Annotated in this window: 42 protein-coding genes and 1 pseudogene (1 of these 43 running past the window's edge); 18 read left to right on the top strand and 25 right to left on the bottom strand. The window is 67.3% G+C overall.

Annotation, left to right across the window (positions count from 1 at the left end):
* Window positions 1-1,037: the 5' portion of a pyridoxal phosphate-dependent aminotransferase gene (locus AC5O77_RS14975; RefSeq protein ID WP_005414441.1), read on the bottom strand. It extends 238 nt beyond the left edge of the window; only the first 1,037 of its 1,275 coding nucleotides appear in the window; the start codon lies at window positions 1,035-1,037; the stop codon falls past the left edge of the window.
* A 114-nt stretch (window positions 1,038-1,151) separates the two neighbouring features.
* Here AC5O77_RS14975 and rsgA point away from each other — a divergent pair, with 114 nt between their 5' ends.
* Both rsgA and AC5O77_RS14965 read left to right on the top strand, forming a co-directional pair.
* Window positions 1,152-2,261, top strand: a complete 1,110-nt coding sequence (gene rsgA, locus AC5O77_RS14970; RefSeq protein ID WP_032129866.1) for a ribosome small subunit-dependent GTPase A — start codon at window positions 1,152-1,154, stop codon at window positions 2,259-2,261.
* Between the two features lie 228 nt (window positions 2,262-2,489).
* A complete protein-coding gene (locus AC5O77_RS14965) occupies window positions 2,490-3,743 on the top strand; it encodes a flavohemoglobin expression-modulating QEGLA motif protein (protein WP_329894164.1) in 1,254 nt (417 codons plus the stop codon).
* A 423-nt stretch (window positions 3,744-4,166) separates the two neighbouring features.
* On the opposite strand, the gene AC5O77_RS14960 is transcribed toward AC5O77_RS14965, so the two are convergent.
* From AC5O77_RS14960 to AC5O77_RS14940, 5 genes are all read right to left on the bottom strand, one after another.
* Window positions 4,167-6,464, bottom strand: coding sequence for a TonB-dependent receptor (locus tag AC5O77_RS14960; protein ID WP_494506936.1), 2,298 nt, complete (start codon window positions 6,462-6,464; stop codon window positions 4,167-4,169).
* A 160-nt stretch (window positions 6,465-6,624) separates the two neighbouring features.
* The gene (locus tag AC5O77_RS14955; protein ID WP_182266675.1) at window positions 6,625-7,149 is read right to left on the bottom strand and encodes a hypothetical protein; all 525 of its coding nucleotides are present in this window, start codon (window positions 7,147-7,149) and stop codon (window positions 6,625-6,627) included.
* A gap of 207 nt (window positions 7,150-7,356) precedes the next feature.
* Window positions 7,357-8,097, bottom strand: a complete 741-nt coding sequence (phbB, locus tag AC5O77_RS14950) for an acetoacetyl-CoA reductase (protein ID WP_005419193.1) — start codon at window positions 8,095-8,097, stop codon at window positions 7,357-7,359.
* A 24-nt stretch (window positions 8,098-8,121) separates the two neighbouring features.
* Complete coding sequence (locus tag AC5O77_RS14945) at window positions 8,122-9,450, bottom strand: CitMHS family transporter (protein WP_197616774.1); 1,329 nt, start codon at window positions 9,448-9,450, stop codon at window positions 8,122-8,124.
* 75 nt (window positions 9,451-9,525) lie between these two features.
* Window positions 9,526-10,665, bottom strand: coding sequence for an OprO/OprP family phosphate-selective porin (locus tag AC5O77_RS14940; protein WP_032130484.1), 1,140 nt, complete (start codon window positions 10,663-10,665; stop codon window positions 9,526-9,528).
* Between the two features lie 276 nt (window positions 10,666-10,941).
* Between AC5O77_RS14940 and AC5O77_RS14935 the strand changes: the two genes are divergently transcribed.
* The 4 genes from AC5O77_RS14935 to AC5O77_RS14920 are packed head-to-tail and all read left to right on the top strand — an operon-like array spanning window position 10,942 to window position 14,746.
* A complete protein-coding gene (locus AC5O77_RS14935) occupies window positions 10,942-11,631 on the top strand; it encodes a response regulator (RefSeq protein WP_478057784.1) in 690 nt (229 codons plus the stop codon).
* Window positions 11,624-13,015 carry a sensor histidine kinase gene (locus tag AC5O77_RS14930; protein ID WP_032129112.1) on the top strand — a complete coding sequence of 464 codons (1,392 nt, stop codon included), beginning with the start codon at window positions 11,624-11,626 and terminating at the stop codon, window positions 13,013-13,015. The genes AC5O77_RS14935 and AC5O77_RS14930 overlap by 8 nt, the downstream gene beginning before the upstream one ends.
* Window positions 13,012-14,067, top strand: coding sequence for an ABC transporter substrate-binding protein (locus tag AC5O77_RS14925; protein WP_494506935.1), 1,056 nt, complete (start codon window positions 13,012-13,014; stop codon window positions 14,065-14,067). Before AC5O77_RS14930 ends, AC5O77_RS14925 begins: the two co-directional genes overlap by 4 nt.
* Before the next feature lie 28 nt (window positions 14,068-14,095).
* Complete coding sequence (locus tag AC5O77_RS14920) at window positions 14,096-14,746, top strand: response regulator (RefSeq protein WP_005414428.1); 651 nt, start codon at window positions 14,096-14,098, stop codon at window positions 14,744-14,746.
* Between the two features lie 639 nt (window positions 14,747-15,385).
* Here the strand turns inward: AC5O77_RS14920 and AC5O77_RS14915 are convergent.
* Together AC5O77_RS14915 and AC5O77_RS14910 are read right to left on the bottom strand one after the other, a co-directional pair.
* Window positions 15,386-18,028, bottom strand: a complete 2,643-nt coding sequence (locus tag AC5O77_RS14915) for a hybrid sensor histidine kinase/response regulator (protein ID WP_494506934.1) — start codon at window positions 18,026-18,028, stop codon at window positions 15,386-15,388.
* 66 nt (window positions 18,029-18,094) lie between these two features.
* Window positions 18,095-19,264, bottom strand: coding sequence for an OprO/OprP family phosphate-selective porin (locus AC5O77_RS14910; RefSeq protein WP_071228137.1), 1,170 nt, complete (start codon window positions 19,262-19,264; stop codon window positions 18,095-18,097).
* Between the two features lie 332 nt (window positions 19,265-19,596).
* Here AC5O77_RS14910 and AC5O77_RS14905 point away from each other — a divergent pair, with 332 nt between their 5' ends.
* Together AC5O77_RS14905 and AC5O77_RS14900 are read left to right on the top strand one after the other, a co-directional pair.
* The gene (locus tag AC5O77_RS14905) at window positions 19,597-20,940 is read left to right on the top strand and encodes a dicarboxylate/amino acid:cation symporter (protein WP_494506933.1); all 1,344 of its coding nucleotides are present in this window, start codon (window positions 19,597-19,599) and stop codon (window positions 20,938-20,940) included.
* Between the two features lie 230 nt (window positions 20,941-21,170).
* Window positions 21,171-23,462 (top strand): NADP-dependent malic enzyme, encoded by a 2,292-nt coding sequence (locus tag AC5O77_RS14900; protein ID WP_032129106.1) that lies wholly within the window; start codon window positions 21,171-21,173, stop codon window positions 23,460-23,462.
* Window positions 23,463-23,972: 510 nt separating this feature from the next.
* On the opposite strand, the gene AC5O77_RS14895 is transcribed toward AC5O77_RS14900, so the two are convergent.
* Both AC5O77_RS14895 and AC5O77_RS14890 read right to left on the bottom strand, forming a co-directional pair.
* Window positions 23,973-24,716 (bottom strand): basic secretory protein-like protein, encoded by a 744-nt coding sequence (locus tag AC5O77_RS14895; protein WP_494506932.1) that lies wholly within the window; start codon window positions 24,714-24,716, stop codon window positions 23,973-23,975.
* Window positions 24,713-28,057 carry a GH92 family glycosyl hydrolase gene (locus AC5O77_RS14890; protein WP_494506931.1) on the bottom strand — a complete coding sequence of 1,115 codons (3,345 nt, stop codon included), beginning with the start codon at window positions 28,055-28,057 and terminating at the stop codon, window positions 24,713-24,715. The genes AC5O77_RS14895 and AC5O77_RS14890 overlap by 4 nt, the downstream gene beginning before the upstream one ends.
* Before the next feature lie 421 nt (window positions 28,058-28,478).
* Between AC5O77_RS14890 and AC5O77_RS14885 the strand changes: the two genes are divergently transcribed.
* The 4 genes from AC5O77_RS14885 to AC5O77_RS14870 all read left to right on the top strand — a co-directional run bounded on the left by AC5O77_RS14885 (window position 28,479) and on the right by AC5O77_RS14870 (window position 31,772).
* Window positions 28,479-28,676 (top strand): zinc-finger domain-containing protein, encoded by a 198-nt coding sequence (locus tag AC5O77_RS14885; protein WP_005410967.1) that lies wholly within the window; start codon window positions 28,479-28,481, stop codon window positions 28,674-28,676.
* 15 nt (window positions 28,677-28,691) lie between these two features.
* Window positions 28,692-29,807 (top strand): glycosyltransferase, encoded by a 1,116-nt coding sequence (locus tag AC5O77_RS14880; protein ID WP_494506930.1) that lies wholly within the window; start codon window positions 28,692-28,694, stop codon window positions 29,805-29,807.
* Window positions 29,788-31,119, top strand: a complete 1,332-nt coding sequence (locus AC5O77_RS14875) for an O-antigen ligase family protein (RefSeq protein WP_329914454.1) — start codon at window positions 29,788-29,790, stop codon at window positions 31,117-31,119. Before AC5O77_RS14880 ends, AC5O77_RS14875 begins: the two co-directional genes overlap by 20 nt.
* Window positions 31,120-31,322: 203 nt before the next feature.
* Complete coding sequence (locus AC5O77_RS14870; RefSeq protein ID WP_494506929.1) at window positions 31,323-31,772, top strand: REP-associated tyrosine transposase; 450 nt, start codon at window positions 31,323-31,325, stop codon at window positions 31,770-31,772.
* A gap of 107 nt (window positions 31,773-31,879) precedes the next feature.
* Here AC5O77_RS14870 and AC5O77_RS14865 read toward each other — a convergent pair whose 3' ends face one another.
* The gene (locus tag AC5O77_RS14865; RefSeq protein ID WP_494506928.1) at window positions 31,880-32,797 is read right to left on the bottom strand and encodes an LpxL/LpxP family Kdo(2)-lipid IV(A) lauroyl/palmitoleoyl acyltransferase; all 918 of its coding nucleotides are present in this window, start codon (window positions 32,795-32,797) and stop codon (window positions 31,880-31,882) included.
* 60 nt (window positions 32,798-32,857) lie between these two features.
* On the opposite strand from AC5O77_RS14865, the gene waaA reads away from it, so the two are divergent.
* Complete coding sequence (gene waaA / locus AC5O77_RS14860) at window positions 32,858-34,156, top strand: lipid IV(A) 3-deoxy-D-manno-octulosonic acid transferase (protein WP_049398381.1); 1,299 nt, start codon at window positions 32,858-32,860, stop codon at window positions 34,154-34,156.
* Between the two features lie 229 nt (window positions 34,157-34,385).
* Window positions 34,386-35,603: an APC family permease gene (locus AC5O77_RS14855; RefSeq protein WP_494506927.1), complete on the top strand. Its 1,218-nt coding sequence runs from the start codon at window positions 34,386-34,388 to the stop codon at window positions 35,601-35,603.
* A 100-nt stretch (window positions 35,604-35,703) separates the two neighbouring features.
* On the opposite strand, the gene AC5O77_RS14850 is transcribed toward AC5O77_RS14855, so the two are convergent.
* The 3 genes from AC5O77_RS14850 to AC5O77_RS14840 form a co-directional block, all read right to left on the bottom strand.
* Window positions 35,704-37,062 (bottom strand): TolC family outer membrane protein, encoded by a 1,359-nt coding sequence (locus tag AC5O77_RS14850; RefSeq protein ID WP_317218219.1) that lies wholly within the window; start codon window positions 37,060-37,062, stop codon window positions 35,704-35,706.
* A gap of 16 nt (window positions 37,063-37,078) precedes the next feature.
* A complete protein-coding gene (locus AC5O77_RS14845) occupies window positions 37,079-37,726 on the bottom strand; it encodes a protein-L-isoaspartate O-methyltransferase family protein (protein ID WP_049398378.1) in 648 nt (215 codons plus the stop codon).
* A 136-nt stretch (window positions 37,727-37,862) separates the two neighbouring features.
* Complete coding sequence (locus tag AC5O77_RS14840) at window positions 37,863-38,543, bottom strand: TetR/AcrR family transcriptional regulator (RefSeq protein ID WP_049398377.1); 681 nt, start codon at window positions 38,541-38,543, stop codon at window positions 37,863-37,865.
* Between the two features lie 119 nt (window positions 38,544-38,662).
* Between AC5O77_RS14840 and AC5O77_RS14835 the strand changes: the two genes are divergently transcribed.
* Both AC5O77_RS14835 and AC5O77_RS14830 read left to right on the top strand, forming a co-directional pair.
* Window positions 38,663-39,793, top strand: coding sequence for an efflux RND transporter periplasmic adaptor subunit (locus AC5O77_RS14835; protein ID WP_494506926.1), 1,131 nt, complete (start codon window positions 38,663-38,665; stop codon window positions 39,791-39,793).
* 4 nt (window positions 39,794-39,797) lie between these two features.
* Window positions 39,798-42,959 carry an efflux RND transporter permease subunit gene (locus tag AC5O77_RS14830; protein WP_100437662.1) on the top strand — a complete coding sequence of 1,054 codons (3,162 nt, stop codon included), beginning with the start codon at window positions 39,798-39,800 and terminating at the stop codon, window positions 42,957-42,959.
* Between the two features lie 142 nt (window positions 42,960-43,101).
* Here the strand turns inward: AC5O77_RS14830 and AC5O77_RS14825 are convergent.
* Both AC5O77_RS14825 and AC5O77_RS14820 read right to left on the bottom strand, forming a co-directional pair.
* A pseudogene (locus AC5O77_RS14825) lies at window positions 43,102-43,245 on the bottom strand (LysR family transcriptional regulator); the annotation flags it as partial.
* 119 nt (window positions 43,246-43,364) lie between these two features.
* On the bottom strand, window positions 43,365-44,270 hold the full coding sequence (locus tag AC5O77_RS14820) for a LysR family transcriptional regulator (RefSeq protein WP_494506925.1): 906 nt from the start codon (window positions 44,268-44,270) through the stop codon (window positions 43,365-43,367).
* A gap of 117 nt (window positions 44,271-44,387) precedes the next feature.
* Between AC5O77_RS14820 and AC5O77_RS14815 the strand changes: the two genes are divergently transcribed.
* Window positions 44,388-45,161 (top strand): SDR family oxidoreductase, encoded by a 774-nt coding sequence (locus AC5O77_RS14815; RefSeq protein ID WP_494506924.1) that lies wholly within the window; start codon window positions 44,388-44,390, stop codon window positions 45,159-45,161.
* A 164-nt stretch (window positions 45,162-45,325) separates the two neighbouring features.
* On the opposite strand, the gene leuB is transcribed toward AC5O77_RS14815, so the two are convergent.
* The 9 genes from leuB to ilvC form a co-directional block, all read right to left on the bottom strand.
* The gene (gene leuB / locus AC5O77_RS14810) at window positions 45,326-46,387 is read right to left on the bottom strand and encodes a 3-isopropylmalate dehydrogenase (RefSeq protein ID WP_180838222.1); all 1,062 of its coding nucleotides are present in this window, start codon (window positions 46,385-46,387) and stop codon (window positions 45,326-45,328) included.
* Complete coding sequence (gene leuD / locus AC5O77_RS14805; protein WP_494506923.1) at window positions 46,377-46,955, bottom strand: 3-isopropylmalate dehydratase small subunit; 579 nt, start codon at window positions 46,953-46,955, stop codon at window positions 46,377-46,379. Before leuD ends, leuB begins: the two co-directional genes overlap by 11 nt.
* The gene (gene leuC / locus AC5O77_RS14800) at window positions 46,955-48,373 is read right to left on the bottom strand and encodes a 3-isopropylmalate dehydratase large subunit (protein WP_494506922.1); all 1,419 of its coding nucleotides are present in this window, start codon (window positions 48,371-48,373) and stop codon (window positions 46,955-46,957) included. The genes leuD and leuC overlap by 1 nt, the downstream gene beginning before the upstream one ends.
* A gap of 60 nt (window positions 48,374-48,433) precedes the next feature.
* Window positions 48,434-49,213, bottom strand: coding sequence for a class I SAM-dependent methyltransferase (locus tag AC5O77_RS14795; protein WP_164081341.1), 780 nt, complete (start codon window positions 49,211-49,213; stop codon window positions 48,434-48,436).
* 10 nt (window positions 49,214-49,223) lie between these two features.
* Window positions 49,224-50,810, bottom strand: a complete 1,587-nt coding sequence (locus AC5O77_RS14790) for a 2-isopropylmalate synthase (RefSeq protein WP_478057768.1) — start codon at window positions 50,808-50,810, stop codon at window positions 49,224-49,226.
* A complete protein-coding gene (locus tag AC5O77_RS14785) occupies window positions 50,807-51,898 on the bottom strand; it encodes a threonine dehydratase (RefSeq protein WP_032130451.1) in 1,092 nt (363 codons plus the stop codon). The genes AC5O77_RS14790 and AC5O77_RS14785 overlap by 4 nt, the downstream gene beginning before the upstream one ends.
* A 96-nt stretch (window positions 51,899-51,994) precedes the next feature.
* Window positions 51,995-52,246: an ACT domain-containing protein gene (locus tag AC5O77_RS14780; RefSeq protein WP_014038403.1), complete on the bottom strand. Its 252-nt coding sequence runs from the start codon at window positions 52,244-52,246 to the stop codon at window positions 51,995-51,997.
* Window positions 52,230-53,966, bottom strand: coding sequence for an acetolactate synthase 2 catalytic subunit (gene ilvG / locus AC5O77_RS14775; protein WP_049398367.1), 1,737 nt, complete (start codon window positions 53,964-53,966; stop codon window positions 52,230-52,232). The genes AC5O77_RS14780 and ilvG overlap by 17 nt, the downstream gene beginning before the upstream one ends.
* A 39-nt stretch (window positions 53,967-54,005) precedes the next feature.
* Window positions 54,006-54,980, bottom strand: a complete 975-nt coding sequence (gene ilvC, locus AC5O77_RS14770; protein WP_478057767.1) for a ketol-acid reductoisomerase — start codon at window positions 54,978-54,980, stop codon at window positions 54,006-54,008.
* A gap of 612 nt (window positions 54,981-55,592) precedes the next feature.
* On the opposite strand from ilvC, the gene ggt reads away from it, so the two are divergent.
* Window positions 55,593-57,386 (top strand): gamma-glutamyltransferase, encoded by a 1,794-nt coding sequence (ggt, locus tag AC5O77_RS14765; RefSeq protein WP_478057766.1) that lies wholly within the window; start codon window positions 55,593-55,595, stop codon window positions 57,384-57,386.
* Window positions 57,387-57,671 lie beyond the last annotated feature (285 nt).

Genomic DNA, 57,671 nt, shown 5'->3' with positions numbered 1-57,671 from the left:
GCGCCGACCACGGCCGGGAACGCGTACAGCGCACCGGCCGGCGCGACCAGCGACAGGTGCTCGCTGGCTTCGCAGGCCTCGATTACCGCGCGGCGGGTTTCATACAGGCGGCCGCCCGGCGTGCACAGCTCGGAAATGGTGTCCGGGCCGTTCACCGCGGCCTCGATGGCGTACTGGCCCGGCACGTTGGCGCACAGGCGCAGCGCACCGAGCAGGTCCAGCGCCGCGCGGAAGTCACCCAGGCGGGCATCATCGCCGCTGAGGTGGGCCCAGCCCACGCGCCAGCCGCAGGCGCGGTGCACCTTGCTCAGGCCGCTGAAGGTCAGGCACGGATGATCACCGGCCAGCGGTGCGACCGGCTGGAACACCGCGTCGTCGTACAGGATCTGGTCGTAGATCTCATCAACCAGCAACAGCAGGTTGTGGCGGCGCGCGATCTCCACCACGCGCTCCAGCAGTTCGCGTGGGTAGCTGGCGCCGCTGGGGTTGTTCGGGTTGATCAGCACGATGGCGCGGGTGCGCGAGGACACCAGCGTCTCGATCTCGCTCGGGTCCGGCTGGAAGCCGTTCTCCGGTGCGCAGCGGTAGTACACCGGGCGGCCATCGTTGAGGATGGTCGAGGCCGACCACAGCGGGTAGTCGGGCGAGGGCACCAGCACTTCGTCGCCGGGATTGAGCAGCGCACGCAGCGACAGGTCGATCAGTTCGCTGACGCCATTGCCGAGGAAGACGCGGTCCGGGTGCGCATCGGGCGCGCCACGGCGGGCGTAGTAGCTGGCGATGGCTTCACGCGCGACCGGCAGGCCCTGCTGGTGCGTGTAGGGGTCGGTGCGGCCCATGTCGTCGGCGATCGCACGCTGAAGGTGCTCCGGCGCGCGGAAACCGAAGGCGCCGGGATTGCCGATGTTGAGCTTGATCAGCTTGCGGCCCTGCGCCTCCAGCTCCCGGGCTCGCCGCGCCAGTTCTCCGCGGATTTCGTAGCGCACTTCGGAAAGGCGCTCGCGGATGGCCAGGGGCTTGGGCGAGTTGGTGGACATGGGAGCTGGGCCGTCAAAAGGCATGGGGCTTCCATCCTACCGGAATTGCTGCAATGCATGGCAAGGGCTCCGGGCCCGTCATTGCTGGGCTGGCAGGGCGCCGGCACAGGTAGAATGGCGGCGATGACCCAGACCCCCGATTTCATCGCCCTGCAGACCATTGGCTGGCCCTGGCCGGGCCCGGCGCAGCAGGCCGACTGGCAGGCCGCGATGGCCGCACATCCGCAGGCCCGCCCGGCACGGGTGATCGAACAGCACCGCACCCACTACGTGGTGGCCGATGGCCCGGATGCGTCGATCAAGGCCGAGTCCCTCCCGGAATGGCAGCGCCCGCGCTTCCCCAGCCATGAACGGCCAGCGGTGGGTGACTGGGTGCTGCTCGATGGCATCCGCATCGTCGCCCTGCTGCCGCGGCGTACCGCGATCAAGCGCGGTGCGGCCGGCGAGCATTACCACCAGCAGGTGATCGCCGCCAACATCGATACGGTGTTCATCGTCTGTGGCCTGGATGCCGACTTCAATCCGCGCCGCATCGAACGCTACCTGCTGCTGGTCGGTGGTGGCGGTGCAGAACCGGTGGTGGTGCTGACCAAGGCCGACCAGACCGAGTACAGCGAGGATGCGCTGGCGGTGCTGGAAGAGCTGGAGATGCAGGGCATCGCGCTGCATGCGATCAACGGCCTGGATGCCGACAGCGTGGCGGTGCTGCAGCCGTGGCTGGGCCCGGGCCGCACGGTGGTGCTGGTCGGTTCCTCCGGTGCCGGCAAGTCCACGCTGACCAACACCCTGCTGGGCGAGCAGCGGATGAAGACCAACGCGGTGCGCGCCAACGATTCGCGCGGACGCCACACCACCACGCACCGCGCGCTGATGCCGCTGCCGACCGGCGCCTGCCTGATCGACACCCCGGGCATGCGCGAGCTGAAGCCGACCGGCGAAGAAACGCTGTCCGAAGGTGGCTTCGCCGACATCGAAGCGCTGGCCGCACAGTGCCGTTTCAACGACTGCAAGCACCAGCAGGAGCCGGGCTGTGCCGTGCGTGCAGCGATCGAGGCTGGCGAGATTGAAGAGAGCCGGCTGCTGAACTACTTCAAGCTGAAGGAAGAAGTGGCCGCCGCTGCCGCCAAGCTGGCAGTACGCCAGGCTGAGACCGCGCAGGAACGCGGTGGCAAGAAGGGCAAGGGCCAGCAGTTCCGCCCGGCCGGCAAGCCGCGCAGGCGTTGATCGGTATCGCGGGGTCGGATCCCATTGAACCGCAATGGGCTCTGACCCCTGCAATGAAACCCGCCTCTGCCTGCTTCGGGTGGATGCCAACTGCCCGCTCCTGGTAGGTGCCAACCTTGGTTGGCACGGATGTATCCGAAGTCCGCCTTCGGCGGATGCCAACCAAGGTTGGCAGCTACCCGATCCATTGCACCTACCAACGTGCGGGCAGGGCGCTATAGTCCGCGCATGGAACCGACTGCGACGCTGGACCGTGACGTGGCCCACCATGCAGCGCTCGATGCGCGCCTGGTCGAGGCCGTGGGAGGCATCCGCCTGCTGGGCCTGACCAGCTGGCCAGCCACGGTGCAGGCACCGTTCCTGGAAAGCGTGGCGCGTGGCCAGCCGGTACTGCCGAAGGTGGACTACCCGAAGCTGGACTTCAGCGAAGAACGTCGCGCGCTGGCCGCGATCGCCGCCGACTGCGACGACAGCCACCCGCTGGGCCACTACGTGCGGCAGTCGGCGCAGAGCTGGGACCTGGCCGCACAGCTGCTGGAAGGGCTGGGCACTGCTGCAGTCGATACCTGTTCGGTGCAGCTGTTCGGCGCCCCCGAGCAGCCGTTGCCGGGCAATGGCCCGAGTACGCGTGAGGCTGCACGCCACTTCATCCAGATCGCCGCCGAACTGGACCACGAACTGCTGGCGCCGGAAGAACAGGTGCCGGTCTCGGCCATCGCGCTGCAACTGCAGCTGCAGAACGATCTGGACGCGTTCTTCGAATCGCGCATCATCCAGGTGCAGCTCGACCCAGAGCTGGTGTCCAAGGCCGCCGCCGGCCCGACCCGCATCCGCCTGCGCACCAGTGCACGCTTCAGCGCCTACGACCGCGCGCAGCTGTTCCACCATGAAGCGCTGGTGCATTCGCTGACCGCCCTGAACGGCCGCGAGCAGCCGGTGCTGCCGAGCCTGGCACTGTCCTCGCCGCGGGTGACGGCAACCCAGGAAGGGCTGGCCACCTTCGCCGAGCAGATCACCGGCAGCATCGACATCGAGCGCCTCAAGCGCATCAGCCTGCGTACCGAAGCGATTGCGATGGCCCGCGAAGGTGCTGATTTCATCGAAGTGTTCCGCTACTTCTGCGATGCCGGGCAGAACGCTGAAGAGAGTTTCGCTTCGGCGCAGCGCGTGTTCCGCGGCGTGCCGCCCAGTGGCGGCCTGGCCTTCACCAAGGATACGGTGTACCTGCGCGGCCTGGTGTCGGTGCACACGTTCTTCCGCCACATGCTGGCCGAAGACCGCCTGCAGGTCTGCCGTTGGTTGTTCGCGGGCAAGATGAGCCTGACCGATGCGATCGCGTTCGCGCCGTTGTTCGATGCGGGGGTGCTGAAGCCGCCGCGCTGGCTGCCGCACTGGATGAGCCGGGCGAACGGCCTGGCCGGGATGCTGGCGTTCTCGCTGTTCGCCAACCGGATACGGATGGACCAGCTGGCGCCGGAATGAAATGCGTTGGCGGCCCCTCCAGCGCCTGCCTGCTATCGGTGGGGAGGAGGCGGGGCACCCTGGCCAGGACACGCAAAAGCCCATCCATGGTGCTCGATGGCGCCATCCATGGCGCCAACGGTCCTGGCCAGGGTGCCCCGCCTCCTCCAGACAGTTTCCTGCGGGCGCGGCAGCAGGCCCACCAGAGGGATTGCGTTTGAAAAGCAAAGAGCCGGGCAATGCCCGGCTCTTTGCTTTTGCTTTTCATTGCCTCCGCGCCGGCGCAGGAAATTGTCGAGCGCGGTGGGACGGGCCGAGGCAGGACCGTGAGGCGCATGGATGCGCCGACCGAGCCTACAGGGACGTACTTGCGGCGTGTCCTGCCTCGGCCCGTCCCACCTCGCCCCGCTGCGGTACTGATGCGCCGCAGCGCCCGCTTTCGACTTAGAACTCCGCCGCCACCGTCATGAACAACTGCCGCGGCGCGCTCGCGTGGATCGCATAGCGCTTGCCCTCCGGATCGGTCGGTGCGAACGAACTCAGCTGGCCCGCATAGCGCTTGTTGGTCAGATTGGTCGCGTTCAACGACACCCGCACATTGCGCAGGCCCAGGCCCGGGCCGAAATCGTAGCCCGCACCGGCGTCGAAGGTAGTCACGCCCGGCACCGACTGGTCGTTGGTGTAAGTGTAGTAGCGCTTGCCGGTGTACTTGGCACGCAGGCTGGCGAAGAAGCCATCGCGGTTCCAGCTGATTTCACTGGAGGCCATGCGCTGCGGCGTATCCACGGTGATCTTGCCGGCCACCGGCACCACCGCGCCGCCGGACAGGTAGTCGTCCTCGTAGGTGGTCTTGTTCCAGGACAGCGCGTTGTACCACTGCAGGCCGTCGATCGGCTTGAGGATGAAGGTCAGTTCCGCGCCGTAGCTCTTCACCGAACCGACGTTGATGAAGCGCGTCACGCACTCCGGACGCGTGCCGACTTCGATGCTCGAGCACGGGTTCAGCGACAGCAGGCGGTTGTCGAACTTCACGTTGTAGCCCGCGATCGACGCCTGGTACTTCTCACCGAAGGTTCGGAAGCCGGCTTCCAGGCTCTTGGACTTCTCCGGCTCCAGCCCGGCACTGGCCGCGAACGATTCCGGTGACACCTGCAGCGGGCCGCCGCTGCCACCACCGACGAAGGCGGCGATGTTCTCGGCGTAGGAGGCGAACAGCTCGTTGTTGGCGTTGAGCTTGAAGCCTACGCCCACCTGCGGCAGCACCGATTCCTTGGCGGTCAGCGTGCCCGAGGCGATGCTGGTTTCCACGCCGGGGTTGGCGGTGGCGCGCATGCGGGTGTTGGGGCTCTTGATGCCCACGTCCACGGTCAGGCGCTGGTCCAGGAAGCGCATGCGGTCCTGAACGTAGAACTGGCGCGTGCGGATGTCGAAGTCCTGGTTGAACAGCAGGCGGTCCGGGTTCTTCAGGTACAGGTCGTCCAGGAACGGGCCGCTGATGTAGTAGAAGTTGCGCGACACGTTATGGTCGTTCTGCTCGTACCACAGGCCGGCTTCCAGCTCGTGGATGCCCACCGTCCACGACAGTGCGGCGGTCAGGCCATCGCGGTTGATCGTGTAGTTGGTGCTGCGGATCGAGATCGGCAGCATCTTGTCGGTGCCCGGGTAGGACGGCTGGCCCGGTGCCCACCAGTGGCCCTGGCCACGGTTGTCGTGGTGGTAGGCCAGCAGCTTCAAGCGACCCTGCTCACCCAGGCGCAGGTCGGCATCCACCGAGTACAGGTTGTCGTCACGCAGTGCACGGCTCTGGTAGTACGCATCGTCGATGCTGGTGACGCCACCGCTGAACTTGCACTTGCTGCGGTCCAGAGTTCCCGGCGCGCAGTACGCAGCAGCCACGGCTCGATCCCAGTCCGGCGCGTAGATGTTCCAGTCATAGCCCAGGCCACGGGCCAGCATGTCCTTGGACAGGTAGGCGTAGTTGGCCTGGCTGGCGCGCGAGGTGGCCACGAACGCACCGAAACGATGGTCGCCCACGTTCCACACCGCCTTGGCGTTGAACTGGCGGGTGGTCTGGTTCTGGTACGGCGCAGCCCACATGTCCTGGTCCTGGTGCACGCCGGACACATAGGCCGAGAAGCCGTTGATGTCGCCGGTATCCACGCGCAGGTAGCCACGGCGCTGGCTGTTGTCGCCAACGGTGACGCTGGCGCGACCGCCGAATTCGGTGGACGGGTCCATCGAGAAGTACTGGATGGTGCCGCCCAGGTTGCTGGTCGAGGCCACGCCCAGCGAACCGATGCCCTGCGACAGCTCGGCGCCGGCCAGGTTCTCGGCGATGATCGCGCGGGCGATGCTCAGGCCGTTGTAGTTGCCGTAGCTGTTGTCGCCCAGCGGGATGCCGTCCAGCGTGTAGCCCAGGCGGCTCTTGTCGAAGCCACGCAGGCTGATGGTCTGCGATTCCTCGTTGGCACCGAAGGCGTCGTTGGACTGCACCGACACGCCCGGCAGGCGATCGAGGATCTTCTGGCCGCTGGTGCCCGGCGGCAGCACCTGCTTGTCGACGGCGGTGATGCGCTGCACCTGGCGGGTCTCGCCCTGGCCGATCACGGAGACGGTATCCAGCGTCTGCGCGCTCAGCGCGGCATCGGTGCTGGCGCCGGTATCGGCGGCGGTGGCAGCATGGGCGCTGGCGGCGGCGGAAAGCGCGATCGCCACGGCGATCGTCAGGTGTCGGGTCTGCATGGTGGTCCGTTGCATTGGGGGTGGTCACCGGCACGCGTGCGCGGTGCATGGCCACTATGCGAACGGAACATGAAACCTTCTTTACGGAAAACCAACGAACGATGCAGGGCAGTGGTGTGCGTCCTGCAACCTGTTCGTCATGGTGGTATGCCGGAGAGAATCAGAAGCGCTCACCGGGCCACCTGAATTTGAGCTGGTCCATGCAGTCACGATCATGTTCGGAGAATGAGAACCCGATCTGGATGCCGTTCAGTACCGTGCCGAACACCGTCGACTCGTCCAGACTATGCCCTGACGGGACGGAAAGGACGTTGAAGTCGGGGTAGCGACGACCCATCTGCTTTCGCGAGATGCAGGCGCCGCCCAGCGACAGCGTAATGCCTTTGATGATTCGCCCCGACGCATCGCTGTAGATCTGGCCAGAAGGCGCCCTGATCCTCCCAGCGACCACGAATGGCGCCAGATCGATGGTGGCGCTGTCGCCCCGGCCCCTTCCTGCTTCCGAACGCGAGCCGGCCGGAGCCAGTGGTGACAGCTGCGCGACAAGGTCAGAGCGTGCCAGCTGCAAGGACCAGCGCTCCACGAGCCGCCAGGTTGCGTCCGCCTCTTCTGCAGTGGCAGCGGGTGGGGTTGCCGCCAGTGGCGTGGTGGCGACCGCAAGAAGCGCAATCAGCATTGCACGCATGCCAACCTCCTTGATCCGCGATTCCGGCCGTTCGTCCATTGGGCGCGGCAAGCGCTGGCAGGTATAGCACCGGTTCTGCCGATGCATCGGGAAGTGCGTCTCAGAAATGCAGAAACAAAAAGGGGCCGGATCCCCCTCGCGAACGAAGGTTCACCGGCCCCGCGCACTCCGTGGGGGAGGCGGTCCACGCGCTGCGTGGAGACGGGCTCAACCCATGTACAGGCCACCGTTGACCGGATAGTCGGCGCCGGTCACGTACGAGGCTTCATCCGAGGCCAGCCACGCGCACAGGCCGGCTACTTCCTCCGGGCGACCGAGGCGGCGCACGGGCACCGAGGCGGCCAGCCGGTCCAGCACATCCGGCGGGAAGCTGCTGATCGCCTGGCTGGCGATATAACCCGGCGACAACGTGTTGACGGTCACCCCGCGCGAGGCCACTTCCGCGGCCAGCGCACGGCTGAAACCATGCATCGCGGCCTTGGCGGTGGCGTAGTTCACCTGGCCGATCTGGCCCTTGTGGGCGCTGACCGAACCGATGTTGATGATGCGGCCCCAGCCCCGCGTGGCCATACCGTCGACCACCTGCTTGGTGAGGTTGAACAGCGCATTGAGGTTGGAGGCGATCACCGCGTTCCAGTCCTCCACCGTCATCTGCCGGAACAGCAGGTCGCGACTGCCACCGGAGTTGTTGACCAGCACGTCCACTTCACCGACTTCGGCGCGGACCTTGGCAAACGCCGCGCTGGTCGAGGCCCAGTCGGTCGCGTTGCCTTCGGAGGCGATGAAGTCGAAGCCCTGTTCGCGCTGCTCGCGCAGCCAGTTGGCCTTGCGCGGCGAGTTCGGCGCGCAACCGGCGACCACGGTGTGGCCGCTGCGGGCCAGGCTCTGGCAGATGGCAGTACCGACACTGCCCATGCCGCTGGTGACGTAAGCGATTCGAAGCGTCATTGCAGAAGGCTCCTTGGTAAGAGGTCAGGCAGCGAGCGGGTACAGGCCGAACAACAGGCTGCCGATCATCAGCAGCATCGAGATGGCGATGGCCCACTTCAGGGTGAACTTCTGGTGGTCGGCGAACTCGACCTTGGCCAGGCCCACCAGCAGGTAGGTGGAAGGCACCAGCGGGCTGAGTAGGTGCACCGGCTGCCCGGCCAGCGAGGCACGCGCCATTTCCACCGGGGTGATGCCGTAGTTGCCGGCGGCCTCGGACAGGATCGGCAGCACGCCGAAGTAGAACGCGTCGTTGGACATGAAGAAGGTGAACGGCATCGACGCTACTGCGGTGATCACCGCCAGGTACGGGCCCCACGATTCCGGGATCACCGCCAGGAAGCTGTGCGACATCGCTTCGACCATGCCGGTGTTGTTGAGGATGCCGGTGAAGATGCCTGCGGCGAAGATCAGCGACACCACCGACAGCACGTTGCCGGCGTGGTTGACCACGCGGCGGCGCTGCTCGGCCAGGTTCGGGTAGTTGATCACCAGGGCGATGGCGAAGCCGACCATGAACAGCACCGGCATCGGCAGCACGCCGATGATCAGCGCGGTCATCAGCGCCACGGTCAGGGCCAGGTTGACCCACAGCAGCTTCGGACGCTTGATGTCCTCGGCGTCTTCCACGGTCGGCAGCGGGTTGCTGTCGTCGGACACGCTGTTGTCCATCCAGCTGCCGCCCTTGGGCAGGGTCACCACGCCGAGGCGACGGCGTTCCTTCAGGCCCAGGTACCAGGCCAGCAGCAGCACGCCAGCACAGGCGATCACCATCGACGGGATCAGCGGCACGAACACATCGGCCGGGTCCACGTGCAGCGCGGTGGCCGCGCGGGCGGTCGGGCCGCCCCACGGGGTCAGGTTCATCACGCCGCCGGCGAGGATGGTCACGCAGGTCATGTTCAGCGCGTTCATGCCCAGCCGCTGGTACAACGGCAGCATCGCCGAGACGGTGATCATGTAGGTGGTCGAGCCATCACCGTCCAGCGAGATCAGCATCGCCAGCACCGCGGTGCCGAGCACGATCTTCATCGGATCGCCCTTCACGAAGCGCAGGATCACCCGCACCAGTGGATCGAACAGGCCGGCGTCGATCATCACCCCGAAGTAGAGGATGGCGAACATCAGCATCACACCGGTCGGCGCGATCTTCTTGATGCCCTCCAGCATCATCTCGTCGATGTTGGCGCCGAAGCCGCCGATCAGCGCGAACAGGATGGGGATGGTGATCAGGGCGACGAGCGGCGACAGGCGTTTGCTCATGATCAAGTACATGAACGTAATGACCATGCCAAAGCCGAGGATGCTCAGCATCATCTGCGGACTCCTTGCGAAAACAGGACGTGGGGGAGTGGAAGGGGCCCGGGCGGCATGCCCGGAATATCAGGTCTAGAAGTCGTACTGCAGGCGGCCGGTGACCGCACGCGTGCGGTCCACCGTGATCCCGGCGAGGCGGTCGCGGTTGCGGCTTTCGATCACGTTGAGCATGAAGCGCAGGTTGTCGCGCAGGTACCAGTTGCCACCCAGCGTCCACGCTTCGGTGCTGCCGCGGCGCAGGTCGGCTGCACCGTCGAGGTGCTGTGCGCCCCACATCTGGTCGTAGCGCAGTGCCACTTCGAAGGCACCGGCCTTGTGGCGGATGTCCTTCACCCGCGCGAAGCGGCCGGTCTTGCGGTCGTAGGCGCGGCTTTCGCCGGTGACGAACCAGCTGAGCATGCCGTAGGCGGCCATCACGTCACCGCGCTGCGCGCCGTCATCGAAGGTGGCACCACTGAACTCGCCCTGCCACGACAGCGGGCCGCGCACCTGCGCGTATTCCAGCGACCACTTGTTGACGTCGGTATCGCGGCCAGCGGAGAAGTCGACCAGGGTCAGGCGGCTCTCGTCGGACAGGTGGCCGGCCGGGCGCGGGCGGATCTTCAGGCCCGGGACGCCGTTGGCGCCCGGGTTGTCATAGGCCTCACGGGCCAGCGACAGGCCCAGGTGCAGCACGTCGCCATCGCTGGGCGAGGGCGCCCAGGTGACGCGGCCACCGGCGGCACGGCCCTTCACCTGCCAGGCGTCGATGCTTTCCAGGCTGTAGATGCTGGCCGCCCAGGTGAAGTCGCCGGGGTTGGCCTGCCACGATGCGCCCAGGCGATACAGCGGCGCCAGCGTGGTGCCGGCGTTGCCGCGCTCCAGGAAGCTGCCGTAGTTGGAGCTGGTGCGGTCATCCAGCGAGAAGTACTGCTTGAACTGGCCCACGGTGAGCTTGCCGGCCTTGCCGAAGCTGCGTGCCAGGTACACGTCCTTGGCCTCGACGCGGTCGCCGGAGAAATCGGCTTCCAGCTTGTAGTCGACCACGAAGAACTTGCCGGACACATCGACCCAGGCACGGCGGATCTCGGTGTCATCCTTGTTCGGCGTACCGCGGTTGTCGTTGTCGAAGGTGGCGAAGTCCAGGTGCAGGCGGCCGCCCAGGCTGGCGGTGACCGGACGGTCGTCTTCGGCGGCAAAGGCCGGCGCCGACAGGGCAGCCAAAGCCATCATGGCGGCAGGACGCCGCCAGGCAAACGTGAATTCCACAAACCCTCCCAGGTGCACGCCAGGCGCGCGGCAATCGTGGGCACCGGACGGTGCGCGGCCGCAGTCTGGGTCGGGCAAGCTGTCATCGTCCTGTCAACGGTTTGTGCGGTGCAGCGTAAAAGACCGCCGGGCACGGCCCGGCGCTACCCATGCGGTGTATCCCGGTAGCGCCGGTCCATGACCGGCGGGCGGCCCCGGCGTCATGCGGTAGCATTCGTTTCCCCTCCCACCCCCGTGCCCATGCGCCTGTTGCTGGTCGAAGACAATCCGGATCTGGCCGATGCCATCATCCGCCGCATGCGCCGCAGTGGGCACGCCGTGGACTGGCAGGCCGATGGCCTGGCGGCCGCCAGCGTGCTGCGCTACCAGAGCTTCGACCTGGTGGTTCTGGATATCGGCCTGCCCAAGCTCGATGGCCTGCGCGTGCTGGCCGGCATGCGCGAGCGCGGCGACAGCACACCGGTGCTGATGCTGACCGCGCGCGACGGCATCGAAGACCGTGTGCAGGCGCTGGACGTCGGCGCCGACGATTACCTGGGCAAGCCGTTCGATTTCCGCGAGTTCGAAGCGCGCTGCCGCGTGCTGTTGCGGCGCGCGCGTGGCCAGGCCAGCGAACTGGTGCAGATCGGTGGCTTCCAGTTCGACAATGCCGCGCACCGGGTCAGCCTCGACGGCGAACCGATCGAACTGCCGAACCGCGAGTACCGGCTGCTGGAGATTCTGGTCGGCCGCCTCGGCCAGGTGGTCGGCAAGGATGAGATAGGCAATGGCCTGTTCGGCTTCGACGATGAAGCCGGCCCGAATGCCATCGAGCTGTATGTGGGGCGCCTGAGAAAGAAGCTGGCAGGTGCACCGCTGCGCATCACCACGGTGCGCGGCGTTGGCTACCTGCTGGAAGCCAGTGATGACAGCGCCGACGCCGATGGCTGACGCGCGTACCGCGAACGCCGCACCGGGCTCGCTGCGGCGCACGCTGCTGCTCTACCTCGGCGCGTTGCTTGCGGTGTTCGCGGTGGCTCTGCTGTTTGCCGCGCGCGGCTATGGCCAGCGCGCCGCCAACCGTTCCTACGATCACCTGTTGGTGTCCTCGGCGTTGTCCATTGCCGATTCGGTGGCCCTGGTCGATGGCCAATGGCAGGTCGATCTGCCCTATGCGGCGCTGGACCTGCTGGCGATGGCCCCGGAAGACCGCGTGTTCTATCGGGTCGCCGACAGCCGTGGCAACCTGATCACCGGCTATGGCGACCTGCCGGCGCCGCCGCGCCGGCCCGGCACGCAACCGCAGCTGTTTGATGCGGCGTACAGTGGCGAGACCGTGCGCTTCGTGGTGGTCGGCCGCAGTTTCGCCGCCGCCTCGGCGCAGGGCGAAGTACAGGTGCAGGTCGGCCAGACCCGGCGTGCGCGTGAAGCGGTCGCGCAGGACATGGTCAACCGCGCACTGCTGGCGATCGGTGTGCTGTCCGGCCTGCTGCTGGCGCTGGTGGCCTTTGGCGTGCATCGCGCATTCCGGCCATTGGTGCGGGTGGAACGCGAGCTGTCACGCCGCGAGCCCTCTGACCTGAAGCCGCTGGATGCCCGTGTACCGCGCGAGATGGACCAGATGGTGGCGGCGTTGAACCGCTTCATGGAACGGCTGTCCAGCAGCAACGAGACGCTGCGCGCGTTCATGGCCGAGGCCGCGCACCAGATGCGCACGCCGTTGGCGGCATTGCGTGCGCAGGCACAGCTGGCGCTGGATGACGACGATCCCGAAGACATGCGGCGCAGCCTGCAGGCGATCGAGCGCAACGCCACCCACATGAGCCGGTTGTTGAATCAGTTGCTCAGCGATGCCAGCGTGATCCATCGTTCGCATCTGCAGCGCTTTGCTGCAGTGGATCTGGCCGAGACCGTGCACCAGGCCCTGCATGAAGCGCTGCCGCAGGCCGGCCCGGCGCCGCGCGTGCAGCTGGCGATGACTGCCGAGCCGGTACAGGTGCATGGCGATGCGCTGCTGCTGCGCGAGGCGATCAAGAACCTGGTCGACAACGCGTTGAAGTACGGTGGTGATGGGCCGTTGCAGATCGCATTGACCGTGGAAGGCGGGCAGGCCGTGCTGACTATCGCCGACCACGGTGCCGGCATTGCCGCCGCCGATGCCGAACGCGTGTTCGAGCGCTTCGCCCGTGGCGAGGGCGCGCCGTCCGGCGGCGCCGGGCTGGGCCTGGCCATCGTCAAGCGTGTCGTCGACAGCCACGGTGGCCGCATCGACCTCAGCAATCGTCCTCAGGGCGGGCTGATCGCCACCATCCGCCTGCCCCGGAGCAGTCCATGATCCGCCTGTTCACTGCTGCCGTTGCCTTGCTGCTGGCCCTGCCGGTGCTGGCTGCGCCCGGCGATGTGCGCCGTTTTCCCGCACAGGCAAAGACCACGGCGCAGCTGCGCATCCACGGCACCACCGACATCGAAGTGTTCGCGGTGGTCATCGCCGACTACCAGCGGCTGCACCCGGGCACCGAAGTGATGTACGAGGACATCATCACCCAAGACCTGTACGCGCGGTACCTGCACGACCGCGGCGGACCGGCATCGCCGGACCTGCTGATCTCCAGTGGCATGGACCTGCAGACCAAGCTGGTCAACGATGGTCATGCACTGCCGCACCGCTCCGCTCAGACCGCCGCGCTGCCGGCCTGGGCGCAGTGGCGCAACGAGGCATTCGGCATCAGCTACGAGCCGGTGGTGATGGTCTACAACACCCGTGCACTGCCGTCGGCGAAGGTGCCGCACACGCGCCGGCAACTGCTGGACCGGTTGCGCGCCGAAGGCGCACCGCTGCGCGGCAGGGTCGGCACCTATGACATCGAACGCAGCAGCGTCGGCTACCTGCTGTCAACGCAGGATGCGCAGCGTGGCAGCATCGCCGGTGCGCTGCTGGGCGCGCTGGGCGACAACGACGTGGTGCGCGAGGAGCGCACCGGCGTGCTGCTGGACAAGGTGGCCAGCGGACAGCTGTCGCTGGTCTACAACGTGCTCGGCTCTTACGCGCAGGCGCGCATCGACGCGGGTGCTCCGCTGGCGATTGTGGAGCCCGAGGACTACACGCTGGTGGTACTGCGTACCGCGGTGATTCCACGCACCGGCCCACACCCGGAAGAAGCCCGGCGCTTCCTCGACTACCTGTTGTCGCCGCGTGGCCAGCAGGTGCTGTCACGCGAGGCACGGCTGATGCCGATCGTGACCGGCAACGCACGTGGCGACGATGCACCCGGCCGCAGCCGTCGTCCGATCCAGCTGGGCCCGGGCCTGCTGGTGTACCTGGATGCACTCAAGCGCCGCCAGTTCCTGGATGCCTGGCGCAGCAGCGTGGAGCCGGCAGGGCGCTGAGGCGACGGCCTGCCCGTACAATGGCGGCATGAGCGAATACACCATCCTGATCGCCGATGACCACCCGCTGCTGCGTTCGGCGGTGGTGCAGTCATTGCGGCAGAGCCTGCCGCTGGCGCAGGTGCGCGAGGTCGCCAGCGCCGAGGCATTGGCCGAAGCCCTCGACGCGCACCCGGACGTGGACCTGGTGCTGCTCGACCTGACCATGCCTGGCGCACACGGTTTTTCCGCGCTGCTGCACGTGCGTGGCTCGCATCCGGACATTCCGGTGGTGATCCTCTCGTCCAACGACCACCCCCGTGTGATCCGCCGCGCGCAGCAGTTCGGTGCTGCCGGTTTCATTCCGAAGTCGGCCCCGGCCGAGACCATTGGCGAGGCCGTGCAGGCGGTGCTCGATGGTGGACTGTGGTTCCCGGCGATGGCCGCCGAGCGCTCGGAGGCCGATGCGCTGCTGGCCAGCCGCCTGGCCCAGCTGACCCCGCAGCAGTTCCGCGTGTTGCTGTGCCTGGCCGATGGCCTGCTCAACAAGCAGATCGCCTATACGCTGGGATTGGCCGAGAACACGGTGAAGGTGCATGTCACCGCGATCCTGAAGAAGCTCGAATGCCATAGCCGCACGCAGGCGGCGGTGCTGGTGAAGGCGCTGGAGCCCGAGGGCGACGCCGGCATCGGGTTGTAGTTTCCAGCCAACGGCGCAGCCCCTCGTGGGTGGACACGTATAGCAGTTCATGTGTGAGGCCGGGCAGGTGGACTGCGCAGGGGCCGCTGCAAGTACGTCCATGTAAGCTCGGTCGCCGCTTGCTCGTGTGCGCTGTCCTGCGCACACGGCAAGACCCGGGTTGGGCGTCCTGCCCAACCCGCCCGAGGCATGCCTCGGGCCCATGCGGCTCACGCCCCTGCGCAGCCCATCTGCCCGGCCACGGACAGGTTCCGTGCGCGTCCACCCACGGAAGAGAAAAGAAGATCAAAAGCAAAGGCAGCCTGGCAGGCCGCCTTTTGTAGAGCCGAGCCCACGCTCGGCTGCTTTGCGGTCAGTCCGCGATGCCGAGCATGGGCTCGGCTCTACACGAGCAAGCGCAGCGCGCGACCGGCTTTTGTTCTTCTTTTTCTTCTCCGTGGGTGGCAGGCCACCGAAATCTGTCAGAGGTCGGTCGGGTTGGGTTCGCGGGGGTGTCAGCCGCATGGATGCGGCTGCCAAGCCTCCAGGGACGGATTCACGGCGTCCCCCGCGAACCCATCCCGACCGGCCCACCCACGGCTTCTGCTTTCCACGACAAACCAGGCACCGCCCACGAGGGGCTGCGCCGTTGGCTGGAAACTACCCGCGATGCCGGATCAACAACTGGCTCATCAACGCCCGCAGCGCCGGCGGCTTCACCGGCTTGGCCATCATTCCCCAGCCGCGCTCGGCGGCCATCTCACGCAATCCCGCATCGCGCTCGGCGGTGACCAGCACCACCGGTGGGCGGGCCTGCCACAACTCGGCCAGCGTCTCGTACAGCACCGGCCCGTGGTGATCGCCCATGCGCACATCCAGCAGCACCAGTTCCGGCACCGCGCCTGTTGCCGCCAGCTGCAGCGCCGCCTGCGGGCCGTCGGCCAGCGCCACCTCGCAGCCCCAGCGCTCCAGCAGCGCGCGGCTGGCGGCGCAGACGTGCGGGTCGTCGTCGATCACCCACACTCGGCACCCGCGCAGGGGATTTTCCGCAGCAGGCTCCTGCGCCAGCACCGGTGGTGGTGCCGTGGTGGGAATCGCGCTGGCCTCGCCGAACGGCACGCCTACGGCGAATACACTGCCCTGGCCCAGCTGCGAGCGCAGCCGGATCGGATGACCGAGCAGGCGGCCGATGCGGTCGACAATGGCCAGGCCGAGGCCGGCGCCGCGCTGCTGGCCGTCGTGCAGGCGGCGGAATTCCTCGAAGATCTCGCCCTGCAGCGCATCGGGAATGCCGGGGCCCTGGTCGTGAACTTCGATCCACAGCAGGCCTTCGCGGCGACGGCAGCCCAGAAGCACGCGACCGCGCTCGCTGTAGCGCAGCGCGTTGGACAGGAAATTCTGCAGGATGCGGCGCAGCAGCGCTTCATCGCTGACCACCACCGCATCGGTATCGACCCAGTCCACCACCAGGCCACGTGACTGCGCGGCGATGCCGAATTCGCGCGCCAGTGTCTGCAGCAGCGGGCCGAGCCGGAACGCCTGCACACGGGTCGGCAGGCTGCCCGATTCCAGCCGCGCGATATCCAGCAGACTGTTGAGGATCGCATCCTGCGCGGCCAATGCAGCGTCGATGTGATCGCTGGTCTGCTGCTGCGCCGGGTCGCTCAGCTTGCCGCGCAGCACCGAGACGAACATGCGTGCTGCGTTGAGTGGTTGCAGCAGGTCGTGCACGGCCGAGGCGACGAAGCGGGTCTTGTAGCGGTTGGCCTGTTCGGCCTCGCGGCGTGCTTCGTCCAGGTCGTGGGTACGTTCGGCGATGCGGTGTTCCAGTGCATCGGCCAGCGAGCGCAGTTCGCGTGCAGCATTCTTGTAGCTGGTGATGTCGGCGTAGCTGGTGACGAAACCGCCGTCGGGCAGCGGGTTGCCGCGGATTTCCAGAACCGTACCGTCGTCCTTCTCACTTTCGCGCATGTGCGGACGGCCGCTGCGCAGGTGGTTGAGGCGACGCTCGATGGCCTCGTCGACCGGGCCGGGACCGAGCAGGCCACGGCGTGCGTTGAAGCGGAACAGTTCCTCGATGGGCCGCCCCACGCGCACCAGGTCCAGCGGGAAACGGAACAGTTCCAGGTAGCGCGAATTCCATGCGACCAGACGCAGGTCCCGGTCGATCACCACCACGCCCTGCGGCAGGTGTTCAAGGCTGCGGCTGAGGCCGCTGTCGGCATCGGTGGCGGCCTGCAGCAGGCCATCCTGTGCGGTGCGCAGTTCCTGTGCATGCTGCTTGAGCAGGGTTTCCAGCTCGCGGCGGCTGCGCAGGCGATGCTTGGCCAGGCGCCGGCGCTGTTGTATGAACAGCACCAGGAAGCCCAGCGCCAGCCACGCAGCACCTCCGGTAAGCGCGGCCGCACGGCCGGCGGCGGTGGCGGCACTGGCATCGTGCAGCAGGTGCAGGTTCCAGTCTTCGGCCGGCAGCTCAAGGCTCTGCCACAGCATCGGCTGCGGCAATGCCGGGTCCAGCAGGCGCACCATGCGGCCGCCATCGGCCAGTACATCCTCGGTACGTGCGCGCAGTGGCTGCAGGGTGCGATCGGCGTACTGGCGGGCGTCCAGCATCTCGCGGCGCTCATCGGCGCCCAGCGGTCGCAGCAGGCGGTAGCGCCAGCTGTCACGGTTGGCCAGGAACACCACGTCGTGGTCGTCACTGGCCAGCACCACGTCCGGGCTGCTCAGCCACTCCTGCTCCAGTGCCGACAGCTCGACCTTGATCACCACCACGCCGAGCCGCTTGCCGTCTTCCTCGATGGCCTGCGACAGGTAGTAGCCGGGCACGCCGGTGGTCATGCCGATGCCGTAGAAGCGGCCGCGGCCCTGGGCCAGCGCCTGGCGGTAATAGGGACGATAGCTGTAGTTCTCACCGACGTTGGTGGTCGGCTGGTCCCAGTTGCTCGCCGCCACCGCCACGCCATCGTGGCCGACCAGGGTCAGGGTTGAGGCACGGGTGACTTCATTGGCGCGTTGCAGCTTGAGGTTCAGCCGCTGCCGTTCGGTGGGCGAGGGCGGTACGCGCAGCGCGTGCAGCAGATCCGGATCCAGTGCCAGTACCTGCGGCAAGGTGCCGAAGCGGTCGATGCGCTGCTGCAGGCCCTGGCCGTACAACTGCAGCTGGCGTTGTACCTGGCTGCTTTCCTCGCCGAGGGCGCGCCGCCAGGCGTAGTGGCCGGCGGCGACCGCACACAGCACGGTGCCGCCGACCATCACCGCGATGGTCAGCAACAGCATCCGGTGGCGGCTGAGCCAGTACATGGCGGCAGTCTACGCAGGGCCGGCGGGCGTGGCGTGCACGCCCGCCGGGATCTGACGTGGAAGGGGTCAGAAGTGCATCTGCGCGCGCAGTTCGAAGATCTCCGGCGTGCTGTGCACGCCGCGACGGCTGGCGTCGACCTTGACGTAGTTGGCCTGGAACTTGAAGTGGCTGGTCAGGTACCAGTTCGCACCCAGAGTGAGGTCGTGCTGGCGGCCGCCGAGGATGCTGCCATCGTCGAGGTCCATGCGGCTGTAACGGGCCACCAGTTCCACCGCGCCGTAGTCGTGCGCCGGCTTGATGTTGGCCACCGCACCGGCGTTGTACGGGCGCGATTCGCCGGTCAGCACCCAGCTGGCCATCGCGTACTGGCCGCTGCCGGTGTAGTCGGGCTTGCCGTCATGGCGGGTGACCGTGGCGCGCAGGGCTTCGGCCTGCACCGAGAACGGGCCGCGGATCCAGATGCCTTCCAGGCCGGTGCGGCGGATCTGGTCGGCGGTGACCAGCGCGCCGGAATCGACATAGCGGATGTCGGTCAGGCCGGCTTCCGGACGTGCGCGCAGGCGCGCGCTGGCCTCGTGGTGCACGTCGCGGCCATCGCTGTAACCGCGCGGATTTTCCTGCGAGTAGGCCAGGCCCAGGTGGATCACGTCACCCGGCGCCTTCACCGGGGTCCACACCGCACGCACGGCCTGGGTGGTGCCCGGGTTGTCACCCTGCAGGTCCTTGCCGCCATAGGCGCCGGCCTGCAGCAGGTACTGCGGGCGCTCCAGCACCCATTCCACGCCGGTGCGGCGGCCTGCGTAGAAGGCCTGCACGGGCAGCGCGGTTTCCAGGAAGCTGCCGGCGCGCGAGGATGTGTTCGCGTCCAGGCCGACCGGGGTCTTCATGTAGCCGAAGCGGAAGCGGCCGATGTCGCGGCCGAAGAAGGCCTTGCTTTCGAAGCGCACGAACACGTCCAGCCAGGTATCGGACTGGAAGTCGTAATAGACCATCGCGTCGTAGACGCCCTTCTTCTTCAGCGTCGCACCGAACTCCTTGCGGCGCACGGCGTCGTCGTCCTCAAGACCACTGCCCGAGGAGAAATCGTTGTAGTCGTAGGCGATGTTGGCGGTAGCGGCCAGCTCGGTGCCGTCGCCGAAGGCGTACTTGGTCGGCCAGTTGTCGAAATCGGCAGCCGAAGCGAAGGCGGGAAGCGCGGCCAGCGACAGGGCCAGCAAGGTGGGAATCGGGCGCATGTTGGGTGCGGCTCTCTCAGATTGCGTGTGGACAGGACAACAACGGCCGCAAGGGCCGGAACTTTCGCAATGACGCGCCCGGCCGTTCAGCTCGGGCCACCGGCCTCCCCGTGATCGGGCGGTGCGGCGCCAGTGTAGGCATCGCGGCCACCTGAACCGGGGGGCTAGTACCAATAGGTTATCTGCGCCAGCGTGCCCGGCGCGTACAAAGGCGTCCATTGGTCGCACCCCCTGCGCGTGCTGCACAGGGCCTGCGGTCAGTTTCCACGGTAACGGTTCCCGTGCAGTCCCGGGGCCGTACGTGCCTGAAAATGCCCCTTCCGGAGTCCGCCATGCACATCCCGACCGCAGCACCGGTGCCTGCAAAGCCGTTGCCGATCTATCGCCAGCTGTACTTCCAGGTGATCGTGGCGATCGTCCTGGGCGCCATCCTCGGCCACTACGAACCGTTGATCGGCGAGAAGATGAAGCCGCTCGGCGATGCCTTCATCAACCTGGTGAAGATGATCATCGCACCGGTGATCTTCCTGACCATCGTCACCGGCATCGCCGGCATGACCCACCTGCGCACGGTGGGCCGCGTATTCGCCAAGGCGATGGCGTACTTCCTGTTCTTCTCCACGCTGGCGCTGATCGTCGGCATGATCGTGGCGCACGTGGTGCAGCCCGGCGCCGGCATGAACATCAACCCGGCCGAGCTGGACCAGACCGCGGTGCACAGCTACGTCGAGAAGTCGCATGACCTGACCCTGGTCGGCTTCCTGATGGACATCATCCCGAAGACGCTGCTCAGCGCGTTCGTCGATGGCAACATCCTGCAGGTGCTGTTCGTGGCCGTGCTGTTCGGCATCGCACTGGCATCGGTGGGCGAGAAGGGCAAGTCGATCGTGAACTTCCTGGAGGCGCTGGTCGCCCCGGTGTTCAAGCTGGTCCACATCCTGATGAAGGCCGCGCCGATCGGTGCCTTCGGCGCAATCGCCTTCACCATCGGCAAGTACGGCGTCGGCTCGCTGATCAACCTGGCCTGGCTGGTGGGTTCGTTCTACCTCACCGCCTTCCTGTTCGTGGCGGTCATCCTGGGCCTGGTCTGCCGCCTGTGCGGCTTCTCGGTGTTCAAGCTGGCGCGCTACCTGAAGGCCGAACTGCTGCTGGTGCTGGGCACCTCCTCGTCGGAGTCGGCGCTGCCGTCGCTGATGGAGAAGATGGAACGCGCCGGCTGCAGCAAGTCGGTGGTGGGCCTGGTGGTCCCGACCGGCTACTCGTTCAACCTGGACGGCACCAACATCTACATGACCCTGGCGGCGCTGTTCATCGCCCAGGCCACCAACACCGAACTGACCCTGGGCCATCAGATTGCCCTGCTGCTGGTCGCCATGCTCAGCTCCAAGGGCGCGGCCGGCGTCACCGGCGCCGGCTTCATCACCCTGGCCGCCACCCTGGCCGTGGTGCCGGAGGTGCCGGTGGCCGGCATGGCGCTGATCCTGGGCGTGGACCGCTTCATGAGCGAATGCCGCTCGCTGACCAACTTCATCGGCAATGCCGTGGCCACGGTGGTGGTCTCGCGCTGGGAGGGGGCGCTGGACCGCAACCGCCTGAAGCTGGCGCTGGACGGCCGCGAAAGCGAACTGCCGCCGCTGATCGATGCCGTGCCCGAGGCGCTGCCGGCCAGGGGCTGATCCAGGTGTGTGGTACCGCGGGGCCGATCACGACAGTGGTACGGCCCCGCGGCGTTTCAAGGCGTCCCATGGCTGTCATGGGACGCACCGAAGCTGGTGTCGCGGTACCGTCGCATACGGCACGGAATTGTGCGGTCGCAGCATGCCTGCGACAGGATAGCGACAGGTCCAGACGCTCCAACGGGGGTATCATCCCCTGTCCCTTCTGCCCATTCATGTAACCCACATCGATGTCCAACGAAGATTTCAAACAGGCCGCCCTCGATTACCACCGGATGTCCCCGCCGGGAAAGATCAAGGTTTCCGCTACCAAGCCCATGCTGACCCAGCGCGACCTGTCGCTGGCGTATTCGCCGGGCGTGGCGTACGCCTGTGAAGCGATCAAGGCCGACCCGCAGCAGGCCAGCGAGCTGACCGCCCGCGGCAACCTGGTGGCGGTGATCTCCAACGGCACCGCGGTGCTGGGCCTGGGCAACATCGGCGCGCTGGCCGGCAAGCCGGTGATGGAAGGCAAGGGTGTGCTGTTCCAGAAGTTCGCCGGCATCGATGTGTTCGACATCGAGGTGGATGAAACCGATCCGGACAAGCTGGTCGACATCATCGCCTCGCTGGAGCCGACCTTCGGCGGCATCAACCTGGAAGACATCAAGGCACCGGAATGCTTCGTGGTCGAGCGCAAGCTGCGCGAGCGCATGAAGATCCCGGTGTTCCATGACGACCAGCACGGCACGGCGATCATCGTCGGCGCAGCGGTGCTCAACGCCATGGCGATCACCGGCAAGAAGATCGAGGAAGTGAAGCTGGCGACCACGGGCATGGGCGCAGCTGGCATTTCCTGCGTGAACATGCTGGTGCAGCTGGGCCTGAAGCCGGAGAACATCCTGGCCTTCGACCGCGAGGGCGTGATCCACACCGGTCGTACCGACCTGGACCCGGAAAAGCAGCGCTATGCGCGCGACACCGACAAGCGCACCCTGGCCGAGATCGTCGACGGCGCGGACATCTTCCTGGGCCTGTCGGCGCCGGGCATCCTGACTGCCGACATGGTCAAGACCATGGCGCCGGATCCGGTGATCTTCGCGCTGGCCAACCCGACCCCGGAAATCATGCCGGAACTGGCGCGCGCCGCCCGTCCGGACGCGATCATCGGCACTGGCCGTTCGGACTACCCGAACCAGGTCAACAATGTGCTGTGCTTCCCGTACCTGTTCCGTGGTGCGCTGGACGTGGGCGCGACCGCGATCAACGAGGAAATGAAGATCGCCTGCGTGCGCGCAATTGCGGCGCTGGCGCGTCGTGCGGCCACCGACATGGGTTCGGCCTATGGCGGCGAGACCCCGAGCTTCGGTCGTGAATACCTGATCCCGCGCCCGTTCGACCGCCGCCTGCTGGTGGAGCTGTCGGCCGCCGTGGCCCAGGCCGCGATGGACTCGGGCGTGGCCTCGCGCCCGATCGACGACATGGGCGCTTACCGCGACAAGCTGGCCCAGTTCGTCTACCGCACCAGCCTGATGATGAAGCCGGTCTACGACCGCGCGCGCAGCGACAAGCAGCGCGTTGTGTATGCCGAGGGCGAAGAGGAAGTGGTGCTGCAGGCGGTGCAGAACGTGGTCGATGACGGCCTGGCGCACCCGATCCTGATCGGCCGCCCGGAAGTGATCGAGTCGCGCATCGAGCGCCTCGGCCTGCGCCTGAAGATCGGCGAGAACGTTGAAGTCACCAACATCAACGACGACCCGCGCTTCAACGAGTACTGGCAGTACTACCACGGCCTGACCGGCCGTCGTGGCGTGACCGTGGCCGCGGCGAAGAACCTGATGCGTTCGCGCCCGACCCTGATCGCGGCGGTGATGGTGGCCCGTGGCGAAGCCGATGCGATGCTGACCGGCATCGTCGGCCGCTTCCACAAGAAGCTGGGTTACGTGCGCAGCGTGCTGCCGCTGGAGCCGAAGGTCACCTCGACTTCGGCGATGACCGGCGTGATCAACCAGCAGGGCGTGTTCTTCTTCGTCGACACCCATGTGCAGGAAGACCCGACGGCCGAGCAGCTGTGCGAAGCGACCCTGCAGGCCGCCTACCGCATGAAGCTGTTCGGCATCGAGCCGAAGGTGGCGCTGCTGTCGCACTCCAACTTCGGCAGCCACGATTCCAAGGACGCGCTGAAAATGCGCCAGGTGCGCGAGCTGCTGCTCAAGCGCAACCCGCGTCTGAACGTGGACGGCGAAATGCAGGGCGACACCGCGTGGGACGAAGCGCTGCGCCAGAAGCTGCTGCCGGGCTCGACCCTGCAGGGCCGTGCCAACCTGTTCGTGCTGCCGAACCTGGAAGCGGCCAACATCGCCTACAACCTGGTGCGTGTGTTCACCGACGGCGTGGCGATCGGCCCGATCCTGATGGGCGTGAACAAGCCGGTGCATATCCTGACCACCAGCGCGACCTCGCGCAGGATCCTGAACATGACCGCCATTGCGGCGGTGGATGCGCAGATCCGCAAGCAGCTGGAAGCGGAAAAGAAGGCGTAAGCCTTCTTTCCGCTTCCAGCTGCAGAAGCGCGCCCCCCCGGGGCGCGTTTCTGTTTCCGCAAAGCGGAAACGGGTAGTGCCGGCCGCTGGCCGGCAACCGCAATCATGTCCACCGCCACTGCAGCCGGCCAGCGGCCGGCTCTACCGCCCGCCGGCCTGTGCCACACGCGCTACGCCGCCCGGTCATGTCCCTGCAACGCCTTTGCGGCCCAATACGCCCACGCGGCCCGGCCGTGGGAAGGGACCGGACCGGCCTTCCCACCCTGGGCCCGACCAACTTTTCATGGGCGAGGGTGTCATGCGCAATCGAGTGACGCGGCGGTACTTCCAGCAGCTGTTCGCGCTCTACGCCGGCTTCGTGCGGTCGCGCTGAGGCGTAGAAGGCAGCGAGGTAGAGTCGACCGTTGGTCGACTATCGCGCGAAGCGCGGGGTTTTCGGTGGCTGAATCAAGGGCAGTCGACTAACAGTCGACTCTACCCAGTCGCCCCGATATCCAGTCGACCACCCAGTCAGTGCCGCTTGCCGCGCCGTGCCGGCGCCGGCGGCGGTGCGTCCGAACGCGGCTTGGCGTACTGCGCCCACAACGCCGGCAGTGCCTTGCCGGTGTGCTTCTGCCACAGCGCCGGTGCATAGCGGCCGTCGCGCAGGGCCTTGTCCAGTGCCAGCACCAGGCCCGGGTGTTCGGCGTCGGCCCACTTCAGGAACGCACCGGTGACACGGTAGCCGCTGTCGACGTTCTGCCCCTTCTCGACCTTGCCGGGCAGTGCCCAACCGGCCGCGGCATTGTCCATGCCGTAGCGGTCGCGTGCGTAGTCGGCGATGCCTTCCACCAGCCAGCCCGGCACCCGTGCATCGCCATAGCCGGGATACCCCTGCACGATGTGCATCGCCTCATGGGTGACCAGGTCGACGTCGTTCGGGTGTTGCGCCAGCCAACCCGGATTGATGGTGATCGTCGCTGCCTGGTCCTTGTCGCCGACGAAGGCGATGCCGGTGTAGGCCGGATCGATCACGATGCGCACCATTGACGGCGCAGCGGGATGGAAGTCCGCACGTTCGCGCAGGTACGCGAAGAAGAACGTATCGATCACCCGCTTGCGCTGCGGTGCGGCCAGGGCGCCACGGGCGTCCTGGTAGTTCAGCGTCACGCCGTCGCGGGTCAGCTGCGTATCGAACGCCTGGGTCTGGCCGAAGCTTGAGAAGGACAGGGCAACAAGGGCCAGAGGCAGTAGACGGAAGCGCATGCAGCTCATTGTACGGTGCCGGCCGCCAGCAGTTCGATCTCCGCCAGCGGCAGCCGTGCCGGTGCCGCCAGGCGCAGGCGGTACTCGCTGTAACGACCGGGTTTGGCGATGCGGAACGGACGGGTCTGGCGGGCGGATTCGAAGTCTTCGCCGCTGCGCTGGTCGAGCACGGCCCAGCTGCCGCCGCCGTTGCGCGCCTCCAGCGTCCACTCACCGCCCTGGATGCGGCCGTCACCGCTGGTCAGCGTGTACATCGTCGGGGTGCCCTCGGCCAGGCCGGTCAGCGCGATGGTTGCACTGGCGCCCAGACCCACCGTGGTGCCGGCATCGTCATCGACCAGCGCGGGCAGGGCACGGCCATCGGCCAGCGTCGCCTTCGCGCCGCTGCCGAGCAGGTCGTGCAGCAGCTGCGGGTGCTGGCCGCGCGCGGTCAACGAGCGCGGCACATCGTCCACGCCGCTGCCCCAGCGCGAGGGGCGGGGTCCCATCACGAAGTCGAGGGTCGCGCCCTTGGCGATCAGGTCGTGCGGCACCCAGGTCTTCGTCCACGGCGTACCGTTGATCTTCAGCGACTGCACGTAGACGTTCTCACGCGAGTTGTTGGCCGCGTTCACGGTCAGCACCGCGCCACCCTGCAGCTCCACCCGTGCATGCTCGAATGCCGGCGAGCCGATCACGTACTCCGGGGCGCCCATGCGCAGCGGGTACAGGCCCAGCGAGGCCAGTACGTACCATGCCGAGGTTTCACCGTTGTCCTCATCGCCCGGGTAGCCCTGGCCGATCTCGCTGCCGACGTACAACCGCGACAGGATCTCGCGCACGTGCTGCTGGGTCTTCCACGGCTGCCCGGCGTACAGGTACATCCACGGGATGTGGTGCGCCGGCTGGTTGCTGTGCGCATACATGCCCATGCGCACGTCGCGCGCTTCGGTCATCTCGTGGATGGTGCCGCCGTACGAGCCGGCCAGTGCCGGGTCCGCGGTTTCAGGTGTCGCGAAGAAGGTATCCAGCTTCGCCGCCAGCTTTTCGCGGCCGCCATACAACGCGGCCAGGCCTTCGCCATCGTGGGCGGCGGTGAAGGCGAAGGTCCAGCCATTGGATTCGGTGTAGTCGTGGCCCCACACGCGCGGATCGTAGGCCTTTGCGTCCACGCGCCAGCGACCATCGGCCTTGCGGCCCTGGAAGAAGCCTGCCGCCGGATCGAACATCGTCGCGTAACTGGCGGCGCGATGGCGGAAGTAGTCGGCCTCGGTGCTGTAGCGCTCGCGTGCGGCGGGCGCGGTCGCGCGCTTGGCCAGGGCATCGGCCATGTTGGCGATGCCAAAGTCATTGAGTGCGCCTTCCATCGTCCACGACATGCCTTCGTGCACGTCGGCACTGGCATAGCCGCGGAAGGTCGAACGGTTCATGCCCTTGCGGCCGACATGGCGGTCCGGCGGCACCACGGTCGCGTTCTTCAGCGCGGCGGCATAGGCCTCGGCCGGATCGAAACCGCCGACGCCCTTCAGCCATGCATCGGCGAAGGCCACATCGGAGCTGGTGCCGACCATCAGATCAGCGTAGCCCGGCGATGACCAGCGTGCGATCCAGCCGCCGGCGCGGTACTGCTCGATGAAGCCCTGCACCAGCTGCCCGGCATCGTCGGGCGTGAACAGCGCATAGGCCGGCCAGGTGGTGCGGAAGGTGTCCCAGAAGCCGTTGTTGACGAATACCTTGCCGTCGCGCACGGCGGCATAGCTGCGGGTCGCGCTGCCCTCGGTGTTGTCATCGCTGGCGCTGGCCTGGTTGGCGTAGCGCCACTCCGGTGCGGCGGCGCTGCCCACGTTCTCATGGCCGGAATTGGGGTACAGGAACAGCCGGTACAGGCTGGAATACAGCGTGGTCTTCTGGTCGTCGCTGGCATCGCCGATGTCGAAACGGGCCAGGCGCGCATCCCATGCATCCTGCGCACGGCCGGCCACGCTTTCCAGCGTATCGGTTGCGGCCATTTCCAGGGCCAGGTTGTGCCGTGCCTGCTCCACCGAGATCAGCGAGGTGGCGATGCGCATGGTCACCCGCCGGTCGCTGCCGGCATCGAATTTGATGTAACCGGTCGGTCGGCCGGTGTTGAGGCGCCCACTGCTGCGCCACGGCCTGTCGAAGCTGGCCACCACGTACATGCGACTGGCGCCGTTGGACAGGCCGCTGCGCGTATCGGTGTAGCCGGACAGTGTCTGCGTGGCAGCGTCCAGGGTCAGGCCACCGCGTGCATCGACATTGTCGAACAGCAGGTTGGCGTCGCCGCCCTCGGGGAACTCGAAGCGGAACAGCGCGGCATGATCGGTCGGCGCGATGGCGGCCGCGATGCCGTTGTCGAAGCGCACGTCGTAGCGATACGGGCGCGCGCTTTCATGGCTGCGCTCGAACGACAGCGCGCGCTTGCGACGGTCGGCCTCCGGCACGCCACGGCTGGCCGAGGGCATCACCTGGAAGGTCTGGCGGTCGCCCATCCACGGGCTGGGCTGATGGCTCAGCGCAAGCGCCTGCAGCTGCGGGTGGTTCTGTGCGTCGTTCTGTTCGTTCCAGCGGTACAGCCAGTTCAGTGCGCCAGCATCGGTCACCGGGGTCCAGAAGTTGAATCCGTGCGGTACCGCGGTGGCCGGGAAATTGTTGCCGCGCGAGAAGGTGCCGTTGGCCTGGGTGCCACGGGTGGTCAGCACCCAGTCGGAGACGCGCGCTGGCTGCTGACGTGGCACTGTGTCCAGGCGCACGTCATCGATCCAGCCCGAGACCGGTGCACCGTCGGCACTGGCCACGTCCAGTTCGATCGCCAGCACGCGGCGGCCCTTCAGCGCGGGCACGTCGCCCAGCCGCACCGCCTTGCGCGCCCACTGCTGCGGATACAGCGTCTTCGAATCGCCCTGCGCGCGCGCACCGATGGCCACGCCATGCTGGTCGCGTGCAGCGCTGGCCGAAACGCGGCTGCCATCGTCCAGCAGCAGGTCCAGTGACACATAGGTCGAGGCCACGGTGTCCTTGCCGACGATCTCCGGCAGCACCAGCCACGACAGGGTGGTATCGGCCTCGATCGGCAGGTCGGTCTTGAACAGCTCGCGTCGCGCGCTGCCGCCTTCGCTGCCGTAGCGCAGTGCATGCAGGCCGCTGTAGCCCGCATTGCGCTTGGCGGCGTAAGGCGCCGCAGGGCCGTTGCCGATCGTGACCTGCAGTGCGCCTGCGGCCGGTGCCGGAGCCGGCTGGCCCGGTTCGAACGAGGTCTGCAGTCCCTGTGCCAGCACCGGCATCGCGGTAGTCGCACAGGCCAGGGCCAGGGCGAGCGGAAGCAGGGCGCGGCGTGGATCGGACAGGGTCATGCAGGGGTCTCCCGGAAGGGCAGGCGGCGGGCAGAACCCGCATCGGCGGACACCACGGACAGCATCGCTCCGCCCGCCGGGATGGCAGTGGAAGAAGCGATACCGGTCCGGTGGGGGCGGGCCATGCGATCGGGTCGGATTGGAGTGGGCCGGTTTACGACCTGGCCCGATCCTGCAACAGCCGTGGCAACCTGACAAGTGCCATTTAGTTCGATCCAAATGCAGGAAATATCGTTGTCGGCGGATTTTCGGCGTGAACCTGCAGGATCGATCGGGAATTTCCGCCGGCACCCCGTCCCGAGGTGGCATGCAAGGCCGCAGGGAATCGGCCCGGTACGCGCAAAGACCCGTTGCGGCGCAATGTCGGGGCGGCCCAGATGCTAGAATCACAGGCCTCGCAACCCGTTCATCGACATCCGCCATGAGCCATACCGCCACTGCGCCCGCCAACGCCGAGAAGCGCTACACCGTGCACCGCAGCGATCTGCCGCTGAGCTGCCCGACCCCGGAAATGGCGCTGTGGAACTCGCATCCGCGCGTGTACCTGCCGATCGAAGACGAGCCCAACGGCGAAGCGCAGTGCCCGTACTGCGGTTCCGTGTTCGTGCTGGCCGACTAAGCGGCCGCCCCTTCGATGCGCCGATTGACCGTGGTGCAGTTGCTGCCGGCGCTGCACTCCGGCGGTGTCGAGCGCTCGACGCTGGAAATTGCTGCGGCCCTGGTCGCTGCCGGCCATCGTGCGCTGGTGGTCTCCGCCGGTGGCCGCCTGGTGCAGCCGCTGCTCGATAGCGGTGCCGAGCACCTCACCCTTGATATCGGCCGCAAATCGCTGCTGACCCTGCGCCACCTGCCGACCCTGCGCCGCCTGTTCGCTGAAGTTGGCGCCGACATCGTGCATGCCCGTTCGCGGCTGCCGGCCTGGCTGGGCCTGTACGCGATCCGCGCGATGCCTGCCGCACAGCGCCCGCATTGGGTGACCACCGTGCACGGGTTGAACTCGCCCAGCCGCTACAGCGCGGTGATGACCAGCGGTGAACGCGTGATCTGCGTGTCCAACACCGTGCGCGACTACGTGCAGCGGCACTACCCGTCGGTTCCCGAAGCGAGGCTGCAGGTGATTCCGCGCGGCGTCGATGTCGCACAGTTTCCCCGCGTGGCCCGCGCCGACCGTCGGCCACGACTGGCGCTGGCAGCCGATTACCCGTGGCTGGCGCAGGTTGAGGGCCCGCTGCTGCTGCTGCCGGGGCGTGGCACCCGGCTGAAGGGGCATGCTCATGCGCTGCAGTTGCTGGCGGATGTACGCGCGGCCGGTGTGCCGGCACAGCTGTGGATGCTGGGCACCGATGAACCCGGCCGTGAAGCCTACGTGGCCGACCTGCGCCGGCAGGCGGCTGCTTTGGGCGTGACCGACGTCGTGCAGATCAGCACGCCGACCGCGCGCATCGCCCAGGCCTATGCGGCCAGCGATCTGGTGCTGCAGCTGTCGGACAAGCCCGAAGCGTTCGGCCGCACCGTGGTCGAAGCGTTGTCGGTCGGTCGCCCGGTACTGGGCTGGGACCATGGCGGCGTCGGCGAACTGCTGCAGCAGCTGCAGCCGGCCGGCGCCGTGCCGCTGGGCGATGCACGGGCGCTGGGTGAACGTGCGCTGGCCCTGCTGGCGCAGCCGCCGTCCTTGCCGAGCCGCATCCCGTTTACCCTGCAGGCCATGCAGCGCGACACCCTCCGCCTCTATGCCGACCTCGCCGGCTGACCCCGCAACCCTCGTGCGCGAGGACCGCGCCGGGCGCTGGGCGCCCTGGTGGGTGCTGGCGTACGTGGCGCTGTGGCCGTTGCCGGGCATCGCTGAAACCGTGCTGGGTCTTGGTGCGCTCTATGCCGCGGTGCGCATGATCATGCGCCGCCTGCAGCGCCGCCCGCACCTGCTGACACCCGCCGCGTGGGCGCTGACCTCGATCCTGTTCCTCGGTTACTGGCTGCCGCAGGCGTTCTCCGCCTTCGATGCGATCGATCCGGCGGCGTCGTGGACCAAGGCGGCCGCCGGCCTGCGCTACCTGCCCTTCATGTGGCTGGTGGCGATCGCGGTGGCCACGCCGCAGCGGCGCCACCTGATCTTCGGTGGCCTGGCGCTGATCACCGCGCTGTGGACGTTGGATGCGCTGGTGCAGTCGGTGGCGGGTACCAGCCCGTGGTTCTGGTCGCTGCAGCAGCTGAAGCTCGCCGTCAGCGGCCATGCGCTGTGCCCGGCCGAGGAAGCCGCGCTGGCCGACCGCCTCAGTGGCGCGCTCGGGCCGTGCAACCTCAAGTTCGGCCAGGTGCTGGCCAGCCTCTCGCCGTTCCTGCTGCTCCCCGCCGCACGCCGCTTCGGTACGCCGGGCTGGCTGCTCGCCGGCGCGGCGCTGGCCATCGTGCTGCTGCTGGCCGGTTCGCGCGCGTCGTGGATCACCTTCGCGGTGATCGTGGCCTACAGCGGCGTGCGCCAGCTCGGCTGGAAGCGCCTGGGCCTGCTGGCGGTGGTTGGCCTGCTGGCCGCGGCGGCACTGACCGCCGGCGTGCCGCAGCTGCGCGAGCGCGTGGCGCGCACCGCGATGGCCTGGGACGGCGGCACCGAGGGCGTCGACCAGGCGCTGTCCGGGCGCGGGCGCATCTGGAGTGCGGCCGGTTGCATGATTGCCGGGCACCCGATCAACGGCGTGGGCGCACGCGGCTTCCGCGATGCGTACCCGCAGTGCGTCGGTGACGATGGGCCCGCGGTGTGGGGCGCCGAACCGGCGCTGCACGCACACCAGATCGTGCTGGAAATCCTCGCCGAAACCGGCGTGCTGGGCCTGCTGCTGTGGCTGGCCGCCGTCGCCCAGGCGTGGCGCGCCTGGCGTTTCGCACCGCCCGCGGCCCGTGACCGCGCGCGCCCTGCGATGCTGGCGCTGGCCGCTACCGTGTTCCCGCTCAACACCCACCTTGCGTTCTATTCCGCATTCTGGGGTGGGGTGACCGTGCTGCTGGCCGCGTTGTTCGTCGGCACCTTGCTGGCCCGCGAACCGGACGACGCACCGAAAGCGGTGTGATCGTCCATCCACGCATGGCGTGGCTCTACTCCACGTACCGAACAAACGTCCCCATGGTGGATCCACGCCATGGCGTGCATGGGGCGGTCACCGAACGAACGTCGCCGTAGTAGATCCACGCCATGCGTGGATGGGGCTTTACCGACGCAAACACGCGCCAACCTCCACTAGCCGTGCCTCCGTGTGTATCGCACGCTGAGGCCATGGCCAGCCCAAGACTCCGCTACGGTCGTTACTCCTGCACCGGTAACGTCTATTCATTGACTACGGTAACCATCGATCGTGAACCCTTCTTTGCCGATGCTTCCAACGTAGCGATTCTGGTTGAGGCACTGCGCTTCGTAGAGCGCAAGGGGGTGAGCCACAGCTTCACCTGGGTGGTGATGCCCGACCATCTGCACTGGTTGATGGAATTGCGCGGGGGAACCCTGGCCGAGTGCATGGCCCTGCTCAAATCACGCAGCAGCCGGCTGCTGAATCGGCGATTGGAGCGGCGAGGGTCGCTGTGGCAGCACGGTTACCACGATCACGCCGTACGCAGCGATGAATCCCTTCACGAGAAGGCGATGTACATCCTGGCCAATCCGGTCCGTGCGGGCTTGGCGTGCGTGATGGGGGAGTACCCGTACGCCTGGTGCCGCTGGCCGTTGTGAATCCCGGCACGGAATCGAAGAGCATCCACGCATGGCGTGGATCTACTTCAGAATGCCCCACGTCATTGAATCCACGCCATGCGTGGATGAAGCCATCCCTCCCACCGCTACTTGTAGAAATCGCTCCGGCCGCCGGGCTGGCGCTTGAACCGCCGATGGATCCACAGGTACTGGTCCGGGGCTTCGCGCACCATTTCTTCGATGGCCTGGTTGACCCGCGTGGTATCGGTTTCCACATCCTCGCTGGGGAAATTCTCCAGCGGTGCGCCGATCTTCAGGAAGTACTTCCCGCCCTCGCGGCGGTGGAAGTACGGAATCACCGCGCAGCCGGTCATCCGCGCCAGCTGGTGGGTGGCGGTAATGGTGGATGCGGTATGGCCGAAGAACGGCACGAACACGGTGTCCTTGCCACGCATGTCCTGATCCGGCGCATACCAGAGGAAGCCGCCCTTCTTCAGGTGGCGCACGGTCGCGCGGATGTCCTCGTTGGCGAACATCGCCTTGGCATAACGCAGGCGGCCAAACTTCACCGCCCATTCGTACACCGGGTTCTTGTGCTTGCGGTACATGCCCGACAGGTCAACGTAGTCGCACAGCAGGCGGCCGCACATCTCCAGCGTCATGAAGTGGCCGGAGACCAGCAGCACGCCGCGGCCTTCGGCCTGCATCTGCCGCAGATGCTCGAGGCCTTCGATCTTCACCTGCGGGCGGATGCGGTCGATGCTGCCCCACCAGGCGCGGATGCACTCGAGCACGCCCACGCCCAGCGCGTCGAAGCTGTCGCGCACCAGGCGCTGGCGCCAGGCTTCGTCCTTCTCCGGGAAGCACAGCTGCAGGTTGACCTCGGCGGCGCGACGGCGGCTGCCGAGCAGGCGCCAGCTGATCCAGCCGACGCCCCGGCCGAGCGCACGCTGCAGCATCCACGGCAGGCGGGCGATGGCGAAGGCGCCGAGCATGGCGGCGAACATCGGCCAGTTGCGGGGATCGCGCAGCGACGGGCGGACGGCGGTGGTGGCATCTGACATGGCGCCATTCTACCAACCCGGCTGCGTGTCTTTCCCGGGGGGCTCCCGTATCCTTGCCGCATGCGTAAAGACCCTGTCGAATGGATCCTGCGCGGCCTGTACTCGGCCGTGCTCTACATCCTGCTGCCGATCACCGTGTACCACCTGGTCTGGCGCGGTTTCCGGGTCCGTGAATACTTCCGGCGCTGGGACGAGCGTTATGCCTCGTATCCGCAGCCGACCGGCCAGCCGCGGGTCTGGCTGCACGCGGTCTCGGTGGGCGAGGTCAATGCCGCCGCGCCGCTGGTGAATGCCCTGCGCCAGCAGCGTCCGGACATCCGCTGGGTCATCACCACCATCACCCCGACCGGTTCGGAGCGCGTGCGCGCGCTGTGGGGAGACGCGCTGGATCACGTCTATCTGCCGTACGACGTACCGGGCAGCGTCAACCGCTTCCTCGGCCATTTCCAGCCCAGCCTGGCACTGATCCTGGAAACCGAGCTGTGGCCGAACATGCTGTTCGGCTGCCGCGACCGTCGCATCCCGGTCTACATCCTCAACGCCCGCCTGTCCGCGCGTTCGCTGCGCGGTTACCGGGTGCTGGCGGCGCTGATCCGCCGTGCGCTGCGCACGGTCACCTGCGTGGCCGCGCAGTCGCAGGACGACGCCGAGCGCTTCGTGCAGCTGGGTGCTGCGCGTGAACAGGTGCAGGCGCTGGGCAACCTCAAGTTCGATATCGCCACGCCGGATGTGCAGGGCTTCGTCGAGCAGTTCCACGCCTGCGTGCCCGCCGGGCGCCCGGTGTGGATCGCGGCCAGTACCCACGATGGTGAGGAGCAGGCGGTGATCGACCTGCATCGGCGCCTGCGCCAGCAGCACCCCGACCTGTTGTTGCTGTGGGCGCCGCGGCACCCCGAGCGCTTCCCGAAGGTGGAGGCGCTGGCGCGCGAGCAGGGCTGGAACGTGACGACCCGTCGCGCGAAGCAATGGCCGGAGGCCGGCACGGATGTATTCGTCATCGACACGCTGGGTGAGCTGATGCCGTTCTATGCCTGCGCGCAGGTCGCCTTCGTCGGCGGCAGCCTGCAGCCGATTGGTGGCCACAATCTGCTGGAACCGGCGGCGATGGGCACTGCCGCTGTGACCGGTCCGCACCTGCACAACTTCGCCGAGATCTCACGGCGCATGCGTGAGGCCGGTGCCTTGCTGATCGGCGAGGACGTGCAGGCGGTAGGTGACCTGCTGCAGCACCTGCTGGGCGACGCAGCGGCGCGCGAGGACATGGCCCGTGCTGGATGCACGCTGGTCAGCAATGGCCGCGGTGCCCTGCAGCGCACGTTGGCGCTGGTCGCGCCACATCTGCCGCCGCCGCGCAGCTGAGCCGGGCAGCAACACCGCCAGGGCGGACACTACGTGGACCGACTGACGTGATCGACTGCATCAATTCTGCTTAGCAGCCGGATTCCTGTCGCAGCAGGACCGGATGCGTGGCTGCGAACGTGTTTGTGGTCACATCGCGATGCGCACGGTACGGATTCTGATACCGCCCTTTGGCGCAGGCTGCCAGCCTGCTGTCGACCGCGCATGGGCGGAATCAAGAGGGCTTGCGATGGACAGCGACAACCGCCGTGGCCGGCACGCGCTGCTGGGAATGGATCACTTCGCGTTGGTGGCGTTGACCCTGTTGCTGGGGGGCAGCGTGATCGCCCTGGTCGGCCAGTACACCGCCGCCCAGGCCGGCCCGGCCATCGTACTGAGTCTGCTGCTGGCCGCACTGGGCACAGCGCCGATGCTGTATTGCCTGCACGTGCTGAACCGGCAGCAGCCGGAAGCCGATGGCCTGCACGGCCCGCTGCGGGCCGCCTGGGGCCCGGCAGTCGCGCGCCTGCTGGGTACTGTGCTGCTGCTGGAGCTGGTGGTGACCAGCGCCGGCGTGGCGCAGTCCATGGCGGGCCACGCGCGTGCGGTGTTTGCCAGTCGCGGTATTGAAACCGGCAGCGCATTGCCGGATCCGGTGATGGCCGTCACCAGCCTGCTGGTGCTGGGGGCGTTCGTGTTGCTGCCTCCGCGTCGCATCGCGCTGATGGTCTGCGTGCTGTTGACGGCGAAGATCGGTGTTGGGCTGTTGCTGCTGGCGCTGGCGGTCCGCCATGTGCACTACGCGAACTGGATTCCGTGGCTGCCGGACGCCACCGCGCCCTATCGGTTCGGACCCGGCGGGGTGCTGGCGGCAAGCGTGCCCTTGCTGGCGGTGTTTGCCAGTGTGGGTCTGGCATTGGGGTTTCCTGGGCGTGGCCCGCAGCTGCGTGCGCGGTCACCAGGGCTGCTGGCGGCCGCGCTGCTGCTGGCAATGCTGCTGCTGATCGTGCTGGCGGCGTTGCAGGCCGGCCTGGTCGAGTTCCCGGCATTGGCCAGTACGCGGCCGTTGTCGGTGGCATTGCAGGGCCATCCGCAGTTGCAGTGGCTGCTGCCGTTGCTGCCGCTGGCGGGCATGGCCGGGTTGGCAGCACTGCTGCTGGTGCTGTTGTCGTTGGCCACACATCTGGCAGCGCAGCTCTGGCCTGTGGCCGCGGATGAAGCGCCCGGGTTCCGGACGCGGCTGATACCGGTCACCGTGGTGCTGGCGGCGCTGCTGGCGTTGGGAACACCCGTCGATGCATTGCCGGTGCTGCCGGGCCCGGCCACCCTGCTGGTGATGGCGGCTTTGTGCCTGGCAGCACTGCGTGTGCGCGCGCCTATGCCGGGGGCTGCGATGGTGCTTGCGCCCCTGGCCGCGGCGCTGTGCGTGCTGGCCGCAGTGGAGCGGGCAGGCGCGTGGCCGGGCTGACGGCCGGCGGATCTGCGCCATGCCTGGGTGGGGCCGTACGCGCTGCCCACAAAAAAGCCACCCTCCCGGGTGGCTTCTTCGTTGCCGGCAGGGCGACGACTCAGTGCGTGGTCGTCGACGGGTTGCCCGCGTCCTGAGTCAGCAGGCGGTTCACGTCCTGCAGCTCGGCCACGTCCAGCGCACCCAGCGACTGGCTCAGCAGCAGGCGGTTCTGCAGGAAGGTGTAGCGGGCCTGTGCATAATCCAGCTGCGCCGAGAACAGGATGCGCTGGTTCTGGATCACGTCCAGCACGGTACGGGTACCGACTTCCAGGCCGACCTGCGACGCGTCGTACGCGCTCTGCGCCGAGACCACCGCCAGGCGCCGGGCTTCCACTTCGCTGATGCCCTGCACCAGGGTCTGGTAGGCATTGCGGGTGTTGCGGTCCAGGGCACGCTTCTGCTGCTCGTAGCCGTCCTGGGCGATGTCGCGCTGGGCCAGTGCCTGGCGCACGCCGGACTGGGTGGCACCACCGGCGAAGATCGGCACGCTCAGGGTCAGCCCGATGCTGTTGGTGCGTGCATCCGGCGACAACGAGCCGGCACCGGTGCTGTCACCCCAGGTTGCGCTCTTGCCCCAGCTGCCGCCCAGCGACAGGGTCGGGTAATGGCCGCCACGAGCGGCCTGCACGCCAGCCTCGGCGGCGCTGACCTTCAGTTCCTGGGCCTTCAGCGCCGGATTCTGGTTGGTGGCCTGGTGCACCAGCTCATCGATGTTGCCACGGTTGGCCGGCACTTCCGGGCGGAAGTCCGCCGGCAGGCCGCGCAGGTTGACCACCGGCTGGCCGGTCAGTTCGGTCAGGGCCTGGTAGTTATCGGCCAGGGTGTTCTGCGCAACGATGGTGTTGGCACGCGCCTGGTCGTACTGGGCGCGTGCTTCGTGCACGTCGGTGATCGGCGCCAGGCCCACTTCCAGGCGCTTGTCGGCGAAGTCGAACTGCTTCTTCGCGGCCGCTTCATTGGTCTGTGCGGCGTTCAGCGATTCGATCGCCACCAGCACGTTGAAGTAGGCCGCCGAGGTGCGCACGATCAGGCTGTCGTTGGCCGAATCGAGGGTGAAGTCCGCCGCCTTGCTCAGCTCGCGCTGCGAACGCAGGTTGTTGATCTGGGTCCAGTTGAACAGCGTCTGGCTCCCTTCGATGGTGTAGTTGCGGCGCTTGCTGGTCACGGTACCGGTGTTGGCGTCATGGTCCGCCTCGCTGCGCGAGCGGTTCAGCGTGGCCTGGCCGTTGATCTGCGGCAGCAGGGCAGCGCGGGCCTGCACGGCGCCTTCCTTGTCGTACAGCCGGGTGGATTCGGCGGCGGACAGCTGCGGATCGCCATTGCGCGCCATTTCGTAGACCTGCAGCAGGTCGGCGGCATGGGCGGACAACGGCAGCAGGGCAGTGGCCAGCGCAACAGCGAGGGATCGGCGGATCATTGCGGCTTCCTTGGACTCAGAGGTGGAACTGGGGGGCCGGGGCGGCACCACGCAGGTAATCGATATCGGTCTCGAACAGGGACTCGGTGCTGCCGTCGGCCTTGACCAGCAGGGCCTCCATCGCCGGCGAACGGCCATGGATCACGAACAGGCGACCACCCGGACGCAGCCACGAGGCGAACTGTGACGGCACCACGTCGACCGCACCAGTGACACAGATCACGTCAAAGCGGCGTTCGGTCTGCCAGGACAGGGCGTCAGCCACTTCCACGCGGACGTTGGTGCCCAGGCCGGAAGCGTCCAGGCGGGCACGCGCGGCGGCGGCCAGTTCCGGGTCGATCTCCAGGCTCAGCACGTCGCGCGCCAGCGCGCCGATGCAGGCTGCCAGGAAGCCGCTGCCGGTGCCGATTTCCAGCACTTCGTCACCCGGCTGCAGATCCAGTGCCTGCAAGGTACGGCCCTCGATGACCGGCTTCATCATCTTCTGGCCATGGCCGATCGGGAGTTCAACATCGGCGTAGGCCAGCGCCCGGTGCGCGTCGGCGACGAAGGCCTCGCGCGGCAGGCGGGCCAGGACGTCGAGCACCTTGATGTCCAGCACGTCCCAGGGACGGATCTGCTGTTCCACCATCAGTTCGCGGGCGTGGGCGTAATCAATCGTCATGAGGTTCAAATCCAGCGCAGTGGGCCGGCCATTTTACCGGTGCCGGAGGCCGGCGGCGCGCCCAGAGCATCAGCTGCCGGGTGGCCGGGGTCGCAGTGCCGGAAGTCATCGCGACCTCCGGTTCGTTCAGTTTTGGTTATCCGGCCGTCCCGGCCCCTCGCGGCGCGTAGGCGCGCAGGAAGAAGTCGATGCTGGCGGTCACATGGGCAAGAGGGTCGCACTCCACCGGTGACAGTGGCATGCCGCACATCATATGCATGTGCACTTCGCCCTTGACCAGGGTCAGGAACTGCTGGCCGGCCAGGTAATAGTCGGGGATGTCCAGTTCGCCGCGTTCGCCGCGCGCGCGCAGGAAGTCGGCCAGGGCCTCGCAGGTGCGTTCCGGGCCGGCCTGCCAGAACAGCTCGCGCAGGCGTTCGTCGGTCTCCGGCGCCATCATCATGCGCTGGATCGAGATCGCCGCGTCGGAGGTGATCAGCTCGAAGAAGGCCAGGCCGATGCCGATCAGCTGGTCGCGCAGCGGACCATCCGCGTCGGCCACGAACAGCGCGTCGGGCAGCATTTCAATGCACTTTGACTGCACGGCCTCGGAGAACAGGGTCTCCTTGTCGCCGAAGTGGCTGTACACAGTCAGCTTCGAGACGCCAGCCTGAGCGGCGATGGTGTCCATGCTCACGCCGGTATAGCCCTGTTCGATGAACAGTGCCTTGGCTGCTTCAAGGATCGCCGCGCGCTTGCCGAGGTCCTTGGGGCGCCCGGGTCCGGCGGCCTTGGCAGCGGGCTTGGCCGACGGCTTGCGGGAAGTGGGAGAACTCATCGCGACAATACTAGACCAAGCGGTTCGATATTTATACTATACCGGCCGGTTTATTAAATTGGGCCGGCAGTCGCGGCTCCCCCCTTAGTTGCAACCCTGCGTTTTCAGGACGTTGACCGATGAAGATCGTGCGCTGGATGGGCGGTATGGTGTGGGTGGCTGCGCTGGCAGCCTGTTCGGGACAGGAACAGGCGCCACAGGCGGCCGTACCGGTGCTGGTGGTTCACCCCGGCGAACAGGCCGGGCAGGCCCCGGCGGCGTTCCCGGGCACGGTGCGTGCCCGGCAGGAAAGCCCGCTGTCGTTCCGCGTCGGTGGCAACCTGGTCAAGCGCCATGTCGATGCCGGGCAGCGGGTCAAGAAGGGCGATGTGCTGGCCGAGCTGGACGTGGCCGACTTCGCGTTGCAGGCCCGCGCCTCGCAGGCGCAGCTGGCTGCGGCCGAAGCCGATCTGGTACGTGCCCGCGATGACCTCAAGCGCTACCAGGTGCTGGCCGACCAGCAACTGGTCAGCCGCTCGCAGCTGGACCAGCAGTCCGCCGCCTTCAAGGCCGCGCAGGGCCAGGCCAACGCCGCCCGCGCCAACCTTGATGTGCTGCGCAACCAGGCCGATTACGCCCAGCTGCGCGCACCGGCCGACGGCGTGATCGCCAGCCGCGAGGCCGAGGCCGGGCAGGTGGTGTCGGCCGGCCAGACCATCTTCAACCTGGCCGCCGATGGCGGGCGCGAAGTGCTGATCGACCTGCCCGAGGCCACCATCCGCGACTATGCGGTGGGCCAGCCGGTCGAGGTGGAGCTGTGGAACCGTCCTGGCCAGCGCCTGCCGGGCACGATCCGCGAGATCACCGCCGCCGCCGATCCGCAGGCACGTACCTACGCGACCCGGGTCAGCCTGGCCGCCGATGCGCTGGCCGATGTCGAACTGGGCCAGAGCGCACGTGTCTACAGCAGCGCCGGCCGCCACGGCACCCTGCAGCTGCCGCTGGGCGCGCTGCAGCGCGGTGCCAACGGTACCGCCAGCGTGTGGCTGGTCGACCCGGCCAACAGCACGCTGAAGGCTGCAGCGGTCACCACCGGTGCGTTTGGCAGTGAGACCGTGCCGGTGCTGTCCGGCGTGAGCGCAGGTGACTGGGTGGTTGCTGCTGGTGGCCATCTGCTGCGTGCCGGTCAGCCGGTGATCGCCGTGGACCGGCAGAACCGTCCGGTGCTGAAGCCAGCCGCGCCGGCCGCTGCCGCCAAGGCCAAGGAGTAAGCCGGTGCGCCGCTTCAATCTCTCCGAGTGGGCGCTGGCCAACCGACCCCTGGTGCTGTTCGCGATGCTGGCGTTCGCGCTGATCGGTGCGTGGTCGTACAAGCATCTGGGCCAGTCCGAAGATCCGCCGTTCACCTTCAAGGCGATGGTGGTGCGCACGCTGTGGCCGGGCGCTACCGCCGAACAGGTCTCGCGGCAGGTGACCGAGCCGCTCGAGAAGGCGCTGATGAATACCGGCGAGTACGAGTTCATCCGCTCGTATTCGCGGCCGGGCGAGTCGCAGATCATCTTCATGGCGCGCGACAGCCTGCGGTCCAAGCAGATCCCCGACCTCTGGTACCAGGTGCGCAAGCGTGTGGGGGACATCCGTCCGACACTGCCGCGTGAAATCGTCGGTCCGTTCTTCAACGACGAGTTCGGCGATACCTACGGCAACATCTATGCGTTGACCGGCAAGGGCTTCGACTACGCGGTGATGCGTGATTACGCCGACCGCATCCAGCTGGAGCTGCAGCGCGTGCCCGACGTCGGCAAGATCGACCTGGTCGGCCTGCAGGACGAGAAGGTGTGGATCGAGCTGTCCAACACCCGCCTGGCCACGCTGGGCGTGTCGATGCAGCAGGTGCAGCAGGCACTGGCCGACCAGAACGCGGTCACCGGCACCAGCTTCTTCGAGACCGCCACCGACCGCGTGCAGCTGCGCGTGACCGGCCAGTTCAACGACATCGACGCCATCCGCCAGTTCCCGATCCGTGCTGGCGACCGCACCGTGCACCTGGGCGACATCGCCGAGGTCAAGCGCGGCTTCGCCGACCCGGCGTCGCCGAAGATGCGCTTCATGGGCGAGGAGGCGATCGGCCTGGCCGTGGCAATGAAGGACGGCGGTGACATTCTCAAGCTTGGCGCCAACCTTGATGCCGAGTTCGAACGCCTGCAGAAGACCCTGCCGGCCGGCATGCAGCTTCGCAAGGTGTCCGATCAGCCACAGTCGGTGGAGGAGTCGGTCGGCGAGTTCGTGCAGGTGCTGACCGAAGCCGTAGTGATCGTCTTGCTGGTCAGCTTCTTCTCGCTGGGCCTGCGCACCGGCCTGGTGGTAGGTGTGACCATCCCGCTGGTGCTGGCGATGACCTTCTTCGTCATGCACTACTTCGACATCGGCCTGCACAAGATCTCGCTGGGCGCGCTGGTGCTGGCGCTGGGCCTGCTGGTGGACGATGCGATCATCGCGGTGGAGATGATGGCCACCAAGATGGAGCAGGGCTACGACCGCCTGCGTGCGGCCAGTTTCGCCTGGGAGTCGACCGCGTTCCCGATGCTGACCGGTACGCTGATCACGGCGGCCGGCTTCCTGCCGATCGCCACGGCGGCATCGAGCACGGGTGAGTACACCCGCTCGCTGTTCCAGGTGGTGACCATTGCGCTGGTGGTGTCGTGGATCGCGGCGGTGCTGTTCATCCCGTACCTGGGCGACAAGATGCTGCCGGACCTGTTCAATCCGCAGCCGCCGAAGCCGGGCAGCCTGTCCGCGCGCTGGCTGGCCAAGCGCCAGCAGTGGGCCGACCGCTATCCGGCGCTGGCCAACCTGATCGCGCCGCCGCAGCACGGGCACGACCATGATCCGTACCAGCGCCCGTTCTATCGCAGCTTCCGTCGCTTCCTCGATGGCTGCCTGCGCCACCGCTGGTGGGTGATCGCCGCGACCATCGCCCTGTTCGTGTTCTCGCTGATGATGTTCCGCTTCGTGCCGCAGCAGTTCTTCCCCGATTCGACCCGGCCGGAACTGATGGTGGACATCGAGCTGGCCGAGGGTGCGTCGTTGCGCTCGACCCAGGCCCAGGCCGAGAAGCTGGAGAAGCTGCTGTCCAACCGCGATGGCATCGCCAACTACGTGTCCTACGTGGGCACCGGTTCGCCGCGCTTCTACCTGCCGCTGGACCAGCAGCTGCCGGCCACCAACTTCGCCCAGTTCGTGGTGCTGGCCAAGGACATCAAGTCGCGCGAAAGCACCCGTGACTGGCTGCTGCATGAGGTGATCCCGAAGTTCCCGGACGTGCAGATGCGCGTCACCCGCCTGGAGAATGGTCCGCCGGTCGGTTACCCGGTGCAGATGCGCATCTCCGGCGAGCACATCGAGAAGGTGCAGGCGATCGCACGGCAGGTCGAGGCCAAGGTGCGTGAAAACCCGCACGTGATGAACGTCAACCTGGACTGGAGCGAGCCGAGCAAGGTGGTGCGGTTGGTGATCGACCAGGAGCGTGCGCGCGCGCTGGGTGTGAGCAGTGCCCAGGTCAGCCAGTTCCTGTCCAGCTCGCTGGCCGGGCAGTCGGTGAGCGTGTATCGCGAAGGCAACCGCCAGATCGAGATGCTGCTGCGCGGGCCGGCCGATGAACGCAACCAGCTGGAGCTGCTGTCCAGCCTGTCGATGCCGACCGCCAACGGCGGCAGCATCACGCTGTCGCAGGTGGCGACGATGGAGTACGGCTTCGAGGATGGCATCATCTGGCACCGTAACCGTCTGCCGACGGTGACCGTGCGCGCCGACATCAGTGATGGCATGCAGCCACTGGACGTGGTGCATCAGATCCTGCCGACGCTGGATGGCATCCGTGCCGAACTGCCGAATGGCTACCTGCTGGAAACCGGCGGTACCGTGGAGGATTCGGCACGTGGCCAGAACTCGATCAAGGCCGGCATGCCGCTGTTCCTGGTGGTGGTGGCCACGCTGCTGATGCTGCAGCTGCGCAGCTTCTCGCGTGCGGCGATGGTGCTGGTGACCGCGCCGCTGGGCATCATCGGTGCGACCCTGTTCCTGCTGCTGTTCCGCGCCCCGTTCGGCTTCGTGGCGCTGCTGGGCACGATCGCGCTGGCCGGCATGATCATGCGCAACTCGGTGATCCTGATCGACCAGATCCAGCAGGACATCGATGCCGGGCATGACCGCTGGCATTCGATCATCGATGCCACGGTGCGCCGCTTCCGCCCGATCGTGCTGACCGCGCTGGCGGCGGTGCTGGCGATGATTCCGCTCTCGCGCAGTGCGTTCTATGGCTCGATGGCGATCTCGATCATGGGCGGCCTGATCGTGGGCACCGTGCTGACCCTGGTGTTCCTGCCGGCGCTGTACGCCGCGTGGTTCCGGGTCAAGCCGGACGAATCCGGGGCGTAACGCCCCGGGTTCGGCGGCCACTGCCCTGGTTGGCACTGTTGCACGCATCTACGCATGGCGGGGATTTACCGCAGCGGGTCTTGGCCCTGGTAGGTGCCAACCTTGGTTGGCACTGATGCGCGCATCCACGCATGGCCTGGATCTACTGCAGCTGCAGGCCGTTCCGCAGCACCGGCAGCAGCCATTCGATGAACACCTGCACGCGTTGCGCGCGGTGCTGCCGATGCGGCTGCAACAGGGTCACCGGCAGCGGTTGCGCCACGTGCTGTGGCATCACTTCCACCAAGGTTGGTAGTTTCTGCAGTAGAGCCACCCCATGGGTGGCTGCGGAGGACCAGGCTCAGTCATCCACGCATGGCGTGGATCTACTGATCTGCGTGGCGTGCATCTACGCATGGCCTGGATCTACTGCAGCTGCAGGCCGCTCCGCAGCACCGGCAGCAGCCATTCGATGAACACCTGCACGCGTTGCGCGCGGTGCTGCCGATGCGGTTGCAACAGGGTCACCGGCAGCGGTTGCGCCACGTGCTGTGGCATCACTTCCACCAGCGCACCGGATTGCAGTTCGACCTGCACGTCGTAGCGCGGAATCTGCAGCAGGCCGAGCCCCGCCACGCAGCACGCGATCGAGGCCTCGGCGCTGTTTACCCGTACCCAGCCAGGCATCGGCAGCGTGCGCAGCTGGCCACCGTCCTGCCATTCCCACGGTTCCACCCGCGCCGTGGTCGGCGATGCGTAGTTCACCGCGCGGTGCTGCTGCAGGTCGGCAGGATGCTGCGGTACGCCGTGTTCGCGCAGGTAGGCCGGCGCGGCGACGTTGACGAAGTCGAGCTGTCCCAGCATGCGAGCCACCAGGCTGGAGTCACCCAGCTGGCCGACCCGCAGCACCGCATCACAGCCGTCTTCGATCAGGTTCACCGCGCGGTCGGTCATGCCCAGGTCCACTTCAACCTGCGGATGGCGCGCGAAGAAGTCGGGCAGGGCCGGGGCGAGGATGCGGCGGCCGATGCGGCTGGGCACGTCGATCTTCAGCAGGCCAATCGGTTGCGCGTCATCCTGGCGGAACAGCGATTCGGCGTCTTCAACCTCGGCGATCAGGCGCAGGCAGCGGGCATGGAACACGTCGCCATCGTGGGTGGTGGACACCCGACGGGTCGATCGCTGCAGCAGGCGGGTGCCGAGCCGCTGCTCCAGCTCGGCCACCGCCGCGGAAACGGTGGAGCGGGGCAGGCCGAGCTGGTCGGCGGCGCGGGTGAAGCTGGCGCACTCCACCACCCGGGTGAAGATGCGGAAGCGATCGATCCGGTCCATTGTTCGCCTATTCTGGAAAGTTAAGTCAATGTGGCGGGCTTTATCTGCATTTTCTGCACGATATCGTCGTCAGGGCAGGGTTGCCACCCCGGGCAGCCCCCTCCTGAGACAAACGCCATGACCGACCATTCCCTCAAGGGCAAGACCGTGCTGATCGCCGGTGGCGCCAAGAACCTGGGCGGCCTGCTGGCCCGCGACTTCGCCAGCCAGGGCGCCAAAGCCATCGTCATCCACTACAACAGCGCCGCCACCCAGGCCGATGCAGAAGCAACCGTTGCCGCCGTGCAGGCGGCCGGCAGCAAGGCGGTGGCCCTGCAGGGCGACCTGACGTCGGCGGCAGCGATGGAGCGCTTGTTCGCCGATGCCGTGGCCGCGGTCGGCCGTCCCGACATCGCCATCAATACGGTCGGCAAGGTGCTGAAGAAGCCGATGCTGGAGATCAGCGAAGCCGAGTACGACGAGATGAGCGCGGTCAATGCGAAGACCGCGTTCTTTTTCCTCAAGGAAGCCGGTCGAAACGTCAATGACGGCGGTCGCATCTGCACCCTGGTCACCTCGTTGCTGGGCGCGTTCACACCGTTCTATTCCAGCTATGCCGGCACCAAGGCGCCGGTCGAGCATTTCACACGTGCGGCGTCGAAGGAATTCGGTGAGCGCGGTATCTCGGTGACGGCGATCGGCCCCGGTCCGATGGACACGCCGTTCTTCTACCCGGCCGAGAGTGCCGATGCGCAGGCGTACCACAAGACCGCGGCCGCACTGTCGGCATTCACCCGCACTGGCCTGACCGACATCGCCGACATCGTGCCGTGGATCCGCTTCCTGGTCACCGATGGCTGGTGGATGACTGGGCAGACGATTCTGGTCAATGGTGGGTACACCACCAAGTAACGCAGCCACGCAGGGCGTGGCTCTACTGCGGTGGTGGGTGCCAACCTTGGTTGGCACGGATGGCGCATCCACGCATGGCGTGGATCTACAGTAGAGCCACCCCATGGGTGGCTGCGCACAATGTCCAAAGGGAGGGGCGCCACGCATGGCGTGGCGCTATCGGATCAGTTGAGTTTGGCCAGCACCGCGTCGGTGGCGGCAGCGGTGCTGACGGCCTGGCCCTTCGCCGCCAGATCGGCGGTGAACACGCCATCGTCCAGCACGGCGTGCACGGCGGCTTCCACCGCGGCGGCTTCCGCTTCCAGCCCCAACGAATGGCGCAGCAGCATCGCGGCGCTGAAGATCGTCGCGTACGGATTGGCGATGCCCTTGCCGGCGATGTCCGGGGCCGAACCATGGATCGGCTCGTAGATGCCGACCGCACCGGGTTCGCCGAGCGAGGCCGAGGGCAGCAGGCCCAGCGAGCCGGCCAGCATCGACGCCTCATCGGTGAGGATGTCGCCGAACATGTTCTCGGTGACGATCACGTCGTACTCGCGCGGCTTGGCCAGCAGGTGCATCGCCATCGAATCGACCAGCTGGTGCTCCAGCGCAACGTCCGGGAACTCCTCGCGGCCGATGCGCGCGGCCACGTCACGCCACAGGCGCGAGGTTTCCAGCACATTGGCCTTGTCCACCGAGGTGACCTTGCCGCGACGCTGTTGCGCCAGACGGAACGCACTGCGCAGCACGCGCTCGATCTCGGCCACGGTGTAGCGGCACAGATCGCTGGCGCTGTCGGCGTCGCGGGTCTTGTCGCCGAAATAGATGCCACCGGTCAGTTCACGCACCACCACGAAGTCCACCCCCTGCAGCAGCTCGGCCTTGATCGGCGAGGCGTGCAGGGCGGCTTCATGGGTACGCACCGGGCGCAGGTTGGCATACAGGCCCAGCGCCTTGCGGATCGCCAGCAGGCCCTGCTCCGGGCGCACCTTGGCATTCGGGTCGGACCACTTCGGGCCGCCGACTGCACCCAGCAGTACGGCGTTGGCGGCCTGGCAGGCGGTCAACGTGGAGGCGGGCAATGGCTCGCCATGGCGATCGATGGCGACGCCACCGATGTCGTGCTCGCTGAAGGTGAAGGTGTGGTTGAAGCGTTCGGCGACGGCCTTCAGGACGGCGACTGCCGCGGCGGCCACTTCCGGGCCAATGCCATCACCGGGCAGGACAACAATTTCAGCGTGCATGCTCACTCTCGTAGCGTTCGATTTCAGGGACACGGCCCAACAGATACCCCAACTGGTTGACACCTTCCAGCAGGCAGGTCTGCGAGAAGCCATCCAGCGGGAAGGAATAGACGCGACCATCTGGCGTGCGCAGTTCGCGCGCGGCCACGTCGATGGTCAGCTCGTCGTCCGGGCGCTGCATCAGCGCCTGCACATCGGCCTCGTCCAGCACGATCGGCAGCAGGCCGTTCTTCAGCGAGTTGCCGCGGAAGATGTCGGCGATCTCGCTGCTGACGATGGCACGCAGGCCGAGGTCGGTCAGCGCCCATGGTGCATGCTCGCGCGAGGAACCGCAGCCGAAGTTGCGGCCCGCCAGCAGGATGCTGCGGCCGGCGTTGTGTGGCTGGTTGAAGGCGAAGTCGGCCACCGGGGAACCGTCGGCCTGCCAGCGCCAGTCATTGAACGCGTTGCGGCCGAGGCCGGCACGTTCGGTGGTGGACAGGAACCGCGCCGGAATGATCTGGTCGGTGTCGATGTTGGTCTGCGCCAGCACCACGCTGGACGAGGTCAGGGTATGGAAACCGGCCATCACGCCACCTCCTGCGCGAACAGTTCGCGGGTATCGGCGACGTGCCCGTTCACCGCGGCCCACGCCGCGCTCATCGGCGAGGCCAGCAGCGTGCGCGAACCGGGGCCCTGGCGCCCCTCGAAATTGCGGTTGCTGGTGCTCACGGCCAGCTGGCCGGGCGCGACCAGATCGCCGTTCATGGCGATGCACATCGAGCAGCCCGGCTCGCGCCACTCGGCACCGGCCGCGCGCACGATCTCGTCGATGCCCTCGGCCTCGGCCTCGCGCTTGACGATCTCCGAGCCTGGCACCACCAGCATGCGTACCCGCTCGGCGACGCGACGACCGCGCAGCACCTGCGCGACTTCGCGCATGTCGCTCAGGCGGCCGTTGGTGCACGAGCCGACGAACACCACGTCCACGGGTGTACCGGCCAGCGCCTTGCCGGCCTGGAAATGCATGTAGTCCAGGCCTTTCTGTGCGGCAGCATCGTTGGCCGCCGGAATCGGCGCATCCACCGCGATGGCGGTGCCCGGATGGGTGCCCCAGGTCAGGGTCGGGCGGATATCGGCAGCGTCGATGTGCACTTCACTGTCGAAACGCGCGCCCTCATCGCTGCGCAGCTGCTGCCAGCGTGCCACGGCGGCGTCGAAGTCGGCGCCCTTGGGTCCGCGCGGGGTCGCGGCGACGAAGTCGAAGGTGACCTGGTCCGGCGCCACCATGCCGGCACGTGCACCGGCCTCGATCGACATGTTGCACAGGGTCATGCGCTGTTCCATGTCCATCGCTTCGATGGTGCTGCCACGGAACTCGATCACGTGGCCGGTGCCACCATTGACGCCGATCACGCCGATGATGTGCAGGACCACGTCCTTGGCGCCAACGCCGGGTGCCAGTGGCCCATCAACGGTGATCGCGAAGGTCTTCGCCTTGCGCTGCAGCAGGCACTGCGTGGCCAGCACGTGGCCGACCTCGCTGGTACCGATGCCGAACGCCAGCGAACCGAACGCACCATGGGTGGAGGTGTGGCTGTCGCCGCAGACGATGGTCATGCCGGGCTGGGTGAAGCCCTGCTCGGGCGCGATCACGTGGACGATGCCGCGGTTGTCCGAAGCCATGTCGAACAGTTCGATGCCGTGCTCTGCGCAGTTGCGTGCCAGCGTGGCGACCTGTGCCTCGGACGCCGCGCTGGCATAGGGCAGCGTGCCATCGGCGGCAGCCGGCAGGGTCGGCGTGGAGTGGTCCATCGTCGCCTTGGTGCGATCCGGGCGGCGCGGCGACAGGCCGCGCTCGCGCAGTTCGGTGAACGCCTGCGGCGAGGTCACCTCGTGGATCAGGTGCAGGTCGATGTACAGCACGGCGGGCGCGCTGTCGGATTCGGGAACCACCACGTGGGCGTCCCACAGTTTGTCGTACAGGGTGCGGGGTGCGGAAGTCATGCGTGTGCCTGGCAGAAGTACGAAGGTGCGGACATCAGGAAAGATAGCGAAAAGGTCAAGTCAGCGGCGACGGGCAAGCACCCGCAGCCGCACGTAGTCGGCCAGCGGCTGACCGCCGGCGTTGCGCGGCAGCTCGGCCAGCAGAACGGTGGCGGCCTCGCGCACGGTGGCGCGCGCCTCGGCTGGCAGGTCGTCCAGCAGCGGTGCGGCGAATACCCGCAGCCAGCCGGCCACGCCGGTCGGCAGTGCGGTCGGTCGCGGCGTGCACTCGATCAGCTGCACCTGGAAGCCATGCTGGCGCAGGCGGTCGGCGTAGGCATCGGCAGTGGGGAAGTACCACTGGAATGCGCTGGCGCCGTGGCCATGGGCCGCGCGTGCAGCCTGCACCGCCGCGATGATCGTGGCCACGTTGCCATGGCCGCCGAACTCGGCAACGAAGCGGCCGCCCGGGCGCAGTGCGCGGCGCACACCTTCCATCACCCGGTCGGGGTTGCTCATCCAATGCAGCGCTGCGTTGCTGAATACCGCATCGAACTCACTGTCGAACGACAGCGCGTGGCCATCCATCACCTGCGCATCGACGCCGCGCGCACGCGCGGCGATCACCAGCTCCGGCGAGGCATCCACGCCGTGGATGTGCGCGCCGCTGAGCGCCAGCTCAGTGCTGAGCACGCCATCGCCACAGCCCAGGTCGAGGATGCGTTCACCGGCGCGCGGGTCGAGCAGGCGCGATACCGCGCCGCCGAGCAGTGGCACGAAGCCGGCGTCGATCGCATAATCCTGGGCGTTCCACTGCTGGCCAGCGGCGCTGGTCGGGGTGGGGGTGTCGAAGGCGCTCATGGCGGGGTCCTCAGGCGGTGGCGGGGGTGGCAACGTCGGTGTTGCTGTGGGCGGCAGCCTGGCGCTGGCGCAGCAGGCGGTTGGCCACATCCAGCCAGGCCAGCGCAGAGGCTTCGATGATGTCCTTGCTGGTGCCGGTGCCGTCGTACTCCACGCCCTCGTGGCGCACGCTCAGATTGGCTTCGCCGCGCGCATCGGCGCCGATGCCGACGCTGTGCACGTGGTAGCTGTCCAGCATCAGCTGCACGCCGGTAGCGGCCGACAGCGCGCCGAACAGCGCATCGACCGGGCCATCGCCCTGCGCGGTCTCGGCCACGCGGTTGCCGTCCGGGTCGGACAGTTCCACCAGCGCATTGGCGCGGCTGCCGACGTCGCTGATGGTCATCGACGCCAGGCGATAGCCCTGCGCGTTGGAGCCACCCTGCATCAGCGTCTGCAGGTCGGCATCGGTGACCACGCGCTGCTGTTCGCACAGGCCCTTGAACTGCTCGAATACCAGCTTCAGTTCGTCTTCGTCCAGCCAGAAGCCCAGCGCACGCAGGCGCGCTTCGACGGCGGCGCGGCCACTGTGGCGGCCCAGCACCATCTGCGAATCCTCCCAGCCCACGTCTTCCGGACGCATGATTTCGTAGGTGCCGCGGTGGCGCAGCATGCCGTGCTGGTGGATGCCCGATTCGTGGGCGAAGGCATTGGCACCGACGATGGCCTTGTTGCGCTGTACCGGCATGCCGACCAGACGCTGCAGCAGCTGCGAGGTGCCGACGATGCGCGGGGTGTTGATCGAACTGTCCTGTTCGTAGAAAGCCTGGCGCACCTTCAGCACCATCGCGATCTCTTCCAGCGAGCAGTTGCCGGCGCGCTCGCCGATGCCGTTGATGGTGCACTCGACCTGGCGCGCGCCGCCTTCGATGGCGGCCAGCGAGTTGGCCACGGCCAGGCCCAGGTCGTTGTGGCAGTGCGCGCTGAAGATCACATTGGTGGCATTCGGCACGTCGGCGACGCCGGCGATGACCTGATGGAACATCGCGCGGATCTCTTCCGGCGTGGTGAAGCCGACGGTGTCGGGCAGGTTGATGGTGGTGGCGCCGGCAGCGATGGCCACGCGCGCGACTTCGATCAGGTAGTCCAGCTCGGTGCGGGTGGCATCCTCGGCCGAGAATTCGACATCGTCGATATAGGACCGGGCCAGCGATACGTGCTTGCGTACCGACTCCAGTACCTGCTCGCGGGTCATCCGCAGCTTGTGCTCGCGGTGCAGCGGGCTGGTCGACAGGAACACGTGCAGGCGCGGGTTGGCAGCGGCCTCCAGCGCACGTGCGGAGGTTTCGATGTCGGCCTGCAGGCAGCGCGACAGCACCGCCAGGGTCAGGCTCGGGCGGCGCAGTTCGCGGCCGATCAGTGCCATCGCCTCACGGTCGGACTGCGAGCTGGCCGGGAAGCCGGTCTCGATGATGTCCACGCCCAGTTCGTCCAGCGCACGCGCCATCACCAGCTTCTGCGGCGGGCTCATGCTGCAGCCGGGGGACTGCTCGCCGTCACGCAGGGTGGTGTCGAAGATGCGGATGCGCGGGGTGGTAATTCGTTCGATGGTGGTCACAGGGAAATCTCCTCGACAGCGGGTGCGACGGCTTGCAGGGGGGAAGGGGAAGACGTGGGGGAAGCGATGGCGCTGGCCTTGGCGGGCGAGCGCGGTGTTTCGCTGCGCCGTCGCCGTGGTTTGCGTGGCGGGCGCGGGCGGATGTCGGTGAGCAGGCCGGCCAGGACGCCGGCATCGATGTTGCCGCCGGAGACCACCGCACACTTGCGGCGGCCGGCGACGCGGCGGCCGGCGGCCAGCGCCAGCGCACCGGCGCCCTCGGCGATGATGTGTTCTTCCAGTGCCAGGCGGACCAGGGTTTCGCGCAGTTCGGCTTCGCGCACGATCACCACGTCGTCCAGCAGCGAGGTGCACAGGCGGCGGGTCAGGAAGCCGGGAATCTTCACCCGCACGCCGTCGGCCAGCGAGGCAACGGGGGCAATCTCGCGCACATCGCCGCGGATCGCGCGGGCCATCGAATCGACGCCCTCGACCTGCGCACCGACGACGCGGACGCCCTGTGACTTCAGCGCCAACGCAACGCCGGAGGCCAGGCCGCCGCCGCCGATCGGCACGATCACCACGTCCGGCGCGTGCGCGGCCAGCTCGATGCCGACCGTGCCCTGGCCGGCGATCACGTCGGCATCGTCGAACGCGGACAGGAAGCGGTAGCCGTGGCGTTGTGCCAGTTCGACCGCGAAGGCGTAGGCCTCGTCATAGCTGGTGCCGTGCTGGCGCACGGTCGCGCCCCAGTGGGCGACGCCGGCGATCTTGGTGGCCGGTGCGCCGTGCGGCATCACGGTGATGGCCGGCACGTCCAGGCGATAGGCCGCCCACGCCACGCCCTGGGCATGGTTGCCGGCCGAGGCGCAGATCACCGGCCGGGTGTCGCCGCGCTCGCGGCCGGCCAGCAGCGCGTTCAATGCACCGCGTACCTTGTAGGAGCCGGTGCGCTGCAGGTTTTCCAGCTTCAGCCAGGTGCCGAAGCGCTCGGCATGGTGCAGCGGGGTGGGCGGCAGGAAGCGGCGCAGTCGGGCCTGCGCCGCCAGTACGTCGGCGACGCTTACGTCGCCGACATCGCTTTCCTGGCTGGTGTCAGCGGCCGGCATGGGCCACCAGCGCAGTGCAGAAGACCGCCGCATGCGGGCACGGGCGGCGAAGAAGACGCCTCCGTACCGGCACCGTGGTCGCTACGGTACGGGTGTTCATACGGATGCTCCTTCCACGGCGGTGACCTGCACGGACACGCAGTCGTAGATCTTCTCGATCTGCCGGCACAGCGTTTCCGCCGGACGCTGGCCATCCACCACCAGCTGCAGGTGCCAGCGGCCATCGTCGGCGGCCACCGGCGCACCACTGATCGCACGCGGCGCGAAGCCACGGCGTTCGGCCATGCCGATCACGCGCAGCAGCGCGCCTTCGGCCGGGTGCAGCACCAGGTCAAGCCGGTATTGCATTGGGGGTCTCCTGGCGGGCGTGGGCGGGATTGCTTTCCAGCATCGTGCTGTTGGCAGTGTTCGGCGGCACCAGTGGCCACACGTTGGCGCGTGCATCGATGGCCACGTGCAGCAGCGCCGGGCCTGGTTCGGCCAGCAGTGCGGCCAGGCCGCCTTCCACGTCGTCGCGGTTGTCGATGCGGGTGGCGGCGATGCCGAACACCTGCGCCAGTGCCACGAAGTCCGGGTTGTCGGACAGGTCGATCTCGCTGTAACGCTCGGCGAAGAACAGCTCCTGCCACTGCCGTACCATGCCCAGCGAACTGTTGTCCAGCAGCACGATCTTCACCGGCAGGCGGCAACGCGCGATGGTCGCCAGCTCCTGCACGTTCATCATGAAGCTGCCGTCGCCGGAGACCAGCACCACGGTGCGATCGGGGCAGGCGAACTGCGCACCCATCGCTGCCGGCAGGCCGAAGCCCATGGTGCCCAGCGCGCCACTGGTCAGATGATTGCGCGGGTGGTTGAAACGGCAGTGCTGGGCGACCCACATCTGGTGCTGGCCGACATCGCAGGCGATCACCGCATCGGCCGGTGCCAGCTCGCTCAGGCGCTTCAGCAGGGCCGGTGCGTAGATGTGCTGGCCCGGCGCGTCGTAGCGTGCGGCGAAGCGATCGCGATGCTGTGCACAGCGCTTGCGCCATGCGTCCTGGTGGGCCTTGGGGGAGGGGAAGGCCGCACGCAGGGCGCGGATGGCATGGCCGACGTTGCCGGGCACGGCGACGTCGGCGCTGCGCAGCTTGGAGATCTCGTAGGCGTCGGCGTCGATGTGGACGACGCGGGCGAACGGTGCGAACTCGGCCAGCTTGCCGGTGGCACGGTCATCGAAGCGCGCACCCAGCACCAGCAGCAGGTCGCTTTCCTGCACCGCCATGTTGGCCGCGCGGGTACCGTGCATGCCCAGCATGCCCAGCGACTGCGGGTGGTTGGCCGGCAGCGCGCCCAGCCCACGCAGGGTCATCACCGTGGGGATGGCACTGGCCTCGACGAAGTCGCGCAGGTCCTGCACCGCGTCGCCCAGTGCGATGCCACCACCGGCGTAGACCACCGGCTTTTCGGCGGCTGCCAGTGCGGCGATGGCCTCGGCGATGGCCGCTTCGGCCGGCGCAGGCGGCGGCTCGATGCTGCTCGGCACGTGCGCTGGCAGATGACTGGCATCGGCCAGCTGCACGTCCTTGGGCAGGTCGATCAGCACCGGGCCGGGCCGGCCTTCGCGGGCGATGCGGAACGCATCGGCGACCACGCGCGGCAGGTCATCGACGCTGCGCACCAGCCAGCTGTGCTTGACGATCGGCATCGTCAGGCCGAACACATCCAGTTCCTGGAAGGCGTCGGTGCCCAGCAGCGGCGTGCCGACCTGACCGGTGATGCAGACCATCGGTACCGAATCCAGCATCGCATCGGCAATGCCGGTGACCAGGTTGGAGGCGCCCGGGCCGGAGGTGGCCACGCAGACACCCACCTGGTTGCTGGCGCGGGCAAAACCGTTGGCGGCCAGCGCCGCGCCCTGCTCATGGCGTACCAGGATGTGCTTCAGCGACGAATCCACCAGTGCGTCGTAGAACGGCATGATGGTGCCACCGGGATAGCCGAACAGCGTGCGGACGCCTTCGGCCTCCAGCGCCTGGGTCAGCCAGCGCGCGCCGTTGGGCGGCGCGCTGCGATGTGTCGAAGAGTTCATGGGGGAACCTTGCAAAGCGGGTGGGGGAGGGCCGCGCGGTTACGCGGCCTGTCCTTTCAACCAGACCATCTTGGCGCGCAGTTCCTTGCCCACCTTTTCGATCGGGTGCTCCAGGTCGGCCTGCTTGAACCTGTTGTAGTTCGGCAGGCCCGCTTCGTACTCGGCCACCCAGTTCTTGGTGAAGGTGCCGTCCTGGATGTCCTTCAGGACCTCCTTCATGCGTGCCTTGGTGCCAGCGTCGATCACGCGCGGGCCGCTGACGTAGTCGCCGTACTGCGCGGTCTCGGAGATGAACTCCAGCATGCGCGAGATGCCGCCTTCGTAGAACAGGTCCACGATCAGCTTCAGTTCGTGCAGCACTTCGTAATAGGCGATCTCCGGCTGGTAACCGGCTTCGACCAGGGTTTCGAAACCGGCCTGCACCAGCGCCGAGGCACCGCCGCACAGCACCGCCTGCTCGCCGAACAGATCGGTCTCGGTCTCTTCCTTGAAGGTGGTCTGGATCAGGTTGGCGCGAGCGCCGCCGAGGCCGGCCGCATAGGCCTGCGCGTGCTGCGCAGCCTTGCCGCTGACATCCTGGTAGACCGCCCAGATGCACGGTACGCCGCGCCCGATCTCGTACTCACGACGCACCAGCGCACCCGGGCCCTTCGGCGCAACCAGCACCACGTCCAGGTCGGCGCGCGGCTCGATCATGCCGTAGTGCACGTTCAGGCCGTGCGCGAACAGCAGGCAGGCGCCCTGCTTCATGTTCGGCGCCAGCACGTCGTTGTAGAGCTTCTTCTGCACCATGTCCGGGGTCAGCACGGCGACCAGGTCGGCGTCTTTCACCGCTTCAGCGGGCGCGATCACGGTGAAGCCATCGGCCTGCGCCTTGGCTTCGGTCGGGCCACCCGGACGCAGGCCTACCACCACATCGAAGCCGGATTCGCGCAGGTTCAGTGCGTGGGCGCGGCCCTGGCTGCCGTAGCCGATGACGGCGATCTTGGTCTGGGGCAGGTCGTTGGTGCTCATGGGGGAGGTTCCTTGCGGTGGGAAGAAAAAAGAACGGCCGGTCGTCGAGGTGACGTGCCGGCCGGTCAGGGGAAAGCGGTGGAGGAGGCGCCGCGCATCGCACAGGCACAGCCACCACGAGGCGTCGTGGTGGTGTGGGTCCGGGTTTTGCGTTGGGCGTTGTGCATGGTGGTTGCGTCTGAAACCAGGTCCTGAAATGAAAAAACCCGCACCGGGGCGGGTGCGGGTTTTTGAAGAGTTCCGGTGTGTTTGTTGCTTACACGCTGGCTCGTCCCGCACCTGTTGGTTGGGTAATAAGTACGAGCACAAGAATCGAACGCAGCGAGGCGGCGCCGGTGTCGGCGGCTTCGATGTGGGTTCGCGGTGGCGTGTTGTGATGCAACATGTGATCGAGAGGAACACAACCGTTTCGGCGATGTCAACCCTCGTGACGGATTTTTTATCGGTTTCCGGTGCATCCAGCGCAATCGCTTGCGGCACAAGGATGGTTGCCGCTGAAATTGTTTCGGTGAACCCGAATTCACTCCTTTCAGGGCAGTTTTTGCGCGGAATCCGGCGGATTTTCGCCTTGGTGGGGGCGGACCTTCCGCACCCACCCCAGGATCAACGTCCATGACCTCTGCCCGATACCGCATGCAGGCCGCAGCGGCGAAGATCGAGGGACCACCCTTCCATCGGAACCCGACCGTGTCCCGACGCCTTGCCCGTTCCCTGCTGGCCGCTGCTCTGCTGGCCGCTGTGCCCGCACTGTCTTCCGCCGCCGACCGCATCACCGGCCACACCTTTGCCACCCGTTCGGAGGTGATCGCCCCGCATGCGATGGCCGCCACCTCGCAGCCGCTGGCCACCCAGATCGCGCTGGACGTGATGAAGGGCGGTGGCTCGGCGGTGGACGCGGCGATTGCCGCCAACGCCGCGCTCGGCCTGATGGAGCCCACCGGCAACGGCATCGGCGGTGACCTGTTCGCCATCGTCTGGGACCCGAAGACGCAGAAACTCTACGGCTACAACGGTTCGGGCCGATCGCCGAAGTCGCTCACCCTGGCCGAGTTCCAGCGCCGTGGCCTGAAGGACATCCCGGCCACCGGTCCACTGCCGGTGTCGGTACCGGGCGCTGTCGACGGCTGGTTCGCACTGCACGACCGCTTCGGCCGCAAGCCGATGGCGGACAACCTGGCACCGGCCATCCGTTACGCCCGCGAGGGTCACCCGGTGGCCGAAGTGATCGCCTACTACTGGGACCGCTCGGTGCCCAAGCTGTCGCAGTACCCGGGCTTCAAGGAACAGTTCACGATCAACGGCCACGCCCCGCGCAAGGGTGAGATGTGGAAGAACCCGAACCTGGCCAACACCCTGCAGCAGATTGCCGACGGCGGCCGCGATGCCTTCTACAAGGGCGATATCGCCCGCACCATCGGCGACTATTTCAAGGCCAACGGTGGCTACCTGAGCTACCAGGACATGGCTGACCACCACGGTGAGTGGGTCGAACCGGTCAGCAGCAACTACCGTGGCTACGACGTGTGGGAGCTGCCGCCGAACAGCCAGGGCATCGCCGCGCTGCAGATCCTCAACGTGCTGGAAGGCTACGACTTCTCGAAGATTCCCTTCGGTTCACCGGAGCATGTGCACCTGTTCGTTGAAGCGAAGAAGCTGGCCTTCGCCGATCGCGCGCGCTTCTATGCCGACATGGCGTTCCAGCCGGCGCCGGTGCAGAAGCTGATCTCCAAGGAGTACGCCGCACAGCGCCGCGCACTGATCTCGATGGACAAGGCGCTGAAGGAAGTGCAGCCGGGCACGCCGAAGCAGCTGGAGGAGGGCGACACGATCTACATGACCGTGGCCGACGCCGACGGCATGATGGTGTCGTTGATCCAGTCCAATTACCGCGGCATGGGCAGCGGCATGGCGCCGCCGGGGCTGGGCTTCATCCTGCAGGATCGTGGCGAGATGTTCGTGCTGCAGAAGAATCATCCCAACGGCTATGCACCGGGCAAGCGGCCGTTCCAGACGATCATCCCGGCGTTCATCACCAAGGGCGGCAAGCCGTATGCCAGCTTCGGCGTGATGGGCGGCGCGATGCAGCCGCAGGGCCACGCGCAGATCGTGATGAACCTGGTGGACTTCGGCATGAACCTGCAGGAGGCCGGTGATGCGCCGCGCATCCAGCACGAAGGCTCGACTGAACCGACAGGTCAGGCCACGGCGATGACCGACGGTGGTGAAGTGAATCTGGAAACCGGGTTCCCGTACGAGACGGTGCGTGCGTTGATGCGCAAGGGGCATCGCATCGTGTTCGCCGATGGTCCGTATGGCGGGTATCAGGCGATCATGCGTGATCCCGAGACCGGGGTTTACTACGGTGCTTCGGAGAGCCGCAAGGATGGGCAGGCGGCGGGGTACTGAGGTTTCCCGGCCACCGGGCGCAGCCCCCTCTGCGGTGATGGTTCGTGGAAGCGGGATCATGTGATTGGGCCGGGCGGGTGGGGGACGCCGTGAATCCGTCCCTGGAGGCTTGGCCGCGGCATCCATGCCGCGGACACCCCCCCCCCCCCCCCCCCCCCCCCCCCCCCCACACCCCCCCCCCCCCCCCCCCCGGGCAACCAAAAAAAAATAAAAAAAAAAAACCCAACCCCAACACCCCCCGGGGGTGTGTATGGGGGGGGGAAAATTAAGCGGGTCAAACCAAAC

The sequence above is a fragment of the Stenotrophomonas sp. INTA L402-1 genome (assembly GCF_059295135.1).
Note: the sequence above shows the minus strand (reverse complement) of the source record. Positions and strands in the feature narration are given on the sequence as shown.

What these genes read in the sequence shown, in the direction of transcription:
- rsgA (WP_032129866.1), top strand. Translation starts at nt 1,152, where the DNA reads ATGGCGGCGATGACCCAGACCCCCGATTTCATCGCCCTGCAGACCATT.
- AC5O77_RS14965 (WP_329894164.1), top strand. Translation starts at nt 2,490, where the DNA reads ATGGAACCGACTGCGACGCTGGACCGTGACGTGGCCCACCATGCAGCG.
- AC5O77_RS14960 (WP_494506936.1), bottom strand. Translation starts at nt 6,464, where the DNA reads ATGCAGACCCGACACCTGACGATCGCCGTGGCGATCGCGCTTTCCGCC.
- AC5O77_RS14955 (WP_182266675.1), bottom strand. Translation starts at nt 7,149, where the DNA reads ATGCGTGCAATGCTGATTGCGCTTCTTGCGGTCGCCACCACGCCACTG.
- phbB (WP_005419193.1), bottom strand. Translation starts at nt 8,097, where the DNA reads ATGACGCTTCGAATCGCTTACGTCACCAGCGGCATGGGCAGTGTCGGT.
- AC5O77_RS14945 (WP_197616774.1), bottom strand. Translation starts at nt 9,450, where the DNA reads ATGCTGAGCATCCTCGGCTTTGGCATGGTCATTACGTTCATGTACTTG.
- AC5O77_RS14940 (WP_032130484.1), bottom strand. Translation starts at nt 10,665, where the DNA reads ATGATGGCTTTGGCTGCCCTGTCGGCGCCGGCCTTTGCCGCCGAAGAC.
- AC5O77_RS14935 (WP_478057784.1), top strand. Translation starts at nt 10,942, where the DNA reads ATGCGCCTGTTGCTGGTCGAAGACAATCCGGATCTGGCCGATGCCATC.
- AC5O77_RS14930 (WP_032129112.1), top strand. Translation starts at nt 11,624, where the DNA reads ATGGCTGACGCGCGTACCGCGAACGCCGCACCGGGCTCGCTGCGGCGC.
- AC5O77_RS14925 (WP_494506935.1), top strand. Translation starts at nt 13,012, where the DNA reads ATGATCCGCCTGTTCACTGCTGCCGTTGCCTTGCTGCTGGCCCTGCCG.
- AC5O77_RS14920 (WP_005414428.1), top strand. Translation starts at nt 14,096, where the DNA reads ATGAGCGAATACACCATCCTGATCGCCGATGACCACCCGCTGCTGCGT.
- AC5O77_RS14915 (WP_494506934.1), bottom strand. Translation starts at nt 18,028, where the DNA reads ATGTACTGGCTCAGCCGCCACCGGATGCTGTTGCTGACCATCGCGGTG.
- AC5O77_RS14910 (WP_071228137.1), bottom strand. Translation starts at nt 19,264, where the DNA reads ATGCGCCCGATTCCCACCTTGCTGGCCCTGTCGCTGGCCGCGCTTCCC.
- AC5O77_RS14905 (WP_494506933.1), top strand. Translation starts at nt 19,597, where the DNA reads ATGCACATCCCGACCGCAGCACCGGTGCCTGCAAAGCCGTTGCCGATC.
- AC5O77_RS14900 (WP_032129106.1), top strand. Translation starts at nt 21,171, where the DNA reads ATGTCCAACGAAGATTTCAAACAGGCCGCCCTCGATTACCACCGGATG.
- AC5O77_RS14895 (WP_494506932.1), bottom strand. Translation starts at nt 24,716, where the DNA reads ATGAGCTGCATGCGCTTCCGTCTACTGCCTCTGGCCCTTGTTGCCCTG.
- AC5O77_RS14890 (WP_494506931.1), bottom strand. Translation starts at nt 28,057, where the DNA reads ATGACCCTGTCCGATCCACGCCGCGCCCTGCTTCCGCTCGCCCTGGCC.
- AC5O77_RS14885 (WP_005410967.1), top strand. Translation starts at nt 28,479, where the DNA reads ATGAGCCATACCGCCACTGCGCCCGCCAACGCCGAGAAGCGCTACACC.
- AC5O77_RS14880 (WP_494506930.1), top strand. Translation starts at nt 28,692, where the DNA reads ATGCGCCGATTGACCGTGGTGCAGTTGCTGCCGGCGCTGCACTCCGGC.
- AC5O77_RS14875 (WP_329914454.1), top strand. Translation starts at nt 29,788, where the DNA reads ATGCCGACCTCGCCGGCTGACCCCGCAACCCTCGTGCGCGAGGACCGC.
- AC5O77_RS14870 (WP_494506929.1), top strand. Translation starts at nt 31,323, where the DNA reads ATGGCCAGCCCAAGACTCCGCTACGGTCGTTACTCCTGCACCGGTAAC.
- AC5O77_RS14865 (WP_494506928.1), bottom strand. Translation starts at nt 32,797, where the DNA reads ATGTCAGATGCCACCACCGCCGTCCGCCCGTCGCTGCGCGATCCCCGC.
- waaA (WP_049398381.1), top strand. Translation starts at nt 32,858, where the DNA reads ATGCGTAAAGACCCTGTCGAATGGATCCTGCGCGGCCTGTACTCGGCC.
- AC5O77_RS14855 (WP_494506927.1), top strand. Translation starts at nt 34,386, where the DNA reads ATGGACAGCGACAACCGCCGTGGCCGGCACGCGCTGCTGGGAATGGAT.
- AC5O77_RS14850 (WP_317218219.1), bottom strand. Translation starts at nt 37,062, where the DNA reads ATGATCCGCCGATCCCTCGCTGTTGCGCTGGCCACTGCCCTGCTGCCG.
- AC5O77_RS14845 (WP_049398378.1), bottom strand. Translation starts at nt 37,726, where the DNA reads ATGACGATTGATTACGCCCACGCCCGCGAACTGATGGTGGAACAGCAG.
- AC5O77_RS14840 (WP_049398377.1), bottom strand. Translation starts at nt 38,543, where the DNA reads ATGAGTTCTCCCACTTCCCGCAAGCCGTCGGCCAAGCCCGCTGCCAAG.
- AC5O77_RS14835 (WP_494506926.1), top strand. Translation starts at nt 38,663, where the DNA reads ATGAAGATCGTGCGCTGGATGGGCGGTATGGTGTGGGTGGCTGCGCTG.
- AC5O77_RS14820 (WP_494506925.1), bottom strand. Translation starts at nt 44,270, where the DNA reads ATGGACCGGATCGATCGCTTCCGCATCTTCACCCGGGTGGTGGAGTGC.
- AC5O77_RS14815 (WP_494506924.1), top strand. Translation starts at nt 44,388, where the DNA reads ATGACCGACCATTCCCTCAAGGGCAAGACCGTGCTGATCGCCGGTGGC.
- leuB (WP_180838222.1), bottom strand. Translation starts at nt 46,387, where the DNA reads ATGCACGCTGAAATTGTTGTCCTGCCCGGTGATGGCATTGGCCCGGAA.
- leuD (WP_494506923.1), bottom strand. Translation starts at nt 46,955, where the DNA reads ATGGCCGGTTTCCATACCCTGACCTCGTCCAGCGTGGTGCTGGCGCAG.
- leuC (WP_494506922.1), bottom strand. Translation starts at nt 48,373, where the DNA reads ATGACTTCCGCACCCCGCACCCTGTACGACAAACTGTGGGACGCCCAC.
- AC5O77_RS14795 (WP_164081341.1), bottom strand. Translation starts at nt 49,213, where the DNA reads ATGAGCGCCTTCGACACCCCCACCCCGACCAGCGCCGCTGGCCAGCAG.
- AC5O77_RS14785 (WP_032130451.1), bottom strand. Translation starts at nt 51,898, where the DNA reads ATGCCGGCCGCTGACACCAGCCAGGAAAGCGATGTCGGCGACGTAAGC.
- AC5O77_RS14780 (WP_014038403.1), bottom strand. Translation starts at nt 52,246, where the DNA reads ATGCAATACCGGCTTGACCTGGTGCTGCACCCGGCCGAAGGCGCGCTG.
- ilvG (WP_049398367.1), bottom strand. Translation starts at nt 53,966, where the DNA reads ATGAACTCTTCGACACATCGCAGCGCGCCGCCCAACGGCGCGCGCTGG.
- ilvC (WP_478057767.1), bottom strand. Translation starts at nt 54,980, where the DNA reads ATGAGCACCAACGACCTGCCCCAGACCAAGATCGCCGTCATCGGCTAC.
- ggt (WP_478057766.1), top strand. Translation starts at nt 55,593, where the DNA reads ATGACCTCTGCCCGATACCGCATGCAGGCCGCAGCGGCGAAGATCGAG.